At 49.0% G+C, this 52,505-nt stretch carries 40 protein-coding genes (1 of these 40 cut by a window edge); 33 read left to right on the top strand and 7 right to left on the bottom strand.

Annotated features, from left to right (window positions below; genetic code table 11):
* The 3 genes from KJS63_RS23225 to KJS63_RS23215 all read left to right on the top strand — a co-directional run.
* The coding region (locus KJS63_RS23225; RefSeq protein ID WP_213621288.1) for an ATP-binding protein at window positions 1-1,128 on the top strand (1,128 nt) is incomplete at its 5' end.
* 413 nt (window positions 1,129-1,541) lie between these two features.
* A complete protein-coding gene (locus tag KJS63_RS23220; RefSeq protein WP_213621287.1) occupies window positions 1,542-1,982 on the top strand; it encodes a hypothetical protein in 441 nt (146 codons plus the stop codon).
* Window positions 1,982-2,500 carry an RNA polymerase subunit sigma-70 gene (locus KJS63_RS23215; RefSeq protein ID WP_213621286.1) on the top strand — a complete coding sequence of 173 codons (519 nt, stop codon included), beginning with the start codon at window positions 1,982-1,984 and terminating at the stop codon, window positions 2,498-2,500. Before KJS63_RS23220 ends, KJS63_RS23215 begins: the two co-directional genes overlap by 1 nt.
* A gap of 133 nt (window positions 2,501-2,633) precedes the next feature.
* On the opposite strand, the gene KJS63_RS23210 is transcribed toward KJS63_RS23215, so the two are convergent.
* Window positions 2,634-3,764: a Gfo/Idh/MocA family protein gene (locus KJS63_RS23210; RefSeq protein ID WP_213621285.1), complete on the bottom strand. Its 1,131-nt coding sequence runs from the start codon at window positions 3,762-3,764 to the stop codon at window positions 2,634-2,636.
* 113 nt (window positions 3,765-3,877) lie between these two features.
* On the opposite strand from KJS63_RS23210, the gene KJS63_RS23205 reads away from it, so the two are divergent.
* The 9 genes from KJS63_RS23205 (at window position 3,878) to KJS63_RS23165 (ending at window position 15,692) form a co-directional block, all read left to right on the top strand.
* Window positions 3,878-4,717: a LysR family transcriptional regulator gene (locus KJS63_RS23205; protein ID WP_213621284.1), complete on the top strand. Its 840-nt coding sequence runs from the start codon at window positions 3,878-3,880 to the stop codon at window positions 4,715-4,717.
* Window positions 4,718-5,095: 378 nt separating this feature from the next.
* Window positions 5,096-5,779 carry a response regulator transcription factor gene (locus KJS63_RS23200; protein WP_213621283.1) on the top strand — a complete coding sequence of 228 codons (684 nt, stop codon included), beginning with the start codon at window positions 5,096-5,098 and terminating at the stop codon, window positions 5,777-5,779.
* Window positions 5,780-6,781 carry a sensor histidine kinase gene (locus KJS63_RS23195; RefSeq protein ID WP_213621282.1) on the top strand — a complete coding sequence of 334 codons (1,002 nt, stop codon included), beginning with the start codon at window positions 5,780-5,782 and terminating at the stop codon, window positions 6,779-6,781. It abuts the gene before it with no gap.
* Between the two features lie 98 nt (window positions 6,782-6,879).
* Window positions 6,880-7,818 (top strand): VanZ family protein, encoded by a 939-nt coding sequence (locus tag KJS63_RS23190; protein WP_213621281.1) that lies wholly within the window; start codon window positions 6,880-6,882, stop codon window positions 7,816-7,818.
* 90 nt (window positions 7,819-7,908) lie between these two features.
* On the top strand, window positions 7,909-8,592 hold the full coding sequence (locus KJS63_RS23185; protein ID WP_213621280.1) for an ABC transporter ATP-binding protein: 684 nt from the start codon (window positions 7,909-7,911) through the stop codon (window positions 8,590-8,592).
* Window positions 8,589-11,180 (top strand): FtsX-like permease family protein, encoded by a 2,592-nt coding sequence (locus KJS63_RS23180; protein WP_213621279.1) that lies wholly within the window; start codon window positions 8,589-8,591, stop codon window positions 11,178-11,180. The genes KJS63_RS23185 and KJS63_RS23180 overlap by 4 nt, the downstream gene beginning before the upstream one ends.
* 448 nt (window positions 11,181-11,628) lie before the next feature.
* A complete protein-coding gene (locus KJS63_RS23175) occupies window positions 11,629-12,981 on the top strand; it encodes an erythromycin esterase family protein (RefSeq protein ID WP_213621278.1) in 1,353 nt (450 codons plus the stop codon).
* Window positions 12,982-13,014: 33 nt separating this feature from the next.
* Window positions 13,015-14,166 (top strand): serine hydrolase domain-containing protein, encoded by a 1,152-nt coding sequence (locus tag KJS63_RS23170; protein ID WP_213621277.1) that lies wholly within the window; start codon window positions 13,015-13,017, stop codon window positions 14,164-14,166.
* Between the two features lie 353 nt (window positions 14,167-14,519).
* Window positions 14,520-15,692: an MFS transporter gene (locus KJS63_RS23165; RefSeq protein WP_213621276.1), complete on the top strand. Its 1,173-nt coding sequence runs from the start codon at window positions 14,520-14,522 to the stop codon at window positions 15,690-15,692.
* A gap of 58 nt (window positions 15,693-15,750) precedes the next feature.
* On the opposite strand, the gene KJS63_RS23160 is transcribed toward KJS63_RS23165, so the two are convergent.
* Together KJS63_RS23160 and KJS63_RS23155 are read right to left on the bottom strand one after the other, a co-directional pair.
* Entirely contained in the window at window positions 15,751-16,527 is a 777-nt protein-coding gene (locus tag KJS63_RS23160; RefSeq protein ID WP_374706308.1) for an ABC transporter permease, read from the bottom strand.
* 3 nt (window positions 16,528-16,530) lie between these two features.
* Entirely contained in the window at window positions 16,531-17,169 is a 639-nt protein-coding gene (locus KJS63_RS23155; protein WP_213621275.1) for an ABC transporter ATP-binding protein, read from the bottom strand.
* 176 nt (window positions 17,170-17,345) lie between these two features.
* Between KJS63_RS23155 and KJS63_RS23150 the strand changes: the two genes are divergently transcribed.
* Window positions 17,346-17,873: a DUF3267 domain-containing protein gene (locus KJS63_RS23150; RefSeq protein WP_213621274.1), complete on the top strand. Its 528-nt coding sequence runs from the start codon at window positions 17,346-17,348 to the stop codon at window positions 17,871-17,873.
* Window positions 17,874-17,911: 38 nt separating this feature from the next.
* On the opposite strand, the gene KJS63_RS23145 is transcribed toward KJS63_RS23150, so the two are convergent.
* Entirely contained in the window at window positions 17,912-18,772 is an 861-nt protein-coding gene (locus KJS63_RS23145; protein WP_213621273.1) for an AraC family transcriptional regulator, read from the bottom strand.
* 233 nt (window positions 18,773-19,005) lie between these two features.
* Here KJS63_RS23145 and KJS63_RS23140 point away from each other — a divergent pair, with 233 nt between their 5' ends.
* From KJS63_RS23140 to KJS63_RS23110, 7 genes are all read left to right on the top strand, one after another.
* Complete coding sequence (locus KJS63_RS23140; protein ID WP_213621272.1) at window positions 19,006-21,180, top strand: alpha-galactosidase; 2,175 nt, start codon at window positions 19,006-19,008, stop codon at window positions 21,178-21,180.
* A gap of 122 nt (window positions 21,181-21,302) precedes the next feature.
* Window positions 21,303-23,084, top strand: a complete 1,782-nt coding sequence (locus KJS63_RS23135; RefSeq protein ID WP_213621271.1) for a sensor histidine kinase — start codon at window positions 21,303-21,305, stop codon at window positions 23,082-23,084.
* Window positions 23,081-24,634 carry a response regulator transcription factor gene (locus KJS63_RS23130; RefSeq protein WP_213621270.1) on the top strand — a complete coding sequence of 518 codons (1,554 nt, stop codon included), beginning with the start codon at window positions 23,081-23,083 and terminating at the stop codon, window positions 24,632-24,634. Before KJS63_RS23135 ends, KJS63_RS23130 begins: the two co-directional genes overlap by 4 nt.
* 85 nt (window positions 24,635-24,719) lie before the next feature.
* The gene (locus KJS63_RS23125; protein ID WP_068613176.1) at window positions 24,720-25,676 is read left to right on the top strand and encodes an ABC transporter permease; all 957 of its coding nucleotides are present in this window, start codon (window positions 24,720-24,722) and stop codon (window positions 25,674-25,676) included.
* Between the two features lie 14 nt (window positions 25,677-25,690).
* Window positions 25,691-26,629 carry a carbohydrate ABC transporter permease gene (locus KJS63_RS23120; RefSeq protein ID WP_068613179.1) on the top strand — a complete coding sequence of 313 codons (939 nt, stop codon included), beginning with the start codon at window positions 25,691-25,693 and terminating at the stop codon, window positions 26,627-26,629.
* A 76-nt stretch (window positions 26,630-26,705) separates the two neighbouring features.
* Entirely contained in the window at window positions 26,706-28,406 is a 1,701-nt protein-coding gene (locus tag KJS63_RS23115) for an ABC transporter substrate-binding protein (RefSeq protein WP_213621269.1), read from the top strand.
* A 344-nt stretch (window positions 28,407-28,750) separates the two neighbouring features.
* Window positions 28,751-30,454 carry a glycosyl hydrolase gene (locus tag KJS63_RS23110; RefSeq protein ID WP_244862747.1) on the top strand — a complete coding sequence of 568 codons (1,704 nt, stop codon included), beginning with the start codon at window positions 28,751-28,753 and terminating at the stop codon, window positions 30,452-30,454.
* Window positions 30,455-30,666: 212 nt separating this feature from the next.
* On the opposite strand, the gene KJS63_RS23105 is transcribed toward KJS63_RS23110, so the two are convergent.
* Window positions 30,667-30,939, bottom strand: coding sequence for a barstar family protein (locus KJS63_RS23105; RefSeq protein ID WP_213621268.1), 273 nt, complete (start codon window positions 30,937-30,939; stop codon window positions 30,667-30,669).
* A 26-nt stretch (window positions 30,940-30,965) separates the two neighbouring features.
* Window positions 30,966-31,385: a ribonuclease domain-containing protein gene (locus tag KJS63_RS23100; RefSeq protein WP_213621267.1), complete on the bottom strand. Its 420-nt coding sequence runs from the start codon at window positions 31,383-31,385 to the stop codon at window positions 30,966-30,968.
* A gap of 148 nt (window positions 31,386-31,533) precedes the next feature.
* Here KJS63_RS23100 and KJS63_RS23095 point away from each other — a divergent pair, with 148 nt between their 5' ends.
* From KJS63_RS23095 to KJS63_RS23080, 4 genes are all read left to right on the top strand, one after another.
* Window positions 31,534-32,658 carry an NAD(P)/FAD-dependent oxidoreductase gene (locus KJS63_RS23095; protein WP_213621301.1) on the top strand — a complete coding sequence of 375 codons (1,125 nt, stop codon included), beginning with the start codon at window positions 31,534-31,536 and terminating at the stop codon, window positions 32,656-32,658.
* 294 nt (window positions 32,659-32,952) lie between these two features.
* Window positions 32,953-33,153, top strand: a complete 201-nt coding sequence (locus KJS63_RS23090) for a hypothetical protein (protein ID WP_213621266.1) — start codon at window positions 32,953-32,955, stop codon at window positions 33,151-33,153.
* A 215-nt stretch (window positions 33,154-33,368) separates the two neighbouring features.
* Window positions 33,369-35,390: a hypothetical protein gene (locus KJS63_RS23085; RefSeq protein WP_213621265.1), complete on the top strand. Its 2,022-nt coding sequence runs from the start codon at window positions 33,369-33,371 to the stop codon at window positions 35,388-35,390.
* A gap of 223 nt (window positions 35,391-35,613) precedes the next feature.
* Window positions 35,614-38,442, top strand: a complete 2,829-nt coding sequence (locus tag KJS63_RS23080; protein WP_213621264.1) for an S-layer homology domain-containing protein — start codon at window positions 35,614-35,616, stop codon at window positions 38,440-38,442.
* Window positions 38,443-38,499: 57 nt separating this feature from the next.
* Here KJS63_RS23080 and KJS63_RS23075 read toward each other — a convergent pair whose 3' ends face one another.
* Window positions 38,500-39,408: an EamA family transporter gene (locus KJS63_RS23075; RefSeq protein ID WP_213621263.1), complete on the bottom strand. Its 909-nt coding sequence runs from the start codon at window positions 39,406-39,408 to the stop codon at window positions 38,500-38,502.
* Between the two features lie 289 nt (window positions 39,409-39,697).
* On the opposite strand from KJS63_RS23075, the gene KJS63_RS23070 reads away from it, so the two are divergent.
* The 9 genes from KJS63_RS23070 to KJS63_RS23030 all read left to right on the top strand — a co-directional run.
* The gene (locus KJS63_RS23070) at window positions 39,698-42,082 is read left to right on the top strand and encodes a polyprenyl synthetase family protein (RefSeq protein ID WP_213621262.1); all 2,385 of its coding nucleotides are present in this window, start codon (window positions 39,698-39,700) and stop codon (window positions 42,080-42,082) included.
* Between the two features lie 175 nt (window positions 42,083-42,257).
* Window positions 42,258-43,583 (top strand): PQQ-binding-like beta-propeller repeat protein, encoded by a 1,326-nt coding sequence (locus KJS63_RS23065; protein ID WP_213621261.1) that lies wholly within the window; start codon window positions 42,258-42,260, stop codon window positions 43,581-43,583.
* Between the two features lie 351 nt (window positions 43,584-43,934).
* The gene (locus KJS63_RS23060) at window positions 43,935-44,894 is read left to right on the top strand and encodes an AAA family ATPase (protein WP_213621260.1); all 960 of its coding nucleotides are present in this window, start codon (window positions 43,935-43,937) and stop codon (window positions 44,892-44,894) included.
* A 14-nt stretch (window positions 44,895-44,908) separates the two neighbouring features.
* Entirely contained in the window at window positions 44,909-45,538 is a 630-nt protein-coding gene (locus tag KJS63_RS23055; RefSeq protein WP_213621259.1) for an RNA ligase family protein, read from the top strand.
* 335 nt (window positions 45,539-45,873) lie between these two features.
* The gene (locus tag KJS63_RS23050; RefSeq protein WP_213621300.1) at window positions 45,874-46,671 is read left to right on the top strand and encodes a hypothetical protein; all 798 of its coding nucleotides are present in this window, start codon (window positions 45,874-45,876) and stop codon (window positions 46,669-46,671) included.
* A gap of 75 nt (window positions 46,672-46,746) precedes the next feature.
* Window positions 46,747-49,005 carry a hypothetical protein gene (locus KJS63_RS23045; RefSeq protein WP_213621258.1) on the top strand — a complete coding sequence of 753 codons (2,259 nt, stop codon included), beginning with the start codon at window positions 46,747-46,749 and terminating at the stop codon, window positions 49,003-49,005.
* Window positions 49,006-49,303: 298 nt separating this feature from the next.
* Complete coding sequence (locus KJS63_RS23040; protein ID WP_213621257.1) at window positions 49,304-50,686, top strand: HEAT repeat domain-containing protein; 1,383 nt, start codon at window positions 49,304-49,306, stop codon at window positions 50,684-50,686.
* A gap of 22 nt (window positions 50,687-50,708) precedes the next feature.
* Complete coding sequence (locus KJS63_RS23035) at window positions 50,709-52,019, top strand: DUF1963 domain-containing protein (protein WP_213621256.1); 1,311 nt, start codon at window positions 50,709-50,711, stop codon at window positions 52,017-52,019.
* A 113-nt stretch (window positions 52,020-52,132) separates the two neighbouring features.
* On the top strand, window positions 52,133-52,505 hold the start of the coding sequence (locus KJS63_RS23030; protein WP_213621255.1) for a DUF6138 family protein. Its footprint extends 1,289 nt past the window's final position; the window shows 373 of its 1,662 coding nt (coding positions 1-373); the start codon lies at window positions 52,133-52,135; its stop codon lies beyond the right edge, outside the window.

The raw sequence follows: 52,505 nt of genomic DNA, 5'->3' as shown, positions 1-52,505 counted from the left end.
GTAGTAATTATGGAGGTTGAGAGGGCAACGGATAAACCAGTTCAGTTCAAGGGAACAGAATATATACGGATTGGTTCATATAAGAAATACTTAAAGGATTTTCCTGATAAGGAACGTGCTCTTTGGAGAGCTTTCGATAAAACGCCATTTGAAGAAATGATCGCAGTGGAGAATGTACCAGAGTCTGAGGTACTCAAGGTTCTAGATTACCCAGCTTATTTTGAACTTTTAGATATAGAATTACCAGAAGATAGGTGGCGAATTTTAGAGCGATTATCTAGTGACAATATGATTAGGAAATGTGACGCTGGTGGATGGGATATTACAAATTTAGGTGCTATTCTTTTCGCCAAAAGGTTATCTAGTTTTAACCATTTAAAGAGAAAATCAGTACGAGTAATTATATACTCTGGCAAGGATAGAACTCATACTGAACGAGAACAAGAAGGTGTCAAAGGGTACGCTGCAGGATTTGAAGGGCTGATCGGATTTATAGATAATCTCTTGCCTAGAAACGAAATTATTGGTAAGGCTTTGAGGAAGGACGTTTCGCTGTATCCTGAATTAGCTGTTCGGGAATTGGTGGCTAATGCTATTATTCATCAAGATTTCTCATTACGTGGTACTGGTCCGATGATTGAGATTTTTTCAGACCGCATGGAAATAACTAATCCAGGAATACCACTTGTGCAAGTCGAACGTTTTATTGATAGTCCCCCTAGGTCTAGGAATGAAGCTCTGGCTTCATTTTTACGTCGTGTTGGGGTCTGTGAAGAGCGAGGGAGTGGATTTGATAAAGTAGTATCACAAACAGAGTTCTATCAATTGCCTGCTCCTATTATAGAAGTGACTGATGAACATACACGAGTCATCTTGTTTTCTCAAAAGCCCTTTTCAGAGATGGATAGGGAAGAGCGAGCTAGAGCGTGTTACCTGCATGCCTGCTTAAAGTATGTGACTAGGGACTTTATGACAAATGCAACGTTGCGATCCAGGTTTGGTATGGATGATAAGCAAATTTCAATCGCTTCAAGAATCATTAAAGATACAGTTGAAGTTGGAAAAGTGAAGCCTAAAGATCCGGGTACGGCTCCGAAACATATGAAGTATGTACCATACTGGGCATAAGTTATTTAACTTTTAACTTGCCGTTAACTTGCACATAATTGTCGTTCCGCGAAGAAAAGAGGCCAACACCTTTATTTTATAAGGACTGTAGCTCACTTAGCCTTTAGGTTTAACTTGCACGTAACTTTCGTAATGAACTACTACTATTAAATCAAAAAGCTACCTAGACAGGTTACTGTTTAAGGTAGCTTTTTTGATTTAATCAAAAAATACAAACATCAGTTCAATCCGCAGATAAATTTATCTGACCATTGCCACGTTAGCATATTACAGATACTACATTTTAACAATAAACAAAAATTTAATAGAGACTTCGATGTATGTATATTTTATTTTACAACTATCGGCAGAAACGAGACTTGATATCAAGTATGATAATTATGAGTACAATACCAAAAAAAGGAGAAGTAAATATGAACGATCATTTTAATGAGAATCGAGAGCTTGATATTCAACATTTTGAATGGTTTTTACCTAGCCCTCCAAAACCTGTCTTTACAATAGTTGTATCTGACGAGAAGGGAATCAGTTTGAACAGCAAACTCTGTGAATATATTCCGAGACAATTAAAAATAGGTATAAGTCAGGACGGGAAAAATTTAGGGCTGTTAGAGATTGAGGAAAAGGGATACCTTGTTCTTAAAAATGGGAAGATAAAGGGTCCTGAGTTGGTTCGATCACTTAAAACGCGTGGAATTCCTTTACCAGCAAATTATATCGTTGAGCAAAAAGATGATTTATGGCTTGCTACATTTGTTAACACTAACCCGGTTTCACTTATGCCTAGAAAAACTCCTAAAAAGCCAAGAAAAAATGGGCTTCGTACCATGCTTCCAAAGAAAGAAAATGATTGATGGAAAAAGTCACTGAAGCTGATGTTGTTAAACATTATTTTCCCCTCATTATCCAGGAATGTAAGAATTCTTATAAAGGATTGGAAAAAGAGGATCGAATTACAGAGGGTGTTCTTGCACTTATCTATGCTATACGTACTTATAGAACAAAATATGGATGCTTCGAAGACTATTTTTTACTACAGTTGAAAATAATTATGAAACAAAAAAACAAAGAAGCATGGGCAATAAAAAGATTAGAATCTATTTTCTCCTTGGACTCCCCAGCTTTTGCACACAATGACTCTCCCACACATATAGATTTCGTAAGATCAATTCCTCATGATGAAACTACTCTTGATGTAGATTGGTTTATAGAAAGCTTGTCTTCAACAGAAAGGCAGGTGGTACTTCTTTTGATAAATGATAGAGATTTATTGGGAATATCTAATAAGCTGAGTCTATCACTTAATCAGGTCCAGTCTGTAGTAAAGCGGCTTCAAATTAAAGCTATAGATTATCTAGACGCAGATAAGTAAGAGAGATGTATCAATCAAGGTTTTACTATATCGTTTAAATTGGAGAAGGGACCTAGCGTATAAGCAAGGCCCTTTTCCGTAAATGTCCCCTTAAGTGGTGTGCAGTCGGCCGATTTATATTAATTAAACCTACCTAATTATACTGAAGTTCGCTCCCCCCAGTCATCCTCACCTTCTCCCCCGTCCGCGCTGAAATCTCAATCGCATCAATCAACCGATGCAGCGCCAAAGCGCTATAGAAATCAGGCGTACCAGCTGTACCCGTCAGGATATCCTTCGCAAAAGACTGATGAGCCCGAAACACGTTGGTAAAAGGAGACTTTTCCTGATCCTCCTTGACCACGATGAAGTCATCAGGCTGGCTGGTGGCGATGGATTGAGATGAATTATATTTAGCCACCGATACATGCAATCGTCCATATTGGGGATGTCCGATGGATTGATTCTGGCCCAATCGAATGACTCCGTGTTCTCCTTGAATTTCCAGAAGAAATTGAGGGTAGGCTCCTCCCTGCAGATGCACGGCGATCGGAATGTTGGCATTAAGCTTGCCCTGGATAAGGTACTGATCCGCGGTGTTCTTCTCGATTTTGGCGTCACTCTCTATGATGTGGGCTTCGGTATAATGGGTATGCTGGCTTGCTTGAACTTCGGTGAACTGCCCGAAGATGAACGTTACAATGTCTAAGGCATGTCCTCCGTTGATGCTGAGCAGGGTTGCCCCATTTTTGCTATCTAAAATATAACTGCTTCCCTGATCCACCCAGTTCCCTTTAGCCTGTGTAGACACCTTCATATGGACCGATAGAATCTTTCCGAACTCTTGGTTATCTATCATTTGCTTCACAAGTTGCACTTCCTCGGATTGCCGGGACTGCAGGCCAATCGCATGCCGGATTGGCGAATGCCGGATTTCTTCCATAATCGAATTGACTTCCTCAAGATTTGCAGCCAGCGGCCATTCGCAGTAAACATGTTTCTGGGCCTGGATGGTGTCCAGTACGATCTGTTTGTGATACGGAGCTTTTACACTGACGATAACCATATCGACCTGATCGGACTCCAGCATTTTGGAATAATCATTATAGGCTTCCACAGCGCCAATTGCTTGAGCAGCTTCCTGGGCGGAGGTCAACTTGGTTGTGGCAACGGCGGTGATTTGGTGATGCTGGCTTTGAAGCAAAGCCGGAATATGTGTGGAGCTGGCCCACCGGTTGCGCAAGGACCCTCCGATAATGCCTACTTTTAGACGCTGTTCACTCATAACAGTCCCTCCCCTTATTTTCTCAACAGCAGTATAATACGTAATAGATATCATTAAAAATGTTTAATTCCGATACATATATCAATATTTAAGATGGGAGAAGAGGTGAGGTCGTGGACATTGAAAATATGAGAGCTTTTGTCGCGGTGGCAGAACATCAGAGTATCTCCTTGGCTGCGAAGGAGCTGCATCAGCTGCAGTCGAATATGACCGCCAAAATCAAGAAAATCGAACATGAATTCAACAAAGAGTTGTTCTACCGGAGACCCAGGGGAATGGAATTAAACGAGGATGGGGAGAAGCTCTATGCCCAGTTCAAGAAAATTATCTCTATGTGGGAAGAGACCCGTACGTTGATGAGTGAGGAAAGTCCGGTGCTGAAGCTTGGGCTCATGGGGAGTAAACATCCAAACAATTTCGATCAGGCCATGCGGAACTTGTATCAGAAATACAAGGATCTGAAAATGACCATTCGAACAGGAAGTACGACCAAGATTGAGGAGGAGCTTGCAAGCGGGGTGATCGACATTGGTTTTCTGGTTGGAAGGACGGACCATGCAGCCCTTCATTACAGGAAATATGGCACCGAAAAATTGGTCTTGGTTGGCAAGCATGCCGAGAGACCTCTTCAGGAAATTTTAGAGCGTGAGAATCTGATTATTTCCTCTCAGAACTGTTATTACAAGAAGATCATGGATCAATTGCTTGATGACCATAATATATCTCGGTCTGATTATGTGGAAATAGCCGCTTTGGATTCGATGATTACGATGTGTCAGCTGGGTATGGGGGTAACGCTGCTGCCGGAGGCCGATATGGGCAAGTTAGGGATCGGTAAGTATAGAGAGACCGGATTCAGTTACTGTGAAATTGAAAAATATATTTGTTACAGAAAGAATCATAAAATTACGGGGATTGAGCAGCAGTTGATCCATATGATCGTTACCGTATAGGGAAGACATTCGATTTTTAAGTCCAAGATTAGGTATGTTGAATTTTAGAATTGCCAATAGGCAATAGTGTGAAATGATTCTGGAGAAGCGAAGCGTTCGCCTTTGTGACCGGAAGAACATTTCATACGGCTGTCTCATGGTAAATCAATTTTAAACTTATATAAAATGAACTTTGCGGAGGGGACGAGTGATTCTGAAGAAGCGGAGCGTCCACCTTTGTCTCCGAAATGCCTCTACTTAGATATCTAGTTCAAGCATTTCGGAGACAACAGTGGTCGTAAGAACACTCGGCATCTCAGCGCTCTATAAGGGTAACCTTCATAAGTTCATTATATATATATTAATTATTCCTAAAACAACAGTTAGGGTGAACTGAGGATGAAAATTCTATTAGTCGAAGATGATCGAACGATCGCGTCTGGTCTGGAATATTCGCTGCAGCAGGATCAATTTTCCACCGTCCTTTGTTATGATGCTGCTTCTGCCAAAAAGGTGCTGGATGACGAGCTAGATCAATTCGCTTTATGTTTGTTTGATTTATCGCTTCCGGATGGGAGCGGTTATGATTTGTGCAGAATGGTCAAAGAGCGGAGCGATATTCCGGTCATTTTCTTAACGGCAATCGATGATGAGGTCAATGTGGTCATGGGGCTGGATATGGGGGCCGACGATTATATTACCAAGCCTTTCCGTATTCGTGAGCTTCTCTCGCGGATCAAATCTGTCCTGCGGAGATACCATAAGCCGTCACAAGCCAAACCATTCATTGATTTGCACAATGTCCGAATTAATACGCTGGAAGGTAAAGTCTATAAGAACGGGGCTGAAGTATCGTTGACCGCGTTAGAGTACCGCTTATTGCTGATTTTTGCCAACCATATTGGACAGGTTCTATCAAGAAATCAGCTTCTGGAGCAGATTTGGGATGTGGCCGGTGATTTCGTGAACGACAATACACTAACCGTGTATATTAAACGGCTGAGAGAGAAGTTAGAGGATGATCCGCAGCAGCCGGCGATAATCAAGACCGTACGGGGTTTGGGATATAAGGTGGGAGATTAGATGCTGCGCAATCGGGAGATTCAAATCTTGTTGGCCGTCATGGGCTCGATCGGTATAACGGCGACCGCAGCAGCTGCCTTCTTTTCGTCCATCGCGGCGATATTCGTCTTCATTGTATCCATGCTGTTTATGGGCAGCATTCTGGTATTCACAGGCTGGAGATATCGCGAGCTGGAGAAGCTCTCCGCCTATTTACGGCAGGTTAGCAGCGGCAACTATTCTCTGGACGTTCGTGATAATCAGGAAGGCGAGCTTAGCATTCTGAAGAATGATATTTATAAAATGACACTGATGTTATCAGAGCAGCGGTCGCTTCTACAGCGGGATAAATTGAAACTGACCGATGCCATTTCCGACATCTCTCATCAGCTCAAAACACCGCTTACCTCGATGACGGTCATGGCGGATTTGTTAAGCAGCCCTGATCTGCCGCCAGCCAAAAGAGCGGAGTTCACCTACAATATCCGTATCCAGCTTGAACGGATCGATTGGCTGGTCTCTTCCTTATTAAAGCTCTCCAAAATCGACGCACAGACCATCCAGTTCAAACAGGATCAAATTTCGGTAAAAAGGCTTATCCAGAAGGCATTAGAGCCGGTTCTTATTCCGATGGATATTAAGGAACAGACGGTTTCGATTCAGGGTGATGACCACGTCTCTTTCATGGGCGACTTCAATTGGACGGTGGAAGCTATCATCAATATTTTGAAAAACGCCGTGGAGCATACGGATCAAGGCGGGAGGATCGCCATATCTTTTTCGGAAAATGCACTATTTACGGAAATTGTGATCGCCGATAACGGAAAAGGCATTCCCAAGGAGGACTTGCCGTATATTTTCAAACGTTTCTATAAAGGAAAGAATGCTGGCGAGGGAAGCATTGGGATTGGTCTTGCGATGGCCCACAGCATTATTGCCAGCCAGAACGGCGTGATCGATGTAACGAGCGACAGCGAACGGGGCACGGAGTTTCGGATTAAGCTGTATAAACAAGTGATTTAACCAACCGTAAGTGACTAAACTGTCACCTTCACAGTCACCTGAGAGTCATTTTAGACCGATAAAATGATATTCATCAGATGAACGATGGAGGTAAGACGATGGATTTGAAACAACAACGAAAAACTATTTTCACTATCACGATATTCTACACCCTCTTTATTCTCTATTTTTTGTTTTTCGCTTTCGGCAGAGTAGGTAAGGCAGGTCTAAGCAAGGAGTACACCTTTATTTTTTTACCGGAGGATTTCTTCAGGATGCCAAGCCTATCTGATCTTCTACATCCTACGGTGATGGATTTGGTGGGACTTGGGAACATCGCAGCCTTCATTCCTTTTGGCATATTGATTCCTTGGTTATATCGGACCGGCTTTGTTCGCTTTATGGCCTTGTTCATCCTGTCCATTCTCGTGATCGAGACCATTCAGGCCCTAACTTTCCTCGGCAGCTTCGACATGAACGACGTCATACAGAACTCAATAGGCGCAGCCATCGGATTCGGGGCGTACAAGCTTGGCTTTCGCACCAAAAATATCTGGAGAAATATCGCTGCAACGGGCATTTCTGGTATGGTCTTGATGCTTGGGGTGTGGGGGGTCTTCGGAGTGCTTGACCAAGTGTTCACCAAAGAAATGGGCCCTTTTGTGGCGATCAACGAATTGAAGGATAGTACTGGCAATATAGCAACGGGAACCAAACCGCCCACTCTTAAGATTGGCGGTCAAGACGTGGAACCTAAGTACAATGTGTACAGCACTGAAGGTAAAAACAAGGAAACGTATACGTATTCGTTAGACAATAAGGAGGAGGTATATCTCTTCTTGAATTATGGAATTCCCGATGGAAAGGAAGTGCGTGGCAGCATCAGGATTACCGTTGATGGAGAAGAGCTCTTGTCTATATCTGCAGAAGGCGAGCGCCGTGAGCCGGATATGAGCTCAATTTATCTCTCCCAGGCCAATGAGCTTACGATAACTATTGAGGGGAATGAAACCCTATGGGATGTTGGCTTTAGAGAGATGGTATATACCTGGAATTGAGCATCTAGGGAGAGCCTAATTTTCCGAAGTGAGTTTTGTGCGAAGTCGATTCAGGAAGTAATGCTCACAAAACGGTTAGGAGGTATGGCCATGGAGATTTTAAGAATTGAGCACCTGTCTAAAATATACGGTACAGGCGAATCCGCGGTGAAGGCGCTTGACGATGTCTCCTTTTCGGTCCTCAAGGGCGAGTTCGTTGCGATTATCGGCCCGTCCGGATCAGGGAAATCGACGCTTCTCCATATGCTGGGCGGTGTGGATCGGCCCACTGACGGCAAAGTCTTCGTTGAGGATACGGACATGTATGACATGGACGAAACCCAGCTGGCGATCTTCCGGCGCAGACAGATCGGGCTGATCTACCAATTCTATAACTTGATTCCCGTTCTGACGGTGGAAGAGAATATCACGCTGCCGCTCCTGCTGGATAAACAAAAGGTAGATAAGCAGCTGCTGGACAATCTGGTGAAGACTTTGAATTTGCAGCATCGACTAAACCATCTGCCTAATCAATTATCCGGGGGGCAGCAGCAAAGGGTCTCGATCGGCAGAGCGGTTATTGGTAGCCCTGCGATCATGCTGGCGGACGAACCGACCGGGAATCTGGACAGTAAGAACAGCAGCGAAATCATTGACCTGTTAAAAATGCTGAACAAAACCCTCCAACAGACGCTGATCGTGATTACACATGACGAACGGATCGCTTTGCAAGCCGACAGGATCATCTCTATTGAAGACGGGAGGATTGCCAAAGACGAGGTGATCCGTCCATGAACATTGTTAATAAGCTAACGATTCGGCATTTGAAGCAAAATAAGAAACGAACGCTTGTAACGATCATAGGTGTTATCATTTCGGTTGCCATGGTGACGGCCGTTTCAACGCTAGGGTTTTCTTTTTTAGATTTGATGAAAAGGCAGACCATGATCGAGAACGGGGATTGGCATGTTCTGTATAACAATGTAAACCAGAAGCAGCTTGCAGCGATCCAGAAGGATGAGGCAACCGGGGCGGTTGCGGTCTCAAGGGATCTTGGCTATGCCCCTTTTGAAGGGGGCCAGAACAGCAACAGGCCGTATTTGTTCATCAAGGAGTATAATACCCAAGGTTTCACCCAATTTGGGGTTGTACCAAGCAAGGGCCGTCTTCCGCAGACAGACAAGGAGGTTGTTATCTCAGAAGCGCTTGCAGGGAATGCAAAGGTGAAATATGAAATCGGCGATCGTCTAACTCTGAATGTCGGGGAACGATTTGAGGAAGGCAGCAATCAACCGCTGAATCAGACCGAACCACTGCGTATGATGGACGACAAAATAACCGAAACCCTCCAGAATAAGAAGATAAGGCAATACACGGTGGTAGGCTTTATCAAACGTCCCGTGTGGGAACCGGCTTGGGCCCCGGGTTACACCCTTATTAGTTATACCGATGAGAACATGATGGGGGCGAACGATCGGGTCAATGCGGCAGTTGAGCTGCGGAAGGTAAACCGTTCCTTGTTCACTCATGCGGAAAACTTGGCTAAGCAGAACAACATCAAATCCGTAGAGTTTAATCACGATTTGCTTCATTATTATGGTGTGTCGAAAAGCGGGGCTACGAACAGCACGCTGATCTCCCTATCGGCCATCATTATGGTAGTCATTATGGTGGGTTCAGTATCGCTCATCTATAATGCTTTTGCGATCTCCGTCTCGGAGCGTTCCCGCCATTTAGGGATGCTTGCGAGTGTGGGGGCTACGAGAAGGCAGAAGAGGAATTCGGTATTCTTCGAAGGGTTCGTCATTGGCCTGATCAGCATTCCGATTGGGGTAATATGCGGGCTTGCCGGGACTGGGGTTACTTTTATATTCATTAACTCCATGATCCAGGGGGCTTTAGGGGTGACGGAAAAACTGACAATGATCATTACACCGCTATCCCTCTTGATTGCCTGTGCGGTTTCCATGCTGACGATTTTCATTTCGACCTATCTCCCCGCTGTAAAAGCGTCCAGGATTTCCGCCATGGATGCGATCCGCCAGACTGACGATATAAAGCTTACGGGCAAAGCGGTAAGAACATCAAAGCTCATTCGCAAGCTCTTCGGGATCGAAGGGGAGATCGGCCTGAAGAATCTGAAAAGAAACAAGCGGAGATATCATGCCACGGTCTTTTCGCTCGTCATCAGCATCGTCCTGTTTCTGACGGTATCCTTCTTTACATCCAGTCTGAAGCAGTCGCTGGATCTCTCGGGGGAAGGGGTCAACTACGATATTCAAGTCGCCTACGGAAATGGGAAAAGAATAGACGACCGGCTGTTACAGTCGATTACATCCCTTGAAGGTGTAACTGAATACAGCGTGATTCACGAGTTCTATGAAAAGACGTTGGTCGAAGAATCGTCCATCGCGGATGAATTGCAAGAGACGGTCAAGAAGGATCAGGGTAACCTTCAGAACGGGAAATATCCTTACGACATGAAGATCCATGCGTTAAATGATGCGAATCTGCGAGCCTATGCCCAAGCGGTTGGCACTGATTACAAGCAGTTAACAGACCCGAATCATCCCGCTGCCATCGTGCTGGATACGATTCATTATAAAGATATAAATACAGGCAAGTATGTTCAAACGAAGGCCATTTATGCAACAGTCGGCCAAAGCTTTGACTTGGTTGAAACTGATGAGAACACAGGGGAAGAGACGAGTGCAGGCCAAGTGACCGTTGCGGCTTTGACCGATCAAGCTCCTAAGGGATTGGAACCAGTAGGCGTAGGTGGGTTGAATCTCATCGTCTCGGAACAAGTTATGAACCAGTGGGTAAAGGGTAAGAGCGCGGAACCTGTGCAGACCTATCTCTATCTGAACAGCACAGAGCCTTTGAAGACACAGCAGGACATCGAAGAAATGAAAGAGGCGGGGCTGCAGGTCTATAATGTGTTTCAAGCGAGAAGAAACGATGAACAGAAAGTTCTGTTACTGTCTGTTTTCTCCTATGGATTTATCGTGTTAATCTCAGCGATTTCTATTGCGAATATTTTTAATACAATTTCTACGGGCATCTCTCTTCGAAAACGGGAGTTTGCGATGCTGAAATCGGTTGGAATGACCCCCAAGGGCTTTGCCAAAATGATGAATTACGAGAGTATTTTCTACGGGGCCAAGTCCCTGTTGTTCGGGCTTCCTATCAGCGTCGCTGTCATGTATATGATCTATAGGGCATGGGCGAACAAATTCAGCTACGAATTTGCCCTCCCTTGGATGAGTATGCTTACTGCCATTGCGGCGGTATTTCTCATGGTTGGCTCGGCTATGTTATATTCCAGCACGAAAGTGAAGAAGGAAAACATTATCCATGCGTTAAAGCAGGAGAGTATATAAAAGGGAACAGGCTCTGACTTGGTTAAGTCAGGGCCGTTTTTTTATTTAGACGAAGGATGGTGGATCATCGTGTCATCGTGCTGCTTACTCTAGGTGCAGCCGGGTTCGCTGTGGCCCCTTATCTTCTAATTAACTCCCAGCATAGCCGTTCATATGGCAGTAATACGCAGCATGGTGACATAACATCATCTTGACAGTATGACATTATCCGACAAAATGACCGATCCCGCCGCCTCCTCTGCCGCCGCTTGTAAAGCTTTCATCCAAGGAATAAGCTTCTGTCGTTCGTCCCCAGAAAGTAATGGCAATAAGCCGTTATATGACAGTAATTCAGCATGGTGACATAACGGCATCTTGGCAGTATGACAATTATACTGCAATACTCGGGGAGACAAATCGCTTTGCACTGAATGTCAAACAATAACCCTGAGGAGGAGAAAGAAAACAAATGAACAAGAAATTATTAACGAGGTTGGCGCTTACTACAATATGTATAAGTTTGGCCGGTTGTTCCACAGTAGGAAACCCATCAACATCATCCAGTGCGGGCAATACGCCTGCATCTAAGCTTGAAACTGCCGTGAAGGACAAACAGACTCCATTACAGTGGCTGGAGAAGAATGCAAGCAAATTAACAACAGCAGAGCCTGGTGCTTCTTTGGAAGATTTACAACCACTTAAAGAGATGATAGGATCTGCTCCTATTGTTGGTTTAGGCGAAGCTTCTCATGGCATGCATGAAATATTCACGATGAAACACCGTATCGTACAGTTTTTGGTTACGGAGTTGGGGTTTACAAACCTTGTCTTAGAGGAGAACTGGGGGCAAGGATTGATGCTTGATCAATATGTTCTTACAGGTAAAGGGCATCCAAGCAAAATTCTTAGCCCTATGTTTAACAATAAAGAAATGACGCAAATGTTGGAATGGATTCGTGACTACAATGCCGATCCCAAACATCCCAATAAAGTACGTGTGATCGGGATGGACCAAAAAAAATTAGATGAACATGTGTTTAACAAAATTTCGGACTATATCAAACAATATCATCCGAATTTGATTTCTCAATTAAATAACAAAATGAAAGAGCTTATTCCCGCAACAAAAGACGAACAAAGTTTTGAGAAACTGTCGAAAGATGAGAAAGAAAAGCATCTTTCCAATGCCCGGTCTATTATTGAGCTGCTAGAAAAAAATAAAGCTAATGCCGGCAAGCAAAAAGAAGCTTACGAATGGGCATTGCATAGCGCCCGTATTATCGAGCAATTTATTCATATGTTTTCAGCTGAACAAACGCCGGAGTTCTTCTTAAGACATGATATTGCAATGTATGAAAATGCGAAGTGGACACAAGAACAATGGGGGAAAACCATGGTATGGGGTCATAACGGACATATATCCAAAACCAATATTCTTCCATTCGTATATCCGGAGATGTCAGGACAACATTTGGCTAAACATTACGGCGACAAATACGTATCCATCGGGACATCAACTCATTCAGGTTCATATAACGTTGTTAATGAAAGTGGCAAATTCGGTCCTTATGGAACGGTTAAAGTCGATGACCCCAAAAGCATTAACTATACCGTCGGACAAGTCAAACATGATCAATATTTTGTAGACTTGCGCAAAGCAAGCGGTTCGGTGAAAACCTGGCTAGATGAAACCCGTCCTCTACTTGCCGGAGTAACAACATTGGGACCTCAAATACCTTTGTTTGTAGACGCTGCATTCGGGAAGACATTTGACATCTTTTTCTATATTAAAAAGGTCACTCCATCACATATGAATGAATAATACGATGATTCCCTAATCAAAAGGAGGAACGAAATGAACAAAATTTCTATGCTCACTGTATCGACAATGATTGCCGCGACTCTATTACTGCCATTGTCAGGAACTGGTTTTGCCAAGCAGGCGGGTACCCCCGTTACTACTTACAGTCAAGATTCGCAGACCAAAGCCAAGCAACTTATCGATAAAGCTGCTAACCATCAAAATATACCGGGCGTAATTGTAGCTTCCTCAAACAAAGGAGCAAAATGGGCATATGCTTCCGGTGAAGCAAGCATTTACGGTGCTGACCCGGTTAAGACGAACTTTACTTTCCGTATCGGTAGTCTAACAAAGACGTTTACTGCAGTGGTCATTCTTCAGCTTGTCGATGAACAAAAACTGAACCTGGATGATACGATAGAAAAATGGCTGCCTGATGTTGTTAAGGGTACTGAATATGAAGGGGATCATATCACGATTCGGCAACTATTAAACCAAACAAGCGGCATTCCTGACTATTCAGAACATAAGGATATTCTCGATAAATTACTCCCAAACCCGTTACATTCCTTTTCTGATGATGAATTAGTTCGTACTGGGCTGAACATGAAGGCAATCTCTAAGCCTGGAGAGAAATGGGTTTACTCCAATACGAATACAGTACTGGCAGGGATGATTATTAAGAAGGCTACTGGAGAAACATACGGGGACCATATTAGGAAACGTTTCATAGCTCCCCTTAAGCTAACGAGTACTTATGTACCCGACGATTACTCGTTTATTCCAGGTGAACATGCTCGAGGATACTTCATACTCGACGGACAATTCATAGATAGAACCGAAATGAATCCCTCTTGGGCATCTGCTGCGGGATCTATAATCTCCTCAGCGGATGATCTGAATACATTCTTCCGTGCTGTACTTAGTGGCAAACTATTAAAACCAGCTACTTTAGATCAGATGTTAACTGGGGTGAAAACTCCAATAGGTGAATATGGCTTGGGGATCCTTGGAACAAAGCTGAAGAATGGTATTACGATTTGGGGGCATGGCGGCAACTTTCCAGGATTCGCAACGTTCGCAGGTGGAACTCGCGGCGGGGATTATGTACAAACCCTTAATATCAATGCGATGCCTTCTGAAATGGATACGTTATCCCTTTCCAAAAGCATTGCCGAGCAACTTATTGGCTTTTCATCACATTAAGAATACCAGCAAGAAAGAATCGCTATAAAAGTTTTGTCCGGTACTTATTCTTTCCCCTTATGATATGTTGTAAGGAATAAGAACCGAAAGGGTGACCTTAAGCCAATGATCTACTAATCCTGTTCCATATAAGAAATATCGTAACCTTACGATTTTTTTGGATAGGATTAGTGCGGGCTTTTATATATCAACAATAGGATCAGGCTCCTTTTTAAGGGAGCCGTGTATCCTTTTGTCCGTATGTCTGCCTCCTGTCCAGAAATGGGTAAGGGGGCTTTTTGTATTGTGGACAAAATGCAGTTTTACACCATTGGAGTTCATAACATTTTGCGAGAAAGTAAGGAGGTTTCAGTATGTTTAAATTAACAAATAAAAAAATTATACTCGCTATTCTCATGATCAATATATTTATTGTTATGGTCGGGGTTGGTTTGATTACTCCCATTCTGCCACAATTGATCCTGGAATTTGGAGCAAACGGGCAGTCGATGGGACTGTTAGTAGCTGCCTATGGGGTTACACAGTTCCTATTATCCCCGATCACCGGGCAGCAGTCTGACCGCTATGGAAGAAAAGTGTTCATCGTTACGGGCGTCATTGTTTTTGCCGCAGCTAAATTTATATTTGCTGTTGGAGATGCGCTGTGGATGCTGTATATCTCCCGCTTGCTGGAGGGAGTGGCCGCAGCTTTGATTGTGCCGCCAATGATGGCTTATGTAGCTGATATCACCACAACGGAGGAGCGTGCCAGAGGCAACAGCCTGTTAGCCGCAGCCATGTCCTTTGGATTTGTGATTGGACCTGGGCTTGGGGGTATTCTTGCAGGGTATGGAACGAGGGTTCCGCTCTATGTGGCGGCAGGTGCGGCTGTGGTTGGAGTCGTCTTTTCAATGTTATGTCTGCCCGAAAGCCTGTCGAAGGAGCAAATGAGAGCTGCACGGGAAGTGGTTACGCGGAAGGAGTCACTCTTTAAACAATACGCGAGATCTTTGAAATCCAAGTATGCCATTCTCTTTATCCTTGTCCTTGTGATGACCTTTGGGCTCGCTAATTATGAGTCGGTTCTCGGTTTGTATGTGACGAAAAGGTTTCAGTTCTCACCTCAAAGTATTGCCATAATTCTGACGACAGGCGCTATTATTGGCGTTGCCATGCAGGCATTGATGGTGGCCAGAATAATTAAGAGGTTTGGTGAGAAAATGGTGATCAAAGGCGCTCTTCTGATCACCTCGTGTGCTTATATCGTGCTTATTTTTGTTAAGGATTTCTGGAGTATCTTCCTGATAACCTCCAGTATTTTCTTTGCTACAGCTATACTCCGCCCAGCTCTTAATACCCAATTATCGAAGCTGGCCGGGAACGAACAAGGATATGTGGCGGGGATGAATAATGCCTATATGAGTTTAGGCAATATCATTGGCCCTATTCTAGCCGGGCTCTTATTTGATGCTCATATGTTCGCCCCTTTTATAACAGGCTGTTGTATTTTGTTTGTTGCCTACTTAATGACGTTGAAATTCAAATAAATGTGATTAGATTGGTAGTCTTCCCCTTGCTGATGGGAGAGAGTGAGGTACTACCCCTTCATCTGACTCCGCGAATTAAAAAAGTCCGGTACCCCAGCTGCACGAACAGGATTACGCTCAGCGATACACTGCCCGCAATTCCCAGCATGATGGCGATTTGATACTCGATCGCGACAACAGGGGAGGCGCCTCCAAGGATTTGCCCGGTCATCATGCCGGGTAAGAAGACGATGCCCATGCCCACCATAGAGTTGATTGTAGGCAGCATGGCGGCGTCGAAGGCTTGATTGACAATCGGCTTGGAGGCCACTTTGGGCGTGGCGCCGAGGATGAGAGCCCCCTCCACAAGGTGTCTCTTGGAGCTCATCCCTTCCAGAAGGTGATTTACGCCAAGTGAAATTCCGGTCATCGCATTGCCGATGATCATTCCCGCGATGGGGATCACGTACATGGGATCATACCAGGGAGATACACATAAGACGACAAGGATAAAATAACCGAGACTGGCGACGGTTCCGGTCACCATGGAGACCGCGATGATCTTTTTCATCTCTCCGGATAATGGCGCCTTCGTACGCTTGTAAATGTTATATACCGAGAAGATCAGCATAATGGCCGTGATCCCAATCGTGTATAAGGGATGAGAGTGCTTGAACACGTAAGCCAGGATATACCCGACAAGAATGAGCTGAAGGGTCATGCGTACGGAGGACACCAGAATTTCCTTCTCCCGGTCGATGCCTCTGATTTTGACGATCACAAGCAGCAGAACAATGAAGATATAGGCCGCGGCTAGCTGCCAAAAGGACAGATCCATACTTCCATTTCCGTTCACCCGCTACACCACCTCTCGTGCAATAACTTGGCCCTTACTGACCTCAATGACATGATCGGCAAAGGCCGCAACTAAATCCTTTGAGTGCGTGACCATAATCATGGTCTTCTGCCGGGGACGGACATATTCGGCCAGCTTCTTCATAACAAACTGGGCAGTATCCTCATCTAGTGCCGAGGAGGGTTCATCGAGCAGCAGGACGGAGGGTTCCATCAGAAGCACTCTGGCTAAGGCCAGCCGCTGCTTCTCTCCCCCGGATAGAGACTCGGCATCCTGATCCAGCTCTTTTCGCAGATGGACCTTTTCCAGTGCTTCAAGCAAATTATGTTCCGAGGCAGCAGGCTTACCCGAGAATTCAAGCCCAATCTGCAAATTATCCCGTACGGACCCTTTGAAAATGGTGGGACTTTGCGTCAGCATAACGACGTTTCGGCGCAGCTCAATAGGGTCGCATTCGGAAATGGGGACATCATTCACCCATATTTCACCCTCATCACAGCTGATCAGGTGATTTAGCAGTTTTAACAGGGTCGTTTTGCCGCTCCCGCTCTCTCCGACAATGCAGGTGATCTGCCCGAAGGGGATATCCAGATGGTCAATATTGAGGATGTCCTTATAATTCACATGGCGCAGTGCAAACACAGCAAATCCGCTCCTTCTATATGTAGATTGGGTTCTCCAATATGACAATCTTGATCATACATAATTGTAGCTTAGGACCAGACAGACGGAAGTGGGGATATTTCCCATATTTTTTAATGGACAGGAACATTCACTCATGATATGTTCGGGACATCATCAGGAAAGTAGGGAGAGTTATGATCGTGTGGTTTCGGCATTTGCCACAGGTAGATTTAGACGGGGCGGAATGGAAACCCTTCATTCAAAATCCCTGGTTTCGTAACCACTTTATGAAGTTTGTTTATTTCATCATGGCTGCTTTTATCATCGGGTTCATTGGGCTTCTGGAATTTTCAGGAGTCACAAACGTTCCCCTTGGGCTTATTGTTCTTTTTGTTTTTATCATACATGAAGTTCTACATATTCTAGTGATTTACACTAAAGGCGACATCAGCCTAACGTTCAGTGGAATATTCTTTTGGCTCAATACAGATGCGGTTCTATCTAAAAGACGGTTTTGGGTGTTTATGAGTTTGCCTTTTATCGGATTATCCGTTATCCCAGCAGCAGCTTCGCTCTTTGTATCCGGGCATCCCCAATCCCTTCTGTTAATTATCAGCTGGGTGAATTTAATTATTTCTTCCTCCGACCTTGTAAATTCATGCTTAATTCTCCTGAAACCGAATAAATCTGAATTTTGCAGAGGCTGCTATCGGGTGAAATAACGGTTTCCCGTAATAGTAGTAACCACAGTTGATTCACTTCAATCCCCGGTCTGTTCCTGCGGCTCAGCCGCTTGAGGCTGGAAATTGGCCTTCGCACGGTAATGCTTAGGTGAGATCCCCTTCACCTTCTTGAACACTTTGGAGAAAAGAAGAGGATCATTATAACCAACCGAACGGGAGATATCGCCGATCGTGAGCTCGGCATGCTCCATCATTTCACAGGCTTTGTTGATTCTGTAGCGGACCAGATACTCCTGAATGCTTGCATTCATTTGTTGTTTGAACAACGAGCCCAAGTAGCTTCGGTTAAGTCCAATAAAATGGGCGATATCCTCAATCGTAATTTTCTGGGCATAGTTCATTTCGATGAAATCCGTCACCTTCTCCACGTAAATCTCCGCCCGGCTCTCCTTCTCACTTGGGGGAACTGCCGGGCCATACTCCACAAGCAGCGATAGCAGCATGTACAGCAGCCCGGTCAGTCTGGTTTCCCGAGCTTTTATGTAAGCTTTGGACTCTATCATCAACTGCACGTATTGATAGATCATGTCATCCCGATCATAGTGCAGGATCGGGGATGCCTGCGTAAGACCCGCCTGCTTGAGGAGCCATTCAGCCAATGTCCCATGAAATCCGACCCAGCAATAAGACCAAGGGTTTAGAACATCGGCCTGATAATAAGTAATGATGTCCGGGCAGATGAGAAACCCCTGTCCTTTTTTTAGATGATACCTCCTTCCACCCACCTCGAAGACGCCTTCCCCGTCTAAAATATAATGCAGCAAATAATGCTCCCTTACGGCCGGCCCATAAAAATGCCCAGGTATGCAATTCTCCACACCAAATTGGGTCAGATATAGTTCCGAATGATGCTTGCTGCGCGGCAAATATTCAATCACGGCAAATCTCCTCTTACCCTTCTATCTCGTATCTAGCATTGTGCCATGTTTAGTGAGCACCATGCCATGTACTCAGTATATAAAATATAATATAGTGTTTTCGAAGACTCAACCATTACGTTGTCATATCGAATCAAGCTTTAAACCATATTATGGAGAAGCAGTCTTCTATGTGATTTTTAAGAGAGTAATGTCCGTAGAGGATCGCTTCTAAACAGAGAGGATGTATATTCATGGGCGTGTTGGTTCAGGAGCAAGCCGGGCTGTTTCATCTGCAGTCGCCTGGCATGAGTTATATGATTCAGATCGTGGACGGGTATCCATTGCATGTCTACTGGGGAGGCAGGCTGAAGCACCGGGAACAGATGGATGATCTGTTGATTCATACCCCGGCAAAGGCCGGACTTGACCGGCTGCCCCAAGAGTATCCGCAGTACGGGAGTGGGGACTTCCGTAACCCGGCGTACCAAGCAGAACTGGAGGATGGAACCCGGATCACGGAGCTGAAGTATGAAGGATACCGGATTTTGAAGGGAAAGCCATCGTTATCAGGGCTTCCGGCTGTATATACCGAGGATGATGCCGAAGCGGAGACACTGGAGCTGGAATTAAAGGATGCCTATTCGGGCCTGAAGGTCATTCTTAGCTACACGATTTTTGCAGATCGAAATGTGATCACCCGTTCAGCCCGTTTGAGTAATGCGGGGGACAACAATCTCCGGCTTCGCCGTGCCCTCAGCGCCAGTGTCGATTTCTCCGGCAAGAGTGATTTAGAGATGATGTATCTGACGGGAGCCTGGGCCAGGGAAGCTAACATTATCCGCAAGCCGATTCATCAAGGTGAGACCCGGATCGATAGTAAAAGAGGCATGAGCAGCCATCAGTTCAACCCTTTTGCCGCTTTGGTCACTCCAGAGACTACGGAAAGCCATGGTGAAGCCTACGGCTTTAGCCTTGTGTACAGCGGAAGCTTTGAAGCTGAAGCGGAAGTGGACTCGTTTGGCTCCACACGGGTAAGCATCGGCTTGAACTCGTTTGACTTCGCTTGGCTGCTCAGCCCGGGCGAGAGCTTCCAGACACCTGAGGCTGTCATGGTGTACTCTGGCCAAGGCCTTGGAGGCATGTCGCGTACATATCACCGCTTGTACCGGACCCGGCTCTGCCGTGGGAAATTCCGGGACGAGGAACGGCCGATCCTGGTCAACAACTGGGAGGCAACTTATTTCAACTTCGACGCCGACAAGCTGGTCTCGATCGCGGAAGAGGGAGCAAGGCTTGGCATTGAGCTGTTTGTCCTGGATGACGGCTGGTTCGGCAAGAGGGACTCCGACAATTCGTCGCTCGGCGATTGGTATGAAGACCGCCGGAAGCTGCCGGACGGGCTGGCGGATGTCGCCCAGCGCGTTAACGAGCAGGGCCTGAAGTTCGGTCTCTGGTTCGAGCCTGAGATGATCTCACCGGACAGCGAGCTGTACCGGAAGAATCCGGATTGGTGCCTGCATGTTCCGGGAAGAAGACGCAGTGAAGCCAGATGGCAGCTGGTGCTCGATTACACCCGCCAGGAGGTGCGCGATTATATTTTCGACTCGCTTTCCGCCATCTTCACAACGGTGCCGGTCTCATACGTGAAATGGGACATGAACCGTGCTCTGACGGAGATCGGTTCTGCTGCTCTGCCACCGGAACGCCAATCCGAGACGGCCCACCGCTATGTCCTTGGACTGTATGAGCTGCTGGAGCGCATCACTTCCGCATTCCCGCATATTCTGTTCGAGAGCTGCTCCAGCGGCGGCGGACGTTTTGATCCGGGTATGCTGTATTACATGCCTCAGACCTGGACCAGCGATAACACCGACGGGGTGGAACGGCTGAAGATTCAATACGGCACCAGCCTGGTGTATCCGGTTAGCGCCATCGGGGCACACGTATCGGCCGTTCCGAACCACCAGGTTGGACGGATGACACCTCTGGAGTTCCGGGGAGATGTCGCTATGTCCGGGAACTTCGGATATGAACTGGATCTGACGAAATTTACCGATGAAGAGAAGGAGATCGTCAAACGCCAAGTCTCAGCCTATAAGGAGATTCGCGGTTTGGTTCAGAAGGGGGACTTGTACCGGCTTAAGAGCCCTTTCCAAGGGAACGAGTCGTCCTGGATGTTTGTGTCGGAAGACCAGAAGGAGGCTGTCGTCTACTATTTCCAAGTGATGGCTGTGCCGAACGCGCCTCTGCGGAGCTTGCGTCTTGACGGGCTTAATCCGGAACTTGAATACGAAGTTCAACCTGGAAATAACGGAGAAACGTCAATCCACGGAGGAGACAGACTTATGCAGTTAGGTCTGACCCTTGCCTACCAACAGAAAGACTATGAGAGCGGATGGTTCAGACTCCGGGCGGTAACACCCTGAAAGGTGACTGACGTATAGTCCAGGAACAGGTAGGGCCTGAACAATCGATAAAGATATGCCCCTTTTATTCAAAAAGGGGCATTTTGCATGTAGTAGGCAAACTTGGCAGGGGAGGGTCATCCATGCTTTTTATCCGCATCATGAATGACATGAAGATGAAGAAGAAGCTTGCATTTACGTTTATTTCAGCAGCCGTACTTCCCTTACTGCTCTGCGGCCTGCTTCTCATCGGGAAGCTTCGTGAAATTGTTATTAAGGATGCTTTTAAGCAAATCTCCACCAATGTGGAGCGTGTCCAGAAGCGTATGGAAGAATTGATCAACGTACCGCTGGATATCTCCTACCGGCTAACCAACGACAATCGCATGAAACGGGTGGCCAGCCAAAAGTACAGCAGCTATGCCGAGGTCGTGAAGACGTACCGGGATTACACGGATATTCGCGACTATCTCCAGCTGTACAAAGAAATTTCCGGCATCCGCGTCTATGCCGTTAATCCGGGAGCACTCAACAACTGGGAGTTTATCCAGCCTGACCCAACGATCACTAACATGAGCTGGTACAAGGAGGCCATAGAGCAGAAGGGGCTCGCAGGCTGGAATTTGATTAAGGATGAACGCAGTGGTACCGACTATCTTAGTCTGATTCGTTCATTTTCATTGGATTCCTTGGGACGAAAAGGGGTGCTGGTTATCAATGTGAGCAAGCAGCCGCTTAGCTCCATTCTGGACCAAGAATCGTTCCCTACTTTAATCGTGGATACGAAGAACCGGATTGTGGCTTCCAATGAACCAGGCATGTTCGGAAAGAATCTTTCAGAGATTCATGCTGATGAAAACATACTTAACGGGCAGGAGGGAAGTTACGATACACTGCTGGGCGGCAAAGCGTCCAAGGTCGTTATCGCCAGGCTGAATCCGCAGAACAGCTGGAATGGGCTGCGCATTATTTCTATTTTTTCCGTATCCGAGATTACCCGTGATGCGAATCAGGTCATCCGGCTCGGCATTGTCGTGATCACGGCCAGCCTTGTATTTGCCGTTCTGCTGATCTATGCCTCAGCATCGCTGCTGTCCAAGAGGCTCCTCCGCCTGAGCCGGCATATGACCAAGGTGGGGGCAGGCTCCTGGGATACTTTTCTTCATATCGATGGAAAAGATGAAATCGGCGTGCTGTCCAGGCAGTTTAACGCGCTGGTTAGAAACGTAAACCAGCTGGTAGATGAGGTCCAGGAGACGAATCGTCAGAAAAGTCTGGTGGAGCAAAGACAGAATGAGATGAAGTTCAAGATGCTGGTAAGCCAAATTAACCCCCATTTCCTGTTCAACTCGCTGGAATCGATCCGGATGGAGGCCCATATCCGCAGACAGGATGATATTGCTGAGGCGGTATGGCTGCTCAGCAAGCTGCTGCGCAGCAGTCTGGAGGCGGGCAACGGCAGGATTTCGCTGCGCGAGGAGCTTGAACGGGTGCGGTGTTATCTTGATATTCAGAAGTTCCGGTACGAGGACCGCTTGAAGTACCGCTTGGAGGCTGATACGAAGCTGGAGGAGCTGTCTGTGCCGCCGATGATCATCCAACCCTTGGTGGAGAATGCGATCATCCACGGCCTGGACAACCGGGCGGAAGGTGGTGTCATTGTGGTGGAAGTAAGAGAGATCCGGGAAGGTGTCCGGGTTCGGGTATGTGACAACGGAACAGGGTTCCCGGCTGACCGCCTTGCCCAGGTACGGAAGGAGCTTGCCTCACCTGTTAAGCAGCATGAGGGCAAGAGCATCGGCCTGCAGAACGTCAACGACCGGCTGGTCTTGCTTTACGGGGAATCAAGCGCTTTGGTTATCGAGAGTGAACCTGGCTTCGGAGCTTGCATTACGTTTGTTATTCCAGGAGGTGAGCCCAATTGATTAAGGTAGTTATTGTGGACGACGAGCCTAAGCTTCGTCAAGGTCTTCAGACTCTGATTCCGTGGGAGCAGCTGGGGTTTACCGTTACAGCCACGGCAGCCAACGGACAAGAAGCCTTGGAAGTCATTAAGGAGGAAACTCCGGACCTCGCCATTGTCGATATCCGTATGCCGCTAATGGATGGGCTGGAGTTGATTCGGAACCTGACAACCTCCGGCCATCAGATGCACTTTATTATTCTTAGCGGATATGCCGACTTCGAGTATGCCAAGATGGCCATTAAGTACGGAGTGACCGGATACATTCTGAAACCTGTGGATACGGAGGAAATGGCAGCCAACTTAAAGCGGGTGCGTGAGCGTATTGAAGAGGAGCGGATGAAGCGGGCGCAGCCATTCGTAGAGGCGGTGAACCCGAGGTGGCTGCTGCATCAGCTGCTTGATCCCCAGGAGAAAGCCATAGAATCAGCCAAGCTGATAAGCATGGCTGAAGAAGCTGATCTGTTGTGGAGCAGCTATGAGGTCATTGCCGTTCTCCCGCAGGTTCCCGAAGCAGGCCGTGCTGATGCGCTGTATCGGCTTTCAGAGGCATGGAGACCGCTCATCGAAGGAGAGTACAGGGGGGCCGTAACTCTCCGTCCCCCATACGCCATCCTCCTTCTCCAGGAGCCACTGCGCGGGAGGCAGCGGCGGGAGAAGCTGTACCGGGAGCTCCGGAGCTCGGCGAACGGGCTGCGGTTTACAGCTGCTACCGGAGGAGCGGTGTCTTCGCCTGAAGAGATTGGCCATTCCTATTTAAAAGCTCAGGAATCGATTCAACAAGCGTTCTTCGGTGAGAAGGGCCGGCTGCTGGGACCAATCCCTCCGGTGTATCCTCTGCCAGAGCCAGACTGGCTGTCTAGTGACGGCGACACCGAAGAGATAACGGAGCAGATCATCTTCCGCCTGTATTACAGTCTGGATGTTGGAAACCATTCGGGGATACGCCCACTCTTGGACGAGGCGGCAGCATTCTTCTTAAGACAGGGACAGGATGAGAAGGTTGTCAAGGAATCCTTCTTTTTTCTAACCAACGCGGTCATTCATAAGCTGACCGAAGGCTCTCACAAGAAATTGATGGGAACCGAGACCGTGTCCCGTTTCTTGAACGGGATTCTCCAATATGAGGTTCTGGACGATCTCCTGGAGGAGACCCACCGTTTCCTGCTTGCACTGGCAGAGGACGCCGGGCCGGGAGGCAAGGAGCAGGAGCTGAAGAAGATGATCAGCTTCATCCATAGGCATTACGCGGAGAACCTGAGACTCGACACATTAGCCGGGCTGCTCAACTACAGCACAGCCTATCTGGGGCAGCTGTTCAAGAACAAGACCGGGGAGTACTTCAACACCTACCTGGACAGGGTCCGCATTGAGAAAGCCAAGGAGCTGCTGGGCCAGGGGATGAAGGTATACGAAGTGGCCGAGCGTGTCGGCTACACGAACGTGAACTATTTTCACAGCAAATTCAAAAGGTACGAGGGCCGCTCCCCATCGGATTATAAAAATCCATAATTTCTAGATGATTTTCTCCGAAATCCGTGATATGGGCGGAGCCTTCTCTCTGATCTATGATGGAATCCAAGGGAGGGAAGGAATTATGAAAGCGGCAACACTAGAAAGGGAAGGCGCTTACAAAGAGAAAAAGAAGAATGCCTGGAAGGTATTTAAAAATCAGAAATACCTGTACTTCATGTCCATTCCGTTTGTTCTCTGGGTCTTTGTCTTCCAGTACTTGCCCCTGTGGGGCTGGACAATGGCCTTCCAGAAATATAGACCGGGCGTTAATTTCTTTGATCAGAAATGGGTCGGCCTGGATCATTTCCGCACCTTGTTCCAGGATGGGCATTTCTATCAGGTGCTCAGGAACACACTTGCCATGAGCCTCATGGGCCTGGTCGCCGGTTTTATTATACCGGTTGTTTTTGCTCTGCTGCTCAATGAGGTCCGGATTCAGGTTATGAAGCGATTCGTACAGACCGTATCTTATTTGCCGCATTTTGTATCATGGGTAGTCGCGGCAGGCATTGTCACCAAGATGCTCTCGACGGACGGCGGTGTCGTGAACGATATCCTGATGGGCTTGCACATTATTGATAGGCCGATCCAGTTCATGGCCCAGGGGAATTGGTTCTGGGGAATTGTAACTGGTGCCGACATCTGGAAGGAGACAGGCTGGAACGCCATTATCTATCTGGCTGCCATCTCCGGTATTGGCCCTGAGCTGTACGAAGCCGCACGGGTGGATGGTGCCAGCCGGCTCAGACAGATGTGGCATATCACGCTGCCGGGGATCCGTTCAACCATTATTGTTCTCTTGATTATGTCTATCGGACATTTGCTTGGGACCGGCTTTGAGAAGCAATTCCTGCTGGGCAATCACATGGTCATCGACTACTCTGAGGTGCTTGATTTGTATGCGCTTAACTATGGTCTTGGGATGGGGCGCTACTCCTTCGGGACGGCAATCAATATCTTCAATTCAGTGATCAGCCTAATCCTGTTGTTTGCGGCTAACGGAATTTTTAAGCGTTTTACCAAAGAAAGCATCATGTAGGGAGGAAGGATGATATGGAGGCTGTCAGAAGCACCAAATCTGTCGGCAGATTAACAAGCAAGCTTAAAGCAAAATCACCGCAAGACCGCATCCTGGGGATATTTGTTTATCTCTCCATGACGGTGGTAACCGTTCTAACCATCTATCCGTTCCTAAACGTGCTGGCGATTTCCTTTAACGATTCAGTGGATACCGTTAGAGGGGGAATTACCATTTGGCCGAGGGAATTTACCTTCAAAAATTACGAATTGATTTTCAACTACGGGGGGCTGATCACCGGATTTAAGATTTCTGTTCTGCGGACCATCATCGGCACCGTGCTGGGCCTAGTCAGCGGCTCGATGCTGGCTTATACGCTAGCACGGAGTGACTTTCAAGCGAGAAGATTTATTTCCGTCTTTCTTGCCGTGACGATGTATGTGTCCGGGGGCTTGATTCCGGGGTTCATCCTAATGAAGGATTTGAATTTAATTAATACATTTGCCGTTTACATTCTGCCGGGACTCGTAAGCGCGTTCAACGTCTTCGTGATCCGTTCCTTTATCGACGGCCTGCCTTATGCTCTGCAGGAGTCGGCTAAGCTGGATGGCGCAAATGACTTTACGATCTACTGGCGCGTCATTCTGCCTCTGTGTAAACCGGCACTTGCCACCGTGGCGCTGTTCTTGGCAGTGGGACAGTGGAACTCCTGGTTCGACACTTATCTGTTCAATGGGTCCAATGAATCGTTGACGACCCTGCAGTATGAGCTGATGAAAATTCTGCAAAGCACCACGACAAGCGCAACCAATTCCCAGGACGCCGCCAATATGGCCCAGCGGATGGCACAGGTCTCGCCGGAATCGGTGAAGATGGCTATCACGATTATTGTTACAGTGCCTATTCTTATCGTGTATCCTTTCCTGCAGAAATATTTCGTTAAAGGCATGACGCTGGGTGCGGTCAAGAGTTAAACGGGTGCAGACAGGTGTATCCACGTATACCGCCTGTATTATACAAATCATTTTCATATGGGGAGGTCGCATGTTCATGAAATCTAGACGAAAAAGGATGTTTACAGCACTGCTTGTGTCACTGACTTTAGTGGGCGCTCTTGCAGGCTGCGGGGGAAATGACAGCTCATCCGCGGGCGAGGGCAATAAAGCAAGTGGTAACGGGGACAGCTTAGAGCCCATCACACTCACTTATTTCTCCGAAGACCCCAGTACGAATTGGAATAACATGAAGGACGAAGTCGGCAAGGTTATCACTCAAAAAACCGGCGTAACCCTGGATGCTGAGTTCGCTGTGGGAGACCCGGTACAGAAAATTTCATTAATTGCCGCAACAGGCAATTATCCGGATCTGATCGCCGCCAAGGCAGATGTCGGCAAGCTGGTTGATGCTGGCGCGATCATCGATCTGACGGATCTCATCGACAAGCATGCGCCAAACATCAAGAAAATGCTGGGTGATAAGATTGTGCGGGCCAAGTACAGTCTGGATGATCCGGCCATCTATGCCATTCCAACATGGTCCGCCGTTGATGAGAAGAAGATCAAGGCTGACGAAGGCTTCGAGCTCCAGCACCGTGTTGTTAAGGAAGCGGGATATCCGGAGATTCGCACGGTGCAGGATTATGAAAAAGTGATTAAGGATTATATCACCAAGCATCCGACAGACGAGAACGGGAACAAGAATATCGGTTTGTCTCTGAATGCAGACGACTGGCATATGTATCAGGTGACGAACTCGGCATTCCTGACAACCGGGGGACCGAACGACGGGGAATATTACATTGATCAGAATACACACCAGGCTACCTACCACTTCCGTCGTCCGGAAGAAAAGGATTACTTCCGCTGGCTGAACCACATGAATGCGGAGGGTCTGCTTGATCCGGAGAGCTTCGTGCAAAAGACGGACCAGTTTAAGGCAAAGATAGCCTCAGGCAGGGTGCTGGGCCTGGCAGACCCGGAATGGGACTATGGCGACGGGCAGAATGCGCTGAAAGCGGCCGGCAAATTCGATCAGACCTACGGTCACTATCCGGTCACAATGAGCAAGGAGTATAAGGATACGAGCTTCTGGCCGGCCGGCTTCGACGGAGGGTATGGAATCTCGATCTCCAGCAAGTGTAAGGACCCGGTACGCGCGATCAAGTTCCTTGACTTCCTGGCATCAGAAGAAGGGCAGATCCTGAACAACTGGGGAATTGAAGGAAAGCACTACACCGTAGAGAATGGCAAACGGAAGATCATTCCGGCTGTGCAGGAGCGGATGGACAACGACAATGCGGCGTTCACCAAAGAGTCCGGTATGGGCTTGTACTGGAACATGATGGTCCATTATGGCGATGGCATCAAGGACTCGACTGGCAACTATTTCACCCGCAACTATCCGGAAATGCTGACTGCAACCTACAACAAGGCGGAGAAGGAAACTTTGAAGGCCTATAAGGCTGAGCATTGGAAGGATCTGTTCCCTAAAGAGGAAGAATTCAAGCCGAGAGCTTATGGAGCGGCCTACACGATGTCTCTGCCTAACGATGACCCTGCCGTTATTCTGGGTGCCAAGATGAAGGATATTACTTGGAAGCGTGTTCCAGAGGCGGTTATGGCCAAGCCAGAGAACTTTGACAAGATATGGGACGCGTACATGGCAGAGCTCGATAAGGCCGGAGTTAAAGATATGGAAGAAGCTTACACCAAGCATATTCAAAACCGGATCAAGCTGTGGTCCACTAACTGAGAAATAAGTTCATAACAAGAACAGCGCCGGTTCACTTGGCTATGATCATCGACATGGCAAGCAGAGACTAGAAACAGGTTTTCAACGGCGGCTTGTTACCGGCCTTCGGCTGGCAGCAGGCCGCTAGGTTTATCTTAAAGACCAACCTAAATCCGGTTTGCCAGATCGGTGTGATCTTTTGGTAAGTTAGCCGGAGGTAATTTAAAAACGAAAAATGAAAGCGGTATCAATAAAGGAGGTGGTGTGACGAAACAAGAGGATTTAAACCTATGCTTAAAAGTTAGGGAGCAGCAAAGACGGGTCTTCGTCAGGGAGATCAACCATGAAAGGGGAGGAATAAAATTTTGAAGAGAACAAGCGTCCTGTTATTCATTATTTCATTACTGTTAGCGATCGTTCCGATGTCCGCATCAGCGAAGAGCTCACGGATTTTCGAGGCAGAGAGCGGTACTTTAACCGGTACAGCTGCAGCTAAGGATACGCCAGGATACTCCGGCACCGGATATGTAACCAGCTTCGACAATGACGGAGATTCTTTAGCGGTAGACGTGTCGGTTCCGAGTGCTGGTTTGTATCAAATCACGATCCGCTATCATTCTCCGTATGGACACAAGCAAGCGTATCTGTTCGTTAACGGCACAGCGGCGGGGAGTGTTGATTTTGAGCAAACTACAGGCTTTACCGAGATGGCAGTGACCAAGGCACTGCTGAACAAAGGAACAAATACAATCCGGCTCGATAAGGGATGGGGCATGTACGAAATCGACTACTTTGCCATTGAGCCGGCTGCTGCTCCGGCCGTTCATCAAGTATCCAAAGCCTTAGTCAATCCTGGTGCTTCTTCGGCAGTGAAGTCGCTCATGAGCTATTTGGTTGACAGCTACGGTTCGAAGATCTTGTCAGGACAGCAGGATTACTCCAATGTAGCATGGATACAGAGCAACCTAGGGAAGAAGCCGGCCATGGTTGGATTTGATCTGATGGATTACTCGCCATCCCGGGTAGAGCTAGGTGCTGCGACCACCGAGATTGAAAAGGCGATAGATTGGGACCGCCAAGGGGGGATCGTAAGCTTCGTATGGCATTGGAACGCGCCGAAGGATCTGATCAATCAGCCTGGTAAAGAGTGGTGGAGGGGATTCTACACCGACTCCACAACCTTTGATATTCAGTATGCGCTGGATCACCCGGATTCTGAGGACTACGCATTGCTTCTCAGGGATATCGATGCGATAGCCATTCAGCTGAAGCGGCTGCAGGATGCGAATGTTCCTGTACTCTTCCGTCCGCTCCACGAAGCGGAGGGGGGCTGGTTCTGGTGGGGGGCCAAGGGAGCAGAGCCCTGCAAGGAGTTATACCGTATCCTTTACGACCGGTTAACCAATTACCATCACTTGAACAACCTGATCTGGGTATGGAATTCTATATCGCCGGATTGGTACCCGGGAGACGATGTGGTGGACATAGTCAGTTACGATTCCTATCCTCTTGCGGGGGATTACAGTCCACAGATGGGCAAATACGATCAACTGGTATCGCTAGGAAGAGACCGCAAGCTTGTGGCCATGACGGAGAATGGGGCTATTCCGGACCCTGACCTGCTGCCCGTGTATCATGCTGACTGGAGCTGGTTCACGACGTGGGGAGCCTTCGATGGAAATGCGAATTCACTTGATCATCTGAAGAAGGTTTATAACCATGATTATGTGGTTACGCTGGATGAGCTGCCAAACATCAAAACATATGACCTTGGGGTGAAAACAGCTCCGGCCGCTCCGACAGGCCTGAAGGCAGTGGCAGGCAATGGGCAGGTTACACTCAAGTGGAGCGAGACAAGCGGAGCGGAGAGTTACACCGTGAAGCGGGCCGCGAAGAGTGCCGGTCCATACACAACCATAGCATGGAACCTGCGGACACCGGGCTTTACGGACAAAGGTTTGGAGAACGGCAAGCACTACTACTATGTTGTGACTGCGGAGAACAGATTAGGGGCAAGCCCGGATTCGGCACCGGTTAAAGTGAAGCCCACCAAGGTTCGTGGCAGATAAACTGGCGAAGCAGCCCAGGGTAGATGATCACATGCTCAACGGTTCTGATTCAGCGACAATTCCCGGAACATAACATAAGCTGCAGTCCGGAATAACACAATGAAGACCAGATCAGGCAATTTTTAAAGCTGACTAATTAATTGTGGGATTCTAATACACATCATCGAAGAACCGCCCTTCCCCACGTGGAAAGAGCGGTTCTTGTCTTCTTGTTATTCAACTAACAATTGAAAGCCTGGAATTTCCTCCTCAGCCTCTTTAAAAAGCTGAAGCACAAGCTGGCTGTACTCCCCCAGCTTCTTCTCGCTTTCCTCATAATGCACCCATCGGATGGTTACGGGCATTTCCACCCACCCGGTTAAGCAATCCCACAAAGCGTCCAGATTATTACCATAATGACTGGGCAGATCTAGTGCTTCTCTCAAAGCCGCATGCAGATCTTCGCGGGTATGTAGTTGTCTGCCATCCAAAGTAATGCTGTGCATAGGAACTCCTCCACTTCTCCTCAGCATTATTTCATTTGCTGATACGTTTCGTAATGGTCTTCCGTCTTGTAGATTAAGCCATCGCTTGAGAACACGATCCGGTCCTTGCCCCGCGGCCCTTTTGTGTAATTGATATCCGCCTCATACCAGGTCCGCCCTTTTTTTCGGGGCAGCTTCCCTTCCCGGTTCTGAAACACATCTCCTCCGATGCTCTTACCAGGCGCAACCTCGTTCAGATTACCGGACTGCGGGTCCCAGCCCAGGCGCCTCGCCTCTTTTTTGGTGATAAAATTGTCCGGCAGCCGGTGGTGCTCGCGGATGTAGCTCGCCACCGCCTCAAAGCTGGTGGGATTGTGGGAAGGCTGTGTCTTCTCTGCAGTCAACCCGCAGCCAGCCAGAATCAGTATACTCAGCAGCAGTAAGACAATAGATCGTAATGCTTTCATGGACGTGATCCTCGCTTTATTCAAGATTTCATTTTCAGATTGTACAGTTTTCGGAGGATATAAGCCAGTTCGCTTTTTTCATTAGCCCAGTCCATAACGTTATAATGGTGAGAGAATGGGAAGAGCGATGGAAGGAAGGATTGAAATTATCATGAAAGTAATTGTTATTGGCGCCGGAATTGCTGGCGCATCCACCGCCTATCATCTGACTAAGCTTGGAGCGGACGTTCTTGTGATCGACCGGCAGGATGAAGGGCAGGCTACGGATGCAGCGGCCGGCATCATCTGCCCTTGGCTGTCGCAAAGGCGCAATCAGGCTTGGTACCGGCTTGCGAAGGCTGGAGCACGCTATTATCCACGGTTAATTGAGGTGCTTGAACGGGAAGGGGAAACCGATACCGGCTATGCCAGAGTGGGTGCTCTCAGCATCCATACAGATCCCGATAAGCTCCGCAAAATGGAGGAACGGGCGCACAAGCGGTTGGAAGATGCGCCGGAAATCGGAGAAATCCGCTTGCTGGATGAACAGGGCACGCGAGAGCTGTTCCCGCTATTGGCGGAAGAGTATGCTTCCGTTCATGTCAGTGGCGCTGCCCGTGTCGATGGCCGGGCCCTGCGGAATGCCCTGCTTCAGGCAGCACAGAGGAACGGGGCAGAGCTTAGGCATGGGGACGCCCAGCTTGAGTATCAGGCGGGCCGTGTAACAGGCGCCCTTTGCGGGGGAAGCGGCTACCCGGCCGATAAAGTTATCGTCTGTGCGGGAGCTTGGGCGGGACAGCTGCTGAAGCCGTTAGGCGTAGATTTTCAGGTGCGGTATCAGAAAGCACAGATCATGCACCTGGAGCTGGCAGATGTGGGGCAGGATACGGGCGGTTGGCCCGTGGTGATGCCGCCTTCCGATCAATATTTGCTCGCTTTTGCGCAGCGGAAGATTGTCATTGGGGCCACGCATGAGAACGATGTTGACGGCTACGATACGAGGATCACGCCTGGCGGTATGCACGAGATTTTAAGCAAAGGCCTTCCGTTGGCACCTGGTCTGGCGGAGAGCACATTTCAGGAGATAAGGGTGGGCTTCCGCCCATTTACGGCCGATTTTCTGCCAGTTATCGGTGCTGTTCCAGGCTGGGAAGGACTCCTCGCAGTGAACGGACTCGGAGCCTCGGGGCTGACTATGGGGCCTTTTATCGGAGGGCAGATGGCTAAATTGGCGCTAAGCATGGAGTTGGACATCGATTTAACGGATTATGATGTCAGCAAGGCTATGGGGTAATCTTAGCGAATGAATATATCAGACGATTTTTAATAATGAAACCCGGCCGTGTATGGCCGGGTTTTTGCTTGATGTAGGTAATATGATTCCCCGTCCCTGATCAGTTGAATTAAGAGCAGCTGAAAGGTAACTTCTTTAGAAGTAGTTATATGCCGTGTTCGCTTAGGGAATCGTTTCGTACATTGGTCTCAAGAGGGCAATAATGGATTTTAAAACAGGTAATTTTAGTTTATTAAATCGGCGGACCAGCTTGGAATGCAGTATTTCTTATTTCAGATGGGAGGTTGTGGATACATGAATAAGCTGGACCGTATGCGCACCTTAAACAAAGCGATTGTGCAGCTTCGCAAGGTAAAATGTTTAATAAGGCATGGCAAGTTTAAACGTGCAAGGTATGAAATCGACCGAGTGAGCGTTAGTCTTAACTATAAATTTCATAACTTATACAGCATGAGAACGATTGGAAATCGCCGGGCTGGGAAGCGGATCGGATGACGAGGGCGCGATCACGGAGGATCTGCATTTATAAAGTAAATGCGGCGATAAAAGAGTTGGAAGAAGCGAAGAGTTATGTTAGGCAAAAAAGAATAAGGCGTGCTAAAAAAGCGGTTATCAATTCCTTGTTATATCTTCATAAAGTAAAGAGGTGTATTAGTAAGTTAAAGATTAAGAAGGTTGTAAAAGAATCAGATCCTCCGGGAGTGACCGGAGTGACAGGGGCTACCGGAGCGACAGGAGAGACGGGGGCCACCGGAGTCACGGGAAGGGCTGGGGTGACAGGAGCGCGCGGTGCAACAGGAACGGCTAGGGTAACCGGGGCAACGGGAGAGGCTGGAGTGGCAGGATCCACCGGTGCAACAGGAGCGGCTGGAGAGACGGGAGCCACCGGTGGAACAGAAGCGGCCGGAGAGACGGGGGCTACCGGGGCCACGGGAACGGCAGGAGTGACGGGGGCTACCGGAGCCACAGGAACGGCAGGAGTGACAGGAGCAACCGGAGCCACGGGAACGGCCGGGGTGACCGGAGCGACCGGGGCAACGGGAACGACAGGGGTGACGGGGGCTACCGGGGCAACAGGAACGGCCGGGGTGACGGGAGCCACGGGAGCAACGGGAATGGCCGGAGAGATGGGGGCTACCGGAGTCACAGGAACGGCTGGAGTGACAGGGGCTACCGGAGCCACGGGAACGGCAGGAGTGACGGGAGTGACCGGGGCCACAGGAACGTCCGGGGTGATGGGGGCTACCGGAGTCACAGGAACAGCAGGAGAGATGGGGGCCACGGGAGCAACGGGAACGACAGGGGTGACGGGAGCGACCGGAGCAACAGGAACGGCCGGGGTGACGGGAGCGACCGGAGCAACGGGAACAGCAGGGGTGACGGGAGCAACCGGAGGCACGGGAACGACAGGGGTGACGGGAGCCACCGGAGCAACGGGAACGACAGGGGTGACGGGAGCAACCGGAGCCACGGGAACGTCCGGGGTGACAGGGGCGACCGGGGCCACGGGAATGGCCGGAGCAACAGGAACGTCCGGGGTGACAGGGGCGACCGGGGCCACGGGAATGGCCGGAGCAACAGGAACGGCAGGAGTGACAGGAGCGACCGGGGCAACAGGAACGGCTGGGGTGACGGGAGCCACGGGAGCAACGGGAACGGCAGGAGTGACGGGGGCGACCGGGGCAACAGGAACGACAGGGGTGACGGGGGCGACCGGAGCAACGGGAACGGCCGGAGTGACGGGAGCGACCGGAGCCACGGGAACGTCTGGGGTGACAGGGGCGACCGGGGCCACGGGAATGGCCGGAGCAACAGGAACGGCCGGGGTGACCGGAGCAACGGGAACAGCCGGAGCGACCGGAGCGGCTGGAGTGACCGGGGTGACCGGAGCAACGGGAACAGCCGGAGCGACCGGAGCGGCTGGAGTGACCGGGGTTACCGGAGCAACAGGAACAGCAGGAGTGACGGGAGCGACCGGAGCCACGGGAACGTCCGGGGTGACAGGGGCGACCGGGGCAACGGGAACGGCCGGAGTGACAGGAGCGACCGGGGCCACGGGAACGACAGGGGTGACGGGAGCGACCGGAGCCACGGGAACGGCTGGAGTGACGGGGGTGACCGGAGCCACGGGAACGTCCGGGGTGACAGGAGCGACCGGAGCCACGGGAACGGCTGGAGTGACGGGGGTGACCGGAGCCACGGGAACGTCCGGGGTGACAGGGGCGACCGGAGCCACGGGAACGTCCGGAGTGACAGGAGCGACCGGAGCCACGGGAACAGCAGGGGTGACGGGAGTGACCGGAGCCACGGGAACGGCTGGGGTGACAGGAGCGACCGGGGCCACGGGATTAGTTCAACAATTTCAGGTCTCAGAAAATACACCAAATACTACGGGAAGCTCAGCCATCGCCTTAAGCGGTACGGCGACCACCTTGAAAACTATAACAATAACAAGTGTCCCTGCGGGCGGACGTGTCTGGCTAACTGGTGTAGTAGGGTGGCAGAACACTATAGGCGACTCTTCCCTACAATTTCAAATTTTGAGAGGTGCAACGATTATATTTAGCATAAATGACGGACGGGCCGGAAATGGTACTTTTGGCTCAACAAGTATTGATCACGTCGATTTGACCCCGGGAACTGGCAGTGTAACCTACTCATTAATGGGTCTAGTCACGAGTGGTTCTGCAAACGTAGTCGGGGCAGTAACTTTTACAGGGGCTCTTTTATAATATAACTATGTCCGAGTATTGCGACCGAACGTCCATCGGTCGTTTTTTATTTGTACTGCCCTCTAGCCCTCTACTAAAGGCATAAAAACACTCTCAAGCGGCATCTCTCTCTTATACAAGAAAGATTAGATTTACAAAGTTCGACAAAATTCTTACATGTGAATTTACAGTTCATCTATATACTTAACTCTATCAAAATGTACCTAAAGGGGAATGTAACTAGATGAACAGCAAGCTGAAGTCTTTCATTTGTACCTCCTTCGCCTTTTTAATTCTTGCACAGAGTGCTGCGACAGTGTCTGCTGCAGAAAGCATACCTTCCACCAACTCCACGGGAAAATGGATGTCCGGCGAATATCACACGCACACCATACAATCGAGTGATGCCTCCGAATCTTTTATGAAGCTGGAGAATGTACTTGATGCAGCCTTTCGGGAGGACCTCGATAAGAAGCCTGCCGAAACTGTTACATCCCTGACTTACGGTAATCCCTTTGATTTTCTGATGTTAGCTGACCATCTGCGTGACTCGCCGCGCGATCCGGACGGAAACGACAAGAAGACGGCACGCTGGGAAGCGATCAAGGATCAGCAGGACAAGCTTAAAGCGCTCCAAGCGGCTGGGAAATACCTGGGTAAGTTCATTTATTCCGGTTTTGAATGGGACATGATGGGTCTGGATCATGGTTCTGTGGGCATCATTGATTCCAAGAGTGATGAAGTACCTATTGATGCTATTCATCAATTCGAGTGGTTGTACAGCTACGATACTACCCCAGGAGTATTCCATTCAGGTGAGGAGGCTCTGTGGGGGCCTAAACCGGATAAGAATACATTAAAGCCCGATAAGAATAAAACTCTTGAAGCCATTAATTGGCTCAAAACGAATTACCCAGAGAGCTACGTCCTGCTTAACCATCCGTCCCGTCATAATGGGGACAGCTCGGGTGTAGTCACTATTGAGGACATTCGCAAAATGAATGACCTTGCTCCGGACATTGTGTTTGGCATGGAAGGGCTGCCGGGCAACCAGATGGCCGCTAGTAAGAACAGATCGGAACTGGCCGATGTATACGGCGGCGCAGACGTTATGGTGGCCAAGGTCGGCGGCATGTGGGACGCTCTGCTCGGTGAAGGGCGCCGTTTCTGGAACTTCACGAATTCCGATTTCCACTTTAAAGTGAGCAGCAACCGCAATTATTCAAGCGGCTACTGGCCTAGTGAGTATTCACGAAATTATACATGGGTCGAGGGCAATACTTTTAAAGATGTTGTAGCGGGAATGCGTTCAGGTAAATCCTATGCCGTATATGGCGATCTTATCAATGCGCTTGATTTTAAAGCTGCTGGTAATGGCCAACAGGCCGAAATGGGTGGGAATCTGCAAGTGATCGAAGGGGATCTTACAACCATCAGCATCCGCTTCAAGAGCCCGGAGCACAACAACTATGCCCCAATTAGCCCGCATGATACTTCAGTTACGAATAATATCAAGGTTGACCATGTCGATCTGATCTCTGGAGAAGTGACCGGGAAGCTCAATGAGAGCCAATACGCCGGTAATACCACCAATGATACGACAAAAGTCATTAAACGCTTTACCCAGGAAGACTGGGGACAGCCCGATGCGGAAGGGTATTATACGGTTTCTTATAAGGTGCCAGCGGACACCAACCGCTACTACAGGTTGCGGGGTACGAATTTGGGTACAAACGTACCTGGCTACACCGATAACGGTGAGCCTGTGCAGGATAAGTCCTTCGACTACAGCGGCAGTGTAACGCCAGAGCAGAACGAGGAACGCTTTAATAACATTAATGATCGGAACTATACAGGCTTGTGGTTTTATTCCAACCCGATCTTTGTGAATGTTGCAGCGCTCAGTGACGAGCAGGCTATGAACGATACAATTGCCAGTATAACTTCAACCCTTGGAGATACGAGTGCCGTGACTTCCGACATTCTTCTTCCTTCGGAGGGGCTTCACGGAACCAAGATTGAGTGGAAGAGCAGCAACACGGATGTCATTCGCCTTGATAACAATAAAGCGGTAGTTACCCGTCCCTCTGCTGGCACAGGAGATATGCGTGTCACGTTAACTGCAACGGTATCCCGTGGCGGTAAAAGTATGGATAAGCCGTATACCTTTATCGTAAAAGCCTACCCGCCGAGCGGTGGCTCGTCAGGCAATAGTCCATCCGGCGGCAGCAGCCCGTCAGACAACAGTGCGCCAAGCAGCGGCAGCTCCAACAAGCCAAATGTGTCCGTCCCAGGCGGCGGGGGAACCGTTACGGCTGGTTCAAATGGAAGTGTAACCATTACACCTGACAAGGGCTACCAGGTCAAGGATGTTACGGTCAACGGGGTATCGAAGGGGGTACTCACTCAATTGACAGGCTTGAAATCTTCGGACCAAGTTGTGGTGACCTTTGAGAAGCTTCCAGAGCAGCCTGGAAATCCTGAGTTGCCTCAGAAACCTACTGAGCCAGCCAAACCTGCTGCTGCTTTTAATGATGTTACGAATCATTGGGCAGCTTCAGTAATTAACTATGTTGTAGAGCATGAATTGTTCACGGGTACGGCAGCAAATAAATTCAGTCCAGACACCACCATGACCCGGGGGATGCTGGCCACCGTGATGCACCGTTTAGCAGGTAAGCCTGAAGCAGGGGCAGCAGCCCATCACTTCCAAGATGTAAATGCAAATGCTTATTACCGTGATGCAGTAGCTTGGGCAAGTCAGAATGACATCGTCCAAGGGGTTAATCGCAGCCAGTTTGCTCCCGATCAGCCAATTACCCGGGAACAGCTTGTACAGATCCTCTTCAATTATGCCAAGGCTAACAAGTTAAATATGAATGCTAACCAATCTTTGTCCCCGTTCGCAGACTCGGGCAAAATCTCCACTTGGGCAGTTGATGCCATGAAGTGGTCCGTAAGCAATCAGCTGATCTCCGGCAAGGGCAACGGCAAGCTTGATCCGAAGGGTGCCGTATCCCGTGCAGAAGCCGCAGCCTTGATCAACCGTTTTATGACAACCTTTAATTTGTAATCCTAAAACCTGCTCCCGCAATGAAAGCCCGGCCGTTATGGCCGGGCTTTCTGTTTGCTAGAGCTCATCCGCGAGGCCTAGCAAAGCGATTCCCACAATCACGATCATCACAACGGCGTATTGCTTGGCATTCAGCCGTTCCTTGAGAAATACCCGGGATAAAATGACGGAGAAAATGCTGTATGAGGCAATGAGAGGGGCTGCAATAATGGCATTGCTGGACATGGCGAATACATAGAAGAATTGCCCCGTGGTTTCCAGGATGGCCGCATAACCTTTGACACGTTCCCGGAACAGGTTGAACGGCTGTTTTTTCACAAACTTGAGGTATGTATATGCCAGTACGGCGCAGATGAAAAAAGTAAACTCATAAGCGAGCAGGGCGGCGTCCTGGCTGATCAGGTTCAGTTCATCCAGATAGATGCCATCGGCGAAGGTGCCGAGCCCATCGATCAGGCAGTACAGAATCGGAAAGGTAATGGCCATGAAGCCGATTTGATACTTTTTATCTATTTGTGCTGAATGGTTCTGAAGCGCCTCGTGCTCAGCTCTCTTCTCCAAGACCGCAATGCCAACAACGCCGCAGGTAATTATTGCTATACCCAATATCTCAATGAGGCTCAGATCATGAGTGAAGAAGATAAAGAGCAGAATGGCCGTAACGGCTCCTGAGGAATTCTGTACGGGAGATGCAATGGACAGCTCCATATACCTTAGTCCAATATAACCGAGGGTCATCGACAGGATATATAGTGCGGAGACGGGCAGGTAACGCAGCATGTCTATGGGATTAAAGCTTAATCCCTGAATGAGCATATAAGCCGTGGCGTGAATTCCCATAACGAGGCCCACCACAATGACGATTTTAATATGACTATACCGGTCATGACTGTCACTGCCTTTTTTATAAAAGAGATCCGCACCTCCCCAAGCTAAAGCTGTTAATAAAGCAAATACAAACCACATAGTCGGCGACTCCTTGTAATAAAATTCACAATATAAGTGATACACAGTGCAAGCTTTATTATTATAAGACTTCATTATTTATGTCAATAGCCAAAAAGAGCACGTATTGAACAGGGAGTCATATCCTGCAATAAAAATTTCGTAACTAAGAAGAATCTTTCCCGTACTAAGATTTAATATGATTTTGCCTAGTTGAACTTGAATTCGATCATTCCTGCCCATGGGGAAACCTCCATTCCCATATAGCATATAGGTATTACATCTAATAGAAAATGAGGTCATACAGCGTATGAATGTCGATTTTATCGATCATGTCGATAGGGGTTATCAGTTGGCTGAGCAGAAGGCGGCTCAGTACTTTGCATTCCTTTATACACAGGTCATGGAAAAGAATTATGTGCCTACCCTGATGAGAGATATCCAGTTGTGGAAAAGAGACCATATATCTCCCCGTTTATGGGCGGTTGCCTCGAGTTTAAGGAATAAACCGGATTCCCGGGATTACCACAGATATCTAGGTTGGCTTGAGAAGACAGGGCGCTTGGATGATTACCTGGATCGAAGTGTGTCCTATATTTATATGAGGGATTTGGGCCAGGTTTTGGATTCTCCTGATACCCGGATCAGGATCAAGCGTTTAGTTGCTGACATCAAACGTCACCTGGTTCATTCCACCATGGCAAACCAGGGGGACCAGCCAGAGTACATGAGTTTGGCGGGGGCTTACCGCTGGGCACAGAGGGAAGGCATAGAGACTACCGTAATCTGGTTGATTAGCAAGCTTAAGACGGTATCCTCAAACCTACCGAAGGAGCTAGATGCCGAGCAAGCTCAACGCAAGCTGCTGAAGATTATTCTGGGGGTTGTCCTGCATGTCATTGAAGAAATGGGGGATCAAGTGCCGTCTGAAGAACGCTCAAGGCAGCTGGATGAAGCTATCAGGCTGGGCTATTCCTATGGTCTTACCTATCCTTTCATTGATGACCTTCTGGATTCGCAGGTCTTAACCGCCCAAGAGAAAGAGCAATACTCCCTCGTAATCCGCACCACCTTGCTTACCGGATCTGTACCGGATATAGACAAGGAGTGGGCCGGAAATAACGTGGATATGATGCAATACATCCATGCAGAGCTTAAGGAAGCTTTTGAGTATATAAAGTGCCATCAGCGGGCGGAAACCAGGCAGCCCTTTTTTGAACAATCCTATGTGTTTTTTCATTCCCAGGAGCTGGACCGCAAGAAGGATCTGGCGAATGCTAACTACTCGAATGAAGAGCTTTATATACCGATCATTTTAAAATCCTCATCTTCCCGGTTGCTTGCCCGTTCTGTTATCAGTGCCCCTGTAGATGAAGGCTTTGATGATCGGACCTTCTATTATGGCATCTATAACCAACTGGCAGATGATTTTGCGGATATGCTTGACGACATGAGAGACGGTGCGGTAACCCCCTATACCTACTATTTAAAATACCACGATCAGCGGGTGGATCTGATAAATCCCTTTGAATTATACTGGGCGGTCATCTCGCATCTGATTCATAACGTGTACCATTCCGATGCCAAGACCCGTGAGGTTATCCTAAACCGCGCCATCAATGGTCTGAAACGATTTAAAGAACGGATGGGTACTGAGAAATATCATGAAATCATGAACTTGCTTACTCCTGGAAATTCGGAATTTCATCGTCTTATCCAGATGATGGTTCGAAAGGCAGATCACGTGGATTTCTTCGACAAGCTGCTTCGGGACCAGGTGATTGCCACTCTGAGAAACGACCGGAAGGAACAAGAGGACTTCCTGGAGACGGTCAAGATGGCCCAGAATCAGATCAACCGCACCTTGCCGATACCGAAGCATGACGGGATGCCACCGATGAAAGGGCCGCTTATTGATGCGGCTAATTACAGCCTTGAAGGGGATGGGAAGCGTCTGCGGCCTGTATTGATTTGGGTGATGGGTGTGAACGAATATGGACTGGATGGGCCGGCAATCCTGCCGCTTTTGCGATCCATGGAGTATATGCATACGGCATCCTTGATTTTCGACGATTTACCGTCCCAGGATAACGCGTTATTCCGTAGAGGGCGCCCGACCCTGCATCTCGTGAATGATACCGCTACGGCCGAATTAACCGGCTTGTTTCTGATTCAGAAGGCGATTCAGGAACAGGCATCACTTGATCAGTTCAAGGCCAAGACCGTGCTTGCCTTGATGCAGTATTCGGCACAAAAGGCAGAAGATCTGTGTATGGGGCAGATGATGGACCTTAATTCCAGAGGGAAAGCGTTGACATTGGAGCAGTTGAATACGATAAGTTTTTACAAAACCGGCATAGCATTTGAGGCTTCTCTGGTCATGCCTGCTATTCTTGCTGAGGCTAAGGAGGAGGAAATTGCGGGTCTGAAGAAATTCGCCTATCATGCGGGCATTGCTTTTCAGATTAAAGATGATTTGCTTGATCTGGAGGGGGATGCGAACCTGCTGGGGAAGCCTGTGGGCAAGGATGCCGAGAACAACAACTCCACGTTTGTATCCATCCTCGGTCCGGAAGGTGCGGCCAAAGAAATGTGGGAACACTACTGTCTTGCTATGGAAGCGCTGAGGGGAATACCACGCAACATTGCTTTTCTGAAGCATTTATTGAAATATATTATTCACCGGGATCGTTAACTTCGTATAGGTCTTTATGCTTAACTATAAATGGGATAATATTCTCCCGGGGAGCTCACTACCCTGCCATTATTCCCCTTTTTTCTGCATATTTCGTACCTTTCACTTCCTGGCTTTTCCAGTGTATCATGAAGAGATATGTAGAATGTGGCGATATATAAGGAGAATCATTTATATGGACTGGTTGAATAAGGGAATTGCAGAACACTGGCGGACTGAAGGGAAAAGGTACGCATCTGATATTAATGAATACGTGCGCGTCGGCAATGAAACAGGCTGGCCGGAGGACTTGAAGCCGCCGGAGGAGGATCAGCGCAGAAGCATAGCGGGGGACATCTTGCAGATGATTCGCGAAGCTAATCGGTGCGGGGAAACGAAGAAGCTGCGTGAGGAAATTCCGCCGGCTTCTTGGCCGATTACCTCCGAATTTCCCGATAAGCTGCAGCCAGTGAAGCCGCTGGCATTCTTACAGGATGGCAGCTTGCTGGTGCACGCCGTTTCCGGGAGTCCAGGGGGAACGCTCTACAGGGCTCACGTGGGGGACCTGACCGAAATTACCGGAGCGAATTATGCCGGCAGCTCGCGGGACGGCGCGTATGTGGCACTTGTGAATGAACAAGGCATTCGTGTGGTGAAAGGTATGACTGGCGATACGGAAGGGAAGCAGGTCGCTGTTTTTCTCTGGAAGGATGTGCAGGGCAGGCTTAAAGCGGTTCTCCCGGATCTGGAATCTCTGGCCGATGGGGAGAATCCAGAAAGGCACATGGATGAGGTGATTCCTTTTGACGGGGGCAGAAGGGTGCTGCTCGTATGCGGATACGGGATTTATCTGCTAGGCGGCGGTGAGGGTGAGGTAGAGGTTGAACTGCTCCATCCTGAGCTTGCCGACTTGAGAGAGTACGAGAGCGAGGATACGATCGTGGATATGGCACACGGTGACGTATCCCCCGATGGCCGCTGGCTGGCCTACGGTTCGCAGAGCAGTGAACATCAATTGAAGGACCTGCAGAGCGGAGCGGTATATGCTTACGAGCCGGCCTCCAGCTATCCGCACTTTGCCCGTTTCTCGGAGGACAGCCGTGAGGTGTGGTTCAATGCGTGCCACTTTTACAACGGGGCGACCTTTAAGGTGCCTTTGGCGGAGGCCGCGCAAAAGAGAGAGTGGGGCAGCCCGGAGGAGTGGCTGCTGGCCAACGAGGAAATGCGCGTTTATGCGGGAGTAGCTCTGCAGGAAGGTTATATTCTCGGGGACGCCTACGGTTATCTTAAATTCATCGACAAGCAGGGCCAGGAGATCTGGCGTTATTTCGTGGGTAGTACAATCTCGGGCATGACATTAACGGTGGACGAGAAGGTGCTTGCCGTCGGCACTTACGGGGGCATGCTGCATTTACTGGATCTGAAGTGCGGCCAGAAGAGCGAGTACAGCATTGGAACGGCGGCCATTCTGGAAACGGACCGCTGGATGCTGTGGCAGAACCAGGAGCCTCTACGCTGGTAGCGGAGGATGTCTTCGGCCTTCCAAGCTCCCCAAAACAATAAATAGTACATTTAAGCTGGAGACAGCTTGGCAAAGACACGTAAATTTGGCGAAATCAAGCAAACTAAGCCTTATACTCTTAAGAATCGGCGATTTAATGTGTTTAGTCCATTAGTCTGCCGATTTTTGTTTAGGCCGGGGCTCTCTATATAAAATGAACTTTAGAATTTACCGACCCTAGCGGAGAGGACGAGTGATTCTGTAACAGGGGTCGTAAGAACACTCGGCATTGCAGCGCCCGAGAAGTGTAACCTTCGTAAGTTCATATTATATCGTTATTTTATCTGTAGAACCTGAAAGGAGGTGATGAAGATGAGTGCCATTCATATGCTGGCCGGTATCCCGGGCAGCGGCAAGAGCCATTATGCGAAGGAAATCTGTAAACGTGAGCGAGCTGTTCTCGTTGCGACGGATGCCATACGGGAGAAGCTGTTCGGTAGTGAAACCCGGCAGAAGAACACGTACCGGATCTTTGAGGAAGCTTTTGCTGAGATTGAGCGGGCATTGGCTTCCGGAAGAAACGTGGTCTTTGACGCCACGAACGTTGCGCGGGACCGGCGGGTTCAATTTCTGAAGCGGTTTAGGGATGTGTCCGTGGAATGCCATGCCTGTATAACTCCCTATGAAATTGCTAGAGAGCGGGTACAGGCAAGAAAACGGAAGATTGAAGACAAGGTGCTGGAGAAGTACACCAAGAACTTCGAGTTTCCGGTGCTTGCTGAAGGCTTTGACAGCCTCCATATCGTGCATACGCCAGCGGACACTGGAATGGAGCGGGCTGAACTTGAGCAGCTTCTTGCACAGAGGCCGGGTCATGATCAGCTATTTGGTTATCTGAAGAGGTCTCCCTATTTCAATGTGATGCTGGGCTACGACCAGGAGAATCCGTATCATTCCAGAACCTTGTCTGAGCATACACATGCCGTATTAGATTATATCAATGTCCTTTATGAAGGAGAGCATCTGCTTGAGATGCAGCTGGCGGCCCTGTTTCATGATGCCGGCAAGCCATTCTGCAAGGTCTGGAAGCCAAATCGGGGGTATTATTCATATTTCGGACATGAGCATGTTTCCGCCGGAATAGCCTGCCACATGCTGAAGGAGCTGGGGTACGGCGACGACTTTATTTTACATGTGGTGAACATGGTGAGCTTCCACATGGAGATCCTGCATGGAGGAGACGCCGGAGCATCCAAGATCTATCATTTGCTCGGCGATCAACTGCTGGCAGAGCTGTATTTCTTCGCGGAAGCGGACACGTACGCCAAATAGAGGTGATTTAAGTTATGAAAGTTAAATATCCAAAGACGATGCATCTGCCTTGGTCCAGAAGTTATACGGACGATGACCGGATACTTCGGGATACGGACCATTTTGCCGGGAAAGAGGTTGTCATTACCGAGAAAATGGACGGAGAAAATACAACGATGTATCAAGACTTCATTCACGCGAGGTCGCTCGACAGCAAGGACCACTCTTCCCGTCATTATGTGAAGACGCTGCATGGAGGGATTCGTTATTTGATTCCGGAAGGGTATCGGCTGTGTGGGGAAAATGTGTATGCCAAGCACTCCCTGCATTACACGTCTCTGCCTGGTTATTTCATGCTATTCTCGGTATGGGATGACCGAAATATTTGCCTCTCCTGGGATGAGACCACGGCGTGGGCGGAGAAGCTGGGGATTCCGCATGTTCCTGTTCTGTACCGCGGGATATGGAGCGGGGAAGCCGCTAAGACATGTTATACGAAGCAGTCTAAGTGCGGTGGTGAGCAAGAGGGGTATGTGGTACGGCTGGCCTCCGAATTTCCTTATGAGGATTTCAAACGCTCGGTTGCCAAGTTTGTCCGGAAGAACCATGTGCAGACCGATGAGCACTGGCTTAGCAAGCCGATCGAGCCTAACGGGTTAGCTTAAGCGCATTTAGCGGAAAGGCATGTAGGTGAAAGAAGAGAACATAAAGTTAAGGAGAGGGTTATCATGTAATTCGTTTGCGGTTTTCGACAAAGTTCGGCCAACAATCTTGTGATTTTAGAAATTCAAATTTGATAGTTTTCTAGTTATATAGATTTCCCATACATAGAGTTGCGTGAACGAAGCTGATTTCGGATGCCTTCATCGGCAAGGAGAGCAACGAATTAATTATGATTTGGTACATAAGGTATGCGATTTTTGCGAGATTTGAGGATTTAGGGTTGATCTCAGGTTTTTTAGTAGATTAATGATCAGAAATGAGTAGGAGGCAGATGATGATGGACCCAAAGGCTAAGAAAATATTGATGAACACCCATTGGAGCTCCGGCCGCTGGCGGGAGGGAGGCTACATTTGCTCGGACGAGGATTTCCAATATGCCAAAAGCAAGGGAGTCATGTTCGATCCGGTGACGATATCGCATGATGAATGCGTTCGGAGGCTGAGCGAGCTGCACGAGCGGAGTATCACAAAAGATAAGGTGGTGCGCGCATTCCTGCACAGCCTGTCAACACGTAAGGTCTATTGGCGGAGTGCCTTGTCCAGCTACGCGCTGACGCATAATTTACCCATACATAGTTATGCACAGCAGCCGGTCGCTGGGCTGAGTTACACGGTTTGTGGCGATTGCACCGACAGACAACTTATGGCCAAAGAACAATATATCGATGAAAACTTAAACGTGCTTAATTTTGAACGGGTGAAATGGGGAGGCGTGCGCTTAAATTGGCTGATTTATTGCTTGATGGATCTTGAGTTTCTCGCCAGGGAAGAGGATTTCGAGATAAGCCGGGAGGACACGGAGATCTTGAAGAGGATGCTTGAGGCCGTAGAAGCCTGCGGCGATAAAGACGCAGCTAGGCAGCTCGAGAAACGATGGAAGGATGTGTTCGCCTCCAACCAATATGAGCGGGATTTCGTGATGGAAATTTGGGGATATGCCGGACTTCTGCAATCTCAGGACGATTACCGCAAAGAGCGCGGGCGGGGAACAGATTTTATGTCAATGGCCACCTGGCGGGGTGGGGATGGACTGTCCAGGGAACAAGTGGAGTTCTATTTTGGGGACTATTTATGATGATGTGTGCAGGCGGCATGATCTGAGCTAAAGCTGGGAAGGCAGACTCTGCAGGTATGGAAGGGGAGAAGACAGATGAAAACACGTGCGATATCACTCATAAACCTGGTGTTCTTTGTTCCGGCTATCCTGCTTAGCTGGTTTGTATGGAATGATTACAGCCGCTACATGGCGAATATCAATGACCACCTGGCGTCCATGAAAGGGATCTATTTCCTGGATGAGGGGAGAAAGGTGGTAGGGATTTCCGATCAGAAAGATGGAGCCTATTATAGGGCGCATCTGTTCGACGCAAGCACCGGGACATTGTTAAAAGAGACCACAATACGCTCCAGTTTTTACGGGGAGCTTGGTGCTGTATCTTATCAGCAGGGAGGTGTCATCGTACCAACCTATGACAACAGCTTGGGGCTTCAGCTCAATTATTTCCGCCCGTCGGGTGAGATGGATGAGCTAGCCCAGGGTACGCTTCATATTCCGTCTTCGATGAGCTCGGGTGTGTATTCATGGCGTGGAAGATTGATTATTACCGGTGAGACCATCGGCTCGGCTCTGTACATGGCCCAAGTGAAAGGAGGGGAGGTTGGAAAGCTTCTTCTAACTTCGCCGGGCCTGCTTCCGGCGAGACCTGTCCGGGTGACGGATGTACACGGCAGCTTTACGAACGATAAGGCGCTCCCGATTTTTGAGGTGAGCCTGAAAGATGATAGAGCTGCTTTTGTCAGCGGAATTCTGGATAAGAACAACAAGCCTGCCGTGCTGATAAAGAATAAGGATGAGAACACCTTTGATGCGGAGGATCGGGCCGCAGCCCAATTTGCCAAGCATTTTGGCTTTGACAATGCCAAGCTGATTCGAACGGATGGCGATTACCCTGGAAAGGCCAGGTTCTACAACGCCAATGAGAAGAGATGGGGAGCTGCGGTGCCTACGCCTAAGCCGGTATACCAATCCCGGGTTTTCCTGCTGAACGACCAGGAGGTGCTGATTGCCGGATCGACAGCGGAAGATGAATTGAAAGGCACTGTCCTTGGTTATGTGTTCAATCAGAAGACTGGTAAATTTACAGATGTCACCGGGTTCCTCAGCAAGCTTTCGTATGAGGCTCTGAAGAATGACAACATGACTTTTCATAAAGAACTGGATAAGGAGAACCTTTACTTCGTGAATGAAGATCAAGGGGCCGGTTCGTACCAAATGAAAAACCATGACATCAAGATCGTGACGAACAAGCAGGTCGGACTTTGGATGGCTGGGGAAGGCGGAGACCGAATTTCCTGGAGGAGCTTCTGGAACTATGTGAAGCAGGGCGGCGCACTGATCATCAACTGGGTAGTATGGCTGGTCATCCCGCTGTTTATGTTCGTCGGACTAGGTACGATTCCGCGTCTGTTAATGAAAGCAAGAGCACGGAAAATCGCGGAAGGGCAACAGCTTCCAGGGACGATCGTCCGGATGGAGGAGACCGGCCTCCAAGTGAACAACCAGCCTCAGGTAAGGTTTACCGTCCGGTTCGAGGACGACGGACAGATGAAAGAGGTTGAGATCAAGAAGGTGATCTCCTTCTTGAGTGACATCAAGGTTGGGGACCCGGTGATGATCAGCTACAACAAGAGCAAGAACAGAGCTGTATTCGTCACGCAGGAGGATATCCCGGGACCACAGAAGCTGGAAGTGATCAGAAATGCTGAGCTGCGGCGTATCGAACCTTGCGGCAAGGTGAAACGCAGTCAAGTGCTCCAGCTTCATTTCACAGCGAACGGCCGGGACTATATGGTACCGGTCGTGCAGCCTCCCGGATTTGAATACCGTGTAGGAGAGCGGGCTAACCTTGCGTTGATTCAAGGGACGGCGAGAATTCACAGCTATGGGAACGGTGACGGCTTGGCAGGCTCGGAGCAGATCTCGATGCAGGGAGAAGTGCTCAGGGTAGAGGAATACCCGGTCTCGATTGCAGGACGGCAGCTTATGATTCTAGAGATCATGTTGACCGAAGGGCCGCAGCGAATCCGCAAGGTCAACAGCCTCTTCGTGCCGAAAGGTATTCCTGTGCAAGCCGGTGTGGTCATTCCAGTCGTGATGAGACGAGATGACTATGCGAAGGAAGCCCGTCTGCATAAAGGCAAGCAGGGGGCCGCAAAAGTGACTTCGGTACGATTCACTGGAACAATTGGCGAACGGCCGCTGGCTGAGATCACGGTGGAACGAGACGGAACGACTTACCACATCAGCCAGACGATTGAACCGGTATACGGGGTGGAGACTGGCGATGAGTTGTGGATCGCTTATGATGAGAACACGCGGGAAGCAGTGATCGTAAATTATGCTTCGTAGCAAATCGCCTTCTGTGCACTTGTCTAACCGATCTTCAAGCGTGCGCTTCTAATCGGTTCGCAAGTGTGCATGGAGGGACAAAAGCGGAGAGGACGAGTGATTCTGAAGAAGCGGAGCGTCCGCCTTTGTCTCCGAAATGCCCCTACTTTGATCTATTTCAAGGATTTCGGGGACAACAGTGGTCGTAAGAACACTCGGCATCGCAGCGCCTAAAAGGGTAACTTTCATAAGTTCATTTTATATACATAAAAATATTTGGACGCTAAATGCGGGAACGTGAGCAGGGGGAAAAGAATGTATGTATGAGGAACAGCTAAACCGGATTCGCCGGAAGCTCGAGCTGGCGGCTGAGGCCGACCCGGATTATCAAGTATTCGGGGCAAGATCACACCGCTATAAGATGAAGGAACCGCTTCAGCCAGCTGAGCTGCGGCAGTTCGAGCAGACACATGGAGTTACTCTGCCTGAAGATTATGCGGCTTTTCTAACCGGGATTGGAAACGGTGGAGCCGGGCCTTATTATGGTATCCATCCGCTCGGTAAGAAGCAATCTATGGAGCTTGACGGGATTGCACAGCCTTCTCACCTGCACCCCAAGGTGGGACCGAGCGGGGCTGGAGGCCACTCAGAGCTTCACGAGACCAATCTCGACTCCTTGAGTGACGAGGAATATGATCAATACGAAGCCCGCATGTTCCAAGGCTTGCTAAATATCGGTGAGCAGGGCTGCACCTACGAGACAATGCTGGTTGTTACGGGGGAACACCGGGGGAAGGTGGTTTATTTGGATGTGGATAGCTACAGGTCCTTTTTTACCTATGAACAGAACTTCCTGGATTGGTATGAGCGGTGGCTCGATGAGACGATTGCCAGCTATGACAGCTCCTGGTTCGGCTTACGCCGGGGAGGCAACGAACGGGAATTAGGGAGCCTGTATTCATCCACGGCGGATGAACATGTTAGGATCGAGGCGCTGCAGGGCATGCTCAAACTGCCGGAGATTACCGATGAGACGGCCGCATTTTTGGAAGAACAGTGCCGGGAAGAATCTGGCGAAGTAAGTCAGTGGGCGCTGCAGGTTCTGGCCAAGATGCGATTCGATCAGGCCGATCCGCTGCTTCGGCAGAATCTGAACGGACAAGACAACGATGCCCGTCTGTTGGCCCTTCAGCTCATTAAATGGTACATGCCGCAGGGGGATCAGCGTTTTGCTGAGGAGATCGTTCCCTTGCTTCCGCTCGAAACGAACATAGAAGCATTCCGCTTTATGACTTATATATTGGATGATGCCGGAGTGGATCTGCTTCAGCTTATGCTGCCGTTGTTCAACCATCCTCTTGCGGGGTTTCGTATACAGGCCATCTATCAGGCTGGAAAATCAACAAACAAAGCGGATGCTCTTCCCTATTTCACCAAGGCTCTGGAAGACCCGGATATCGGGGTGAAGCGTATCGCCATACAGGCTTTATCGAATGTGCCGGAACCCGCACTGCTTGAGGTGTATGAGCGGCTGCTGCGGCAGCACAAGACGGATGATGATTATATCCGCTCTAATATAAGCCGGAGGCTGCAAGAGTTTGATTTTGCTTCAATGGACGAAGTGGAGCGGGCGGTGCCAGCATCCTTGTTCCAGGTGAGAGGCATGCTCAGAGCCAGCCTGGAGCCTTATCGGAGGAAGTAGAAATAACGGAGGTGGCACGACGATGACAGAACGGATTCCTTGCGAAACGGCAGGCTGCAAGTCAACCATCCTGCCCGCCACCGCCGCCAAAACAGGCGGCTACTGCATGCCCTGCCATCAGGAGCAGGAGCGTCAGAAGAGACAGGCTTATATTGAACAGCATCGCAGAACGGTGAACTTATATGAGGGCCTCACCGATCCGGTGGAAATCTTGAAAATCATGCATGTCAAGGCACCGTATGACCCGCTGGTTCAATATGTTCCATACCCGCTAAGCAAGGAGCACCTGTATGTGGGTCTAACAGCCGAACAGGCGGTGAAAATGCAGGAGTATGCCGTGGAGCATTTGGCTGAAGGGGACAAGGACACCGCCGAGAATATATTGTTATCGCTGGTTTGCTACCGGAATGATAACATTGCTGGGGTCCTGCCGGACCTTATGGAACATGGGATATATTATCCCGTTATATTGTACAAGGACGCACCTTCGGGAATGCGGGACCGCCTGCTTAGACAAGTGGATTGGGATGAAGAGAACCGCAATGATATCCTGCTGATCCTAGGTTGGATCGGGGACCCGCGGGTGGTCGAGGCGTTTCGGAAATGGCGGAGAAGTCCGCCGGAGTGGACGAAGCAGCTGTATGCTGCTCCTGAGAGTTACGCTCTATACGGAGGTTGGGAACTTACCCCGGACGGAGAGCGGCGCGATTTGGTTCACAACCTGAACTATGCGATAGAAATCACGAAAGAGCTGAAGGACACTAATGCTGAGGGAGCGGGAGCAGAATCAGGGGATCAGTTCCTGACCCCTAGTGCCTCTGCTTGTCCATGGTGTGGTGGGAAGCTGACCCTCCTGATGGACGTAAATACTTCCCACCCGTCCTTGGCGTATCTCAGCCTTCCACAGGATCGCCTGCGGGTTCAGACCTGTGTGCGCTGCGGGTGCTTCGGCACCGTGTATATGGAGTTGGATAGCCTTGGCGCACCGATATGGAGCCGGTATAACCAGAAGCCGGATTATTTGCCGGCCTTTGACCTGGCAGCGGACAGCAGCGAGGGGATCGGTGAGGTGAGGGGGACTTTGGCTCTGTCGCCAGCGCCGCGCTCGCCGTACTATGCCGCAGAGTGGGCTCTATCCCAGCACGACTCCCAAATTGGGGGCCACCCGGGCTGGGTTCAGGATGCAGAGTACCCGAAATGTCCCTGCTGCGCCAAGCATATGCGCTTCATTGCCCAGGTTGACTGGGCCGACTTCGGCGATGGGGAGGGCATTTTCTATATGTTCCTGTGTATTGAGAATATGCTGACTGCAACGGTGTACCAACAAAGCTAGCTCCCCCCGAAAATTTAATTATAACGGTGGGTTTGGGCAGCGGCTTAAGAAATACTTCGTGTGAAATTGGATGTGATTTTCGAATGAACATTTCTGATTAGGAGGGGTTGCTGTTGAGTCAGGCTGTGGAAGCTTTTCTAGATGAGGTATGGGATGAAATCAAGTCGATTTACGCCAGGGAACATCAAAGAGGTGAAGTCAAGAACCGGAGCAGACTCCAAGCCGGAATGAAGGATTATCTGCGGGTAGCCTGGAGAAAAGGCAAGTTCAATTGGGGACAGGGGAAAATCCACATTGACATTTATGAACCATTCTCCTGGAGCGACAGCTCCTATCAGATCGAGGCGGGTTCTTACATCGTCGAATTGACCGATGAACAGCTCACGGAAGAGTTCTTCCCGGCACTATGCGGGCGTATGGATGAGTTGTTCCATTCGGAGGAATACGGCCCCCAATTTTTCGATTACCGGTTTAACATCGTGTTTG

The sequence above is a fragment of the Paenibacillus sp. J22TS3 genome (assembly GCF_018403205.1).
In the GTDB taxonomy this organism is placed as follows: domain Bacteria; phylum Bacillota; class Bacilli; order Paenibacillales; family Paenibacillaceae; genus Fontibacillus; species Fontibacillus tuaregi.
Note: the sequence above shows the minus strand (reverse complement) of the source record. Positions and strands in the feature narration are given on the sequence as shown.

Coding starts and splice junctions, on each gene's coding strand:
- KJS63_RS23220 (WP_213621287.1), top strand. CDS start 1,542: ATGAACGATCATTTTAATGAGAATCGAGAGCTTGATATTCAACATTTT.
- KJS63_RS23215 (WP_213621286.1), top strand. CDS start 1,982: ATGGAAAAAGTCACTGAAGCTGATGTTGTTAAACATTATTTTCCCCTC.
- KJS63_RS23210 (WP_213621285.1), bottom strand. CDS start 3,764: ATGAGTGAACAGCGTCTAAAAGTAGGCATTATCGGAGGGTCCTTGCGC.
- KJS63_RS23200 (WP_213621283.1), top strand. CDS start 5,096: ATGAAAATTCTATTAGTCGAAGATGATCGAACGATCGCGTCTGGTCTG.
- KJS63_RS23195 (WP_213621282.1), top strand. CDS start 5,780: ATGCTGCGCAATCGGGAGATTCAAATCTTGTTGGCCGTCATGGGCTCG.
- KJS63_RS23190 (WP_213621281.1), top strand. CDS start 6,880: ATGGATTTGAAACAACAACGAAAAACTATTTTCACTATCACGATATTC.
- KJS63_RS23185 (WP_213621280.1), top strand. CDS start 7,909: ATGGAGATTTTAAGAATTGAGCACCTGTCTAAAATATACGGTACAGGC.
- KJS63_RS23180 (WP_213621279.1), top strand. CDS start 8,589: ATGAACATTGTTAATAAGCTAACGATTCGGCATTTGAAGCAAAATAAG.
- KJS63_RS23175 (WP_213621278.1), top strand. CDS start 11,629: ATGAACAAGAAATTATTAACGAGGTTGGCGCTTACTACAATATGTATA.
- KJS63_RS23170 (WP_213621277.1), top strand. CDS start 13,015: ATGAACAAAATTTCTATGCTCACTGTATCGACAATGATTGCCGCGACT.
- KJS63_RS23165 (WP_213621276.1), top strand. CDS start 14,520: ATGTTTAAATTAACAAATAAAAAAATTATACTCGCTATTCTCATGATC.
- KJS63_RS23150 (WP_213621274.1), top strand. CDS start 17,346: ATGATCGTGTGGTTTCGGCATTTGCCACAGGTAGATTTAGACGGGGCG.
- KJS63_RS23140 (WP_213621272.1), top strand. CDS start 19,006: ATGGGCGTGTTGGTTCAGGAGCAAGCCGGGCTGTTTCATCTGCAGTCG.
- KJS63_RS23135 (WP_213621271.1), top strand. CDS start 21,303: ATGCTTTTTATCCGCATCATGAATGACATGAAGATGAAGAAGAAGCTT.
- KJS63_RS23125 (WP_068613176.1), top strand. CDS start 24,720: ATGAAAGCGGCAACACTAGAAAGGGAAGGCGCTTACAAAGAGAAAAAG.
- KJS63_RS23120 (WP_068613179.1), top strand. CDS start 25,691: ATGGAGGCTGTCAGAAGCACCAAATCTGTCGGCAGATTAACAAGCAAG.
- KJS63_RS23115 (WP_213621269.1), top strand. CDS start 26,706: ATGAAATCTAGACGAAAAAGGATGTTTACAGCACTGCTTGTGTCACTG.
- KJS63_RS23105 (WP_213621268.1), bottom strand. CDS start 30,939: ATGCACAGCATTACTTTGGATGGCAGACAACTACATACCCGCGAAGAT.
- KJS63_RS23100 (WP_213621267.1), bottom strand. CDS start 31,385: ATGAAAGCATTACGATCTATTGTCTTACTGCTGCTGAGTATACTGATT.
- KJS63_RS23090 (WP_213621266.1), top strand. CDS start 32,953: ATGAATAAGCTGGACCGTATGCGCACCTTAAACAAAGCGATTGTGCAG.
- KJS63_RS23080 (WP_213621264.1), top strand. CDS start 35,614: ATGAACAGCAAGCTGAAGTCTTTCATTTGTACCTCCTTCGCCTTTTTA.
- KJS63_RS23075 (WP_213621263.1), bottom strand. CDS start 39,408: ATGTGGTTTGTATTTGCTTTATTAACAGCTTTAGCTTGGGGAGGTGCG.
- KJS63_RS23070 (WP_213621262.1), top strand. CDS start 39,698: ATGAATGTCGATTTTATCGATCATGTCGATAGGGGTTATCAGTTGGCT.
- KJS63_RS23065 (WP_213621261.1), top strand. CDS start 42,258: ATGGACTGGTTGAATAAGGGAATTGCAGAACACTGGCGGACTGAAGGG.
- KJS63_RS23060 (WP_213621260.1), top strand. CDS start 43,935: ATGAGTGCCATTCATATGCTGGCCGGTATCCCGGGCAGCGGCAAGAGC.
- KJS63_RS23055 (WP_213621259.1), top strand. CDS start 44,909: ATGAAAGTTAAATATCCAAAGACGATGCATCTGCCTTGGTCCAGAAGT.
- KJS63_RS23050 (WP_213621300.1), top strand. CDS start 45,874: ATGGACCCAAAGGCTAAGAAAATATTGATGAACACCCATTGGAGCTCC.
- KJS63_RS23045 (WP_213621258.1), top strand. CDS start 46,747: ATGAAAACACGTGCGATATCACTCATAAACCTGGTGTTCTTTGTTCCG.
- KJS63_RS23040 (WP_213621257.1), top strand. CDS start 49,304: ATGTATGAGGAACAGCTAAACCGGATTCGCCGGAAGCTCGAGCTGGCG.
- KJS63_RS23035 (WP_213621256.1), top strand. CDS start 50,709: ATGACAGAACGGATTCCTTGCGAAACGGCAGGCTGCAAGTCAACCATC.